At 28.8% G+C, this 51,301-nt stretch carries 68 protein-coding genes; 59 read left to right on the forward strand and 9 right to left on the reverse strand.

Going from position 1 to position 51,301, the window contains the following annotated elements:
• Window positions 1-47 precede the first annotated feature (47 nt).
• From CLCHR_RS15145 to CLCHR_RS15265, 25 genes are all read left to right on the forward strand, one after another.
• On the forward strand, window positions 48-701 hold the full coding sequence (locus CLCHR_RS15145) for a Bax inhibitor-1 family protein (RefSeq protein WP_079440678.1): 654 nt from the start codon (window positions 48-50) through the stop codon (window positions 699-701).
• Window positions 702-932: 231 nt separating this feature from the next.
• Complete coding sequence (locus tag CLCHR_RS15150; protein WP_079440679.1) at window positions 933-1,790, forward strand: YitT family protein; 858 nt, start codon at window positions 933-935, stop codon at window positions 1,788-1,790.
• Window positions 1,791-2,016: 226 nt separating this feature from the next.
• Window positions 2,017-2,535 carry a GNAT family N-acetyltransferase gene (locus tag CLCHR_RS15155; protein ID WP_079440680.1) on the forward strand — a complete coding sequence of 173 codons (519 nt, stop codon included), beginning with the start codon at window positions 2,017-2,019 and terminating at the stop codon, window positions 2,533-2,535.
• 299 nt (window positions 2,536-2,834) lie between these two features.
• A complete protein-coding gene (locus tag CLCHR_RS15160) occupies window positions 2,835-3,503 on the forward strand; it encodes a 4Fe-4S dicluster domain-containing protein (protein WP_079440681.1) in 669 nt (222 codons plus the stop codon).
• A 93-nt stretch (window positions 3,504-3,596) separates the two neighbouring features.
• On the forward strand, window positions 3,597-4,415 hold the full coding sequence (locus CLCHR_RS15165; RefSeq protein WP_079440682.1) for a CPBP family intramembrane glutamic endopeptidase: 819 nt from the start codon (window positions 3,597-3,599) through the stop codon (window positions 4,413-4,415).
• A gap of 92 nt (window positions 4,416-4,507) precedes the next feature.
• Window positions 4,508-5,278, forward strand: a complete 771-nt coding sequence (locus CLCHR_RS15170; RefSeq protein ID WP_079440683.1) for a GNAT family N-acetyltransferase — start codon at window positions 4,508-4,510, stop codon at window positions 5,276-5,278.
• 81 nt (window positions 5,279-5,359) lie between these two features.
• Complete coding sequence (locus CLCHR_RS15175; RefSeq protein ID WP_079440684.1) at window positions 5,360-5,623, forward strand: TfoX/Sxy family protein; 264 nt, start codon at window positions 5,360-5,362, stop codon at window positions 5,621-5,623.
• 20 nt (window positions 5,624-5,643) lie between these two features.
• On the forward strand, window positions 5,644-6,039 hold the full coding sequence (locus tag CLCHR_RS15180) for an SRPBCC family protein (protein WP_079440737.1): 396 nt from the start codon (window positions 5,644-5,646) through the stop codon (window positions 6,037-6,039).
• A gap of 76 nt (window positions 6,040-6,115) precedes the next feature.
• Window positions 6,116-6,652, forward strand: coding sequence for a GNAT family N-acetyltransferase (locus CLCHR_RS15185; RefSeq protein WP_079440685.1), 537 nt, complete (start codon window positions 6,116-6,118; stop codon window positions 6,650-6,652).
• Between the two features lie 52 nt (window positions 6,653-6,704).
• Window positions 6,705-7,178, forward strand: coding sequence for an isochorismatase family protein (locus CLCHR_RS15190; RefSeq protein ID WP_079440686.1), 474 nt, complete (start codon window positions 6,705-6,707; stop codon window positions 7,176-7,178).
• A 65-nt stretch (window positions 7,179-7,243) separates the two neighbouring features.
• A complete protein-coding gene (locus CLCHR_RS15195) occupies window positions 7,244-7,591 on the forward strand; it encodes a VOC family protein (protein WP_079440687.1) in 348 nt (115 codons plus the stop codon).
• An 89-nt stretch (window positions 7,592-7,680) separates the two neighbouring features.
• The gene (locus CLCHR_RS15200) at window positions 7,681-8,544 is read left to right on the forward strand and encodes a damage-control phosphatase ARMT1 family protein (protein ID WP_079440688.1); all 864 of its coding nucleotides are present in this window, start codon (window positions 7,681-7,683) and stop codon (window positions 8,542-8,544) included.
• A gap of 99 nt (window positions 8,545-8,643) precedes the next feature.
• Window positions 8,644-9,168: an AAA family ATPase gene (locus tag CLCHR_RS15205; RefSeq protein ID WP_079440689.1), complete on the forward strand. Its 525-nt coding sequence runs from the start codon at window positions 8,644-8,646 to the stop codon at window positions 9,166-9,168.
• 54 nt (window positions 9,169-9,222) lie between these two features.
• Window positions 9,223-9,855, forward strand: coding sequence for an HD domain-containing protein (locus CLCHR_RS15210; RefSeq protein WP_079440690.1), 633 nt, complete (start codon window positions 9,223-9,225; stop codon window positions 9,853-9,855).
• A gap of 265 nt (window positions 9,856-10,120) precedes the next feature.
• A complete protein-coding gene (locus CLCHR_RS15215; protein ID WP_079440691.1) occupies window positions 10,121-11,059 on the forward strand; it encodes a homocysteine S-methyltransferase family protein in 939 nt (312 codons plus the stop codon).
• The gene (locus tag CLCHR_RS15220; protein WP_079440692.1) at window positions 11,049-11,741 is read left to right on the forward strand and encodes a GNAT family N-acetyltransferase; all 693 of its coding nucleotides are present in this window, start codon (window positions 11,049-11,051) and stop codon (window positions 11,739-11,741) included. Before CLCHR_RS15215 ends, CLCHR_RS15220 begins: the two co-directional genes overlap by 11 nt.
• Window positions 11,742-11,871: 130 nt before the next feature.
• Window positions 11,872-12,393, forward strand: coding sequence for a cysteine hydrolase family protein (locus tag CLCHR_RS15225; protein ID WP_079440693.1), 522 nt, complete (start codon window positions 11,872-11,874; stop codon window positions 12,391-12,393).
• Window positions 12,394-13,186: 793 nt separating this feature from the next.
• A complete protein-coding gene (locus CLCHR_RS15230; RefSeq protein ID WP_207652324.1) occupies window positions 13,187-14,113 on the forward strand; it encodes a helix-turn-helix domain-containing protein in 927 nt (308 codons plus the stop codon).
• Between the two features lie 125 nt (window positions 14,114-14,238).
• Entirely contained in the window at window positions 14,239-15,012 is a 774-nt protein-coding gene (locus tag CLCHR_RS15235; RefSeq protein WP_169896814.1) for a class I SAM-dependent methyltransferase, read from the forward strand.
• A gap of 289 nt (window positions 15,013-15,301) precedes the next feature.
• A complete protein-coding gene (locus tag CLCHR_RS15240) occupies window positions 15,302-15,733 on the forward strand; it encodes an EamA family transporter (protein ID WP_079440696.1) in 432 nt (143 codons plus the stop codon).
• Between the two features lie 267 nt (window positions 15,734-16,000).
• Window positions 16,001-16,456, forward strand: a complete 456-nt coding sequence (locus CLCHR_RS15245) for a VOC family protein (protein WP_079440697.1) — start codon at window positions 16,001-16,003, stop codon at window positions 16,454-16,456.
• Window positions 16,457-16,514: 58 nt separating this feature from the next.
• Window positions 16,515-17,030, forward strand: coding sequence for a ClbS/DfsB family four-helix bundle protein (locus CLCHR_RS15250; protein WP_079440698.1), 516 nt, complete (start codon window positions 16,515-16,517; stop codon window positions 17,028-17,030).
• A gap of 27 nt (window positions 17,031-17,057) precedes the next feature.
• Window positions 17,058-17,222: a P-loop NTPase family protein gene (locus tag CLCHR_RS15255; protein WP_182629417.1), complete on the forward strand. Its 165-nt coding sequence runs from the start codon at window positions 17,058-17,060 to the stop codon at window positions 17,220-17,222.
• A gap of 146 nt (window positions 17,223-17,368) precedes the next feature.
• Window positions 17,369-17,860 (forward strand): GNAT family N-acetyltransferase, encoded by a 492-nt coding sequence (locus CLCHR_RS15260; protein WP_079440699.1) that lies wholly within the window; start codon window positions 17,369-17,371, stop codon window positions 17,858-17,860.
• A gap of 153 nt (window positions 17,861-18,013) precedes the next feature.
• Window positions 18,014-18,589, forward strand: a complete 576-nt coding sequence (locus tag CLCHR_RS15265) for a lysozyme inhibitor LprI family protein (protein WP_242966101.1) — start codon at window positions 18,014-18,016, stop codon at window positions 18,587-18,589.
• A 188-nt stretch (window positions 18,590-18,777) separates the two neighbouring features.
• Here CLCHR_RS15265 and CLCHR_RS15270 read toward each other — a convergent pair whose 3' ends face one another.
• Entirely contained in the window at window positions 18,778-19,962 is a 1,185-nt protein-coding gene (locus CLCHR_RS15270; protein WP_079440700.1) for an SLC13 family permease, read from the reverse strand.
• Window positions 19,963-19,987: 25 nt separating this feature from the next.
• Window positions 19,988-20,581 carry a MarR family winged helix-turn-helix transcriptional regulator gene (locus tag CLCHR_RS15275; protein ID WP_079440701.1) on the reverse strand — a complete coding sequence of 198 codons (594 nt, stop codon included), beginning with the start codon at window positions 20,579-20,581 and terminating at the stop codon, window positions 19,988-19,990.
• Between the two features lie 360 nt (window positions 20,582-20,941).
• On the opposite strand from CLCHR_RS15275, the gene CLCHR_RS15280 reads away from it, so the two are divergent.
• From CLCHR_RS15280 to CLCHR_RS15295, 4 genes are all read left to right on the forward strand, one after another.
• The gene (locus CLCHR_RS15280) at window positions 20,942-21,307 is read left to right on the forward strand and encodes a hypothetical protein (protein ID WP_079440702.1); all 366 of its coding nucleotides are present in this window, start codon (window positions 20,942-20,944) and stop codon (window positions 21,305-21,307) included.
• Window positions 21,308-21,401: 94 nt separating this feature from the next.
• Complete coding sequence (locus CLCHR_RS15285; RefSeq protein ID WP_079440703.1) at window positions 21,402-22,862, forward strand: oligosaccharide flippase family protein; 1,461 nt, start codon at window positions 21,402-21,404, stop codon at window positions 22,860-22,862.
• A 156-nt stretch (window positions 22,863-23,018) separates the two neighbouring features.
• A complete protein-coding gene (locus tag CLCHR_RS15290; RefSeq protein WP_079440704.1) occupies window positions 23,019-23,669 on the forward strand; it encodes a class I SAM-dependent methyltransferase in 651 nt (216 codons plus the stop codon).
• A 455-nt stretch (window positions 23,670-24,124) separates the two neighbouring features.
• Window positions 24,125-24,739 carry an immunoglobulin-like domain-containing protein gene (locus CLCHR_RS15295; RefSeq protein ID WP_079440705.1) on the forward strand — a complete coding sequence of 205 codons (615 nt, stop codon included), beginning with the start codon at window positions 24,125-24,127 and terminating at the stop codon, window positions 24,737-24,739.
• A gap of 270 nt (window positions 24,740-25,009) precedes the next feature.
• Here the strand turns inward: CLCHR_RS15295 and CLCHR_RS15300 are convergent, their stop codons facing one another.
• Entirely contained in the window at window positions 25,010-25,330 is a 321-nt protein-coding gene (locus tag CLCHR_RS15300; protein ID WP_079440706.1) for a hypothetical protein, read from the reverse strand.
• Window positions 25,331-25,411: 81 nt separating this feature from the next.
• On the opposite strand from CLCHR_RS15300, the gene CLCHR_RS25240 reads away from it, so the two are divergent.
• Window positions 25,412-25,696: a hypothetical protein gene (locus CLCHR_RS25240; protein ID WP_242966103.1), complete on the forward strand. Its 285-nt coding sequence runs from the start codon at window positions 25,412-25,414 to the stop codon at window positions 25,694-25,696.
• 140 nt (window positions 25,697-25,836) lie between these two features.
• Here CLCHR_RS25240 and CLCHR_RS15310 read toward each other — a convergent pair whose 3' ends face one another.
• Window positions 25,837-26,148 carry a hypothetical protein gene (locus tag CLCHR_RS15310; protein WP_079440707.1) on the reverse strand — a complete coding sequence of 104 codons (312 nt, stop codon included), beginning with the start codon at window positions 26,146-26,148 and terminating at the stop codon, window positions 25,837-25,839.
• 155 nt (window positions 26,149-26,303) lie between these two features.
• On the reverse strand, window positions 26,304-26,621 hold the full coding sequence (locus tag CLCHR_RS15315) for a hypothetical protein (protein WP_079440708.1): 318 nt from the start codon (window positions 26,619-26,621) through the stop codon (window positions 26,304-26,306).
• 243 nt (window positions 26,622-26,864) lie between these two features.
• Between CLCHR_RS15315 and CLCHR_RS15320 the strand changes: the two genes are divergently transcribed.
• The 3 genes from CLCHR_RS15320 to CLCHR_RS15330 all read left to right on the forward strand — a co-directional run bounded on the left by CLCHR_RS15320 (window position 26,865) and on the right by CLCHR_RS15330 (window position 28,711).
• Window positions 26,865-27,677 (forward strand): alpha/beta fold hydrolase, encoded by an 813-nt coding sequence (locus tag CLCHR_RS15320; RefSeq protein ID WP_079440709.1) that lies wholly within the window; start codon window positions 26,865-26,867, stop codon window positions 27,675-27,677.
• A 71-nt stretch (window positions 27,678-27,748) separates the two neighbouring features.
• Window positions 27,749-28,084 (forward strand): hypothetical protein, encoded by a 336-nt coding sequence (locus tag CLCHR_RS15325; protein ID WP_207652325.1) that lies wholly within the window; start codon window positions 27,749-27,751, stop codon window positions 28,082-28,084.
• A 42-nt stretch (window positions 28,085-28,126) separates the two neighbouring features.
• Window positions 28,127-28,711 (forward strand): cupin domain-containing protein, encoded by a 585-nt coding sequence (locus tag CLCHR_RS15330; RefSeq protein WP_079440711.1) that lies wholly within the window; start codon window positions 28,127-28,129, stop codon window positions 28,709-28,711.
• Window positions 28,712-28,861: 150 nt separating this feature from the next.
• Here the strand turns inward: CLCHR_RS15330 and CLCHR_RS15335 are convergent, their stop codons facing one another.
• The 3 genes from CLCHR_RS15335 to CLCHR_RS15345 form a co-directional block, all read right to left on the reverse strand.
• Window positions 28,862-29,023 carry a DUF1540 domain-containing protein gene (locus tag CLCHR_RS15335; protein WP_079440712.1) on the reverse strand — a complete coding sequence of 54 codons (162 nt, stop codon included), beginning with the start codon at window positions 29,021-29,023 and terminating at the stop codon, window positions 28,862-28,864.
• A gap of 515 nt (window positions 29,024-29,538) precedes the next feature.
• Window positions 29,539-30,120, reverse strand: coding sequence for a DUF6143 family protein (locus CLCHR_RS15340; protein WP_079440713.1), 582 nt, complete (start codon window positions 30,118-30,120; stop codon window positions 29,539-29,541).
• Between the two features lie 283 nt (window positions 30,121-30,403).
• Window positions 30,404-31,462, reverse strand: a complete 1,059-nt coding sequence (locus CLCHR_RS15345; protein WP_079440714.1) for a galactose ABC transporter substrate-binding protein — start codon at window positions 31,460-31,462, stop codon at window positions 30,404-30,406.
• Between the two features lie 168 nt (window positions 31,463-31,630).
• Between CLCHR_RS15345 and CLCHR_RS15350 the strand changes: the two genes are divergently transcribed.
• The 20 genes from CLCHR_RS15350 (at window position 31,631) to CLCHR_RS15445 (ending at window position 46,930) form a co-directional block, all read left to right on the forward strand.
• Window positions 31,631-32,527 (forward strand): GNAT family N-acetyltransferase, encoded by an 897-nt coding sequence (locus CLCHR_RS15350; protein WP_079440715.1) that lies wholly within the window; start codon window positions 31,631-31,633, stop codon window positions 32,525-32,527.
• Window positions 32,528-32,619: 92 nt separating this feature from the next.
• Window positions 32,620-33,279: a phage head-tail adapter protein gene (locus tag CLCHR_RS15355; protein ID WP_079440716.1), complete on the forward strand. Its 660-nt coding sequence runs from the start codon at window positions 32,620-32,622 to the stop codon at window positions 33,277-33,279.
• A 323-nt stretch (window positions 33,280-33,602) separates the two neighbouring features.
• A complete protein-coding gene (locus tag CLCHR_RS15360) occupies window positions 33,603-34,682 on the forward strand; it encodes a metallophosphoesterase family protein (protein WP_079440717.1) in 1,080 nt (359 codons plus the stop codon).
• 242 nt (window positions 34,683-34,924) lie between these two features.
• Window positions 34,925-35,323, forward strand: a complete 399-nt coding sequence (locus tag CLCHR_RS15365; protein ID WP_079440718.1) for a MerR family transcriptional regulator — start codon at window positions 34,925-34,927, stop codon at window positions 35,321-35,323.
• An 80-nt stretch (window positions 35,324-35,403) separates the two neighbouring features.
• On the forward strand, window positions 35,404-35,793 hold the full coding sequence (locus CLCHR_RS15370) for a hypothetical protein (protein WP_079440719.1): 390 nt from the start codon (window positions 35,404-35,406) through the stop codon (window positions 35,791-35,793).
• A gap of 11 nt (window positions 35,794-35,804) precedes the next feature.
• Window positions 35,805-35,987, forward strand: coding sequence for a hypothetical protein (locus tag CLCHR_RS15375; RefSeq protein ID WP_079440720.1), 183 nt, complete (start codon window positions 35,805-35,807; stop codon window positions 35,985-35,987).
• A 390-nt stretch (window positions 35,988-36,377) separates the two neighbouring features.
• Window positions 36,378-37,295 carry an ABC transporter ATP-binding protein gene (locus tag CLCHR_RS15380; RefSeq protein ID WP_079440721.1) on the forward strand — a complete coding sequence of 306 codons (918 nt, stop codon included), beginning with the start codon at window positions 36,378-36,380 and terminating at the stop codon, window positions 37,293-37,295.
• Window positions 37,296-37,313: 18 nt separating this feature from the next.
• The gene (locus CLCHR_RS15385; protein ID WP_079440722.1) at window positions 37,314-38,108 is read left to right on the forward strand and encodes an ABC transporter permease subunit; all 795 of its coding nucleotides are present in this window, start codon (window positions 37,314-37,316) and stop codon (window positions 38,106-38,108) included.
• A 285-nt stretch (window positions 38,109-38,393) separates the two neighbouring features.
• Entirely contained in the window at window positions 38,394-38,726 is a 333-nt protein-coding gene (locus CLCHR_RS15390) for a hypothetical protein (RefSeq protein ID WP_079440723.1), read from the forward strand.
• 43 nt (window positions 38,727-38,769) lie between these two features.
• Window positions 38,770-39,102, forward strand: coding sequence for a hypothetical protein (locus CLCHR_RS15395; RefSeq protein ID WP_079440724.1), 333 nt, complete (start codon window positions 38,770-38,772; stop codon window positions 39,100-39,102).
• A gap of 363 nt (window positions 39,103-39,465) precedes the next feature.
• Complete coding sequence (locus CLCHR_RS15400) at window positions 39,466-39,900, forward strand: NUDIX hydrolase (RefSeq protein ID WP_207652326.1); 435 nt, start codon at window positions 39,466-39,468, stop codon at window positions 39,898-39,900.
• 68 nt (window positions 39,901-39,968) lie between these two features.
• Entirely contained in the window at window positions 39,969-40,706 is a 738-nt protein-coding gene (locus CLCHR_RS15405; RefSeq protein WP_169896815.1) for an MBL fold metallo-hydrolase, read from the forward strand.
• Window positions 40,707-41,015: 309 nt separating this feature from the next.
• Window positions 41,016-41,237: a sugar phosphate isomerase family gene (locus CLCHR_RS15410; RefSeq protein ID WP_242966104.1), complete on the forward strand. Its 222-nt coding sequence runs from the start codon at window positions 41,016-41,018 to the stop codon at window positions 41,235-41,237.
• A gap of 532 nt (window positions 41,238-41,769) precedes the next feature.
• Window positions 41,770-41,937, forward strand: coding sequence for a GNAT family N-acetyltransferase (locus CLCHR_RS15420; RefSeq protein ID WP_079440727.1), 168 nt, complete (start codon window positions 41,770-41,772; stop codon window positions 41,935-41,937).
• Window positions 41,938-41,986: 49 nt separating this feature from the next.
• Window positions 41,987-42,154 carry a hypothetical protein gene (locus CLCHR_RS15425; RefSeq protein ID WP_169896816.1) on the forward strand — a complete coding sequence of 56 codons (168 nt, stop codon included), beginning with the start codon at window positions 41,987-41,989 and terminating at the stop codon, window positions 42,152-42,154.
• A 10-nt stretch (window positions 42,155-42,164) separates the two neighbouring features.
• A complete protein-coding gene (locus CLCHR_RS25470; protein ID WP_278337008.1) occupies window positions 42,165-42,299 on the forward strand; it encodes a hypothetical protein in 135 nt (44 codons plus the stop codon).
• A 110-nt stretch (window positions 42,300-42,409) separates the two neighbouring features.
• A complete protein-coding gene (locus CLCHR_RS15430) occupies window positions 42,410-43,300 on the forward strand; it encodes a PhzF family phenazine biosynthesis protein (protein ID WP_079440729.1) in 891 nt (296 codons plus the stop codon).
• A 253-nt stretch (window positions 43,301-43,553) separates the two neighbouring features.
• Window positions 43,554-43,766 (forward strand): winged helix-turn-helix transcriptional regulator, encoded by a 213-nt coding sequence (locus CLCHR_RS15435; protein ID WP_139376246.1) that lies wholly within the window; start codon window positions 43,554-43,556, stop codon window positions 43,764-43,766.
• 188 nt (window positions 43,767-43,954) lie between these two features.
• Entirely contained in the window at window positions 43,955-44,602 is a 648-nt protein-coding gene (locus CLCHR_RS15440; protein WP_079440730.1) for a CatA-like O-acetyltransferase, read from the forward strand.
• Between the two features lie 162 nt (window positions 44,603-44,764).
• Entirely contained in the window at window positions 44,765-46,930 is a 2,166-nt protein-coding gene (locus tag CLCHR_RS15445) for a YhgE/Pip domain-containing protein (RefSeq protein WP_079440731.1), read from the forward strand.
• A 66-nt stretch (window positions 46,931-46,996) separates the two neighbouring features.
• Here the strand turns inward: CLCHR_RS15445 and CLCHR_RS15450 are convergent, their stop codons facing one another.
• A complete protein-coding gene (locus CLCHR_RS15450) occupies window positions 46,997-47,317 on the reverse strand; it encodes a winged helix-turn-helix transcriptional regulator (RefSeq protein WP_079440732.1) in 321 nt (106 codons plus the stop codon).
• Window positions 47,318-47,421: 104 nt separating this feature from the next.
• Between CLCHR_RS15450 and CLCHR_RS15455 the strand changes: the two genes are divergently transcribed.
• From CLCHR_RS15455 to CLCHR_RS15480, 6 genes are all read left to right on the forward strand, one after another.
• Complete coding sequence (locus CLCHR_RS15455; RefSeq protein WP_079440733.1) at window positions 47,422-47,958, forward strand: flavin reductase family protein; 537 nt, start codon at window positions 47,422-47,424, stop codon at window positions 47,956-47,958.
• Between the two features lie 530 nt (window positions 47,959-48,488).
• Entirely contained in the window at window positions 48,489-49,136 is a 648-nt protein-coding gene (locus tag CLCHR_RS15460; protein WP_079440734.1) for a CPBP family intramembrane glutamic endopeptidase, read from the forward strand.
• A gap of 255 nt (window positions 49,137-49,391) precedes the next feature.
• On the forward strand, window positions 49,392-49,748 hold the full coding sequence (locus tag CLCHR_RS15465; protein WP_079440735.1) for a hypothetical protein: 357 nt from the start codon (window positions 49,392-49,394) through the stop codon (window positions 49,746-49,748).
• Window positions 49,749-49,823: 75 nt separating this feature from the next.
• Window positions 49,824-50,303 (forward strand): NUDIX domain-containing protein, encoded by a 480-nt coding sequence (locus CLCHR_RS15470; protein ID WP_079440736.1) that lies wholly within the window; start codon window positions 49,824-49,826, stop codon window positions 50,301-50,303.
• A gap of 123 nt (window positions 50,304-50,426) precedes the next feature.
• Window positions 50,427-50,510, forward strand: coding sequence for a hypothetical protein (locus CLCHR_RS25580; RefSeq protein ID WP_341456910.1), 84 nt, complete (start codon window positions 50,427-50,429; stop codon window positions 50,508-50,510).
• 346 nt (window positions 50,511-50,856) lie between these two features.
• A partial coding sequence (locus CLCHR_RS15480) for a DUF445 family protein (RefSeq protein WP_139376247.1) occupies window positions 50,857-51,301 on the forward strand: 445 nt, incomplete at its 3' end.

Below are 51,301 nucleotides of genomic sequence, written 5' to 3' on the forward strand. Positions count from 1 at the left end.
GTTAATAATATCAATATATGACTGTATAATTATGAGAGAGGGTTAGTATGTTAGAAGAAGATCTATATAGACAATTGAGGATAAAAAGAGAAACAGCAATGTACTATAAAAAATATGTTAGTTATTTAATGGTATCGTTGGTGTTAACAACCATAGGAGCGTACATTGGAAACTATATAATGCCATTGTTAACGGAGATGGAATTTTATTTTGGATGTGGTGCAATTTTGCTAGTGTTGACCTTTGTATCTGCATTTAGCTTCGGAATAGTAAAAAAATATGCATTTTATATATATGCTTTTGGTCAAGGAATAACAATAACACCGATACTAAGTCTATTTACTACTGTATCGGTATATAAATGTTTGATTGCAACTGCATTAATTGTGTCAAGTTTTTGTATAATAGGGTTAAAATTAAAAGATTTGAGTTTCTTAGAGAATATACTATTAACTTTAATTATTATTCTGTCAGGGTTAACTGTATTAGATATGTTTGTTCATTTACCATATGTAGAATACTTTGCGCTAGGAGCATTCTATTTGCATGTGATGTATGATATTAATTCCTTTAAATTAAACATTAATAAAAGATTGGATTTTATAGATGATGAGTTTGTCTTAGACTCCGTTATGCATATATATTTACATATATTAATTTTATTTAAATATTTACTATCAACATCCTCAGATGATGATTAAAGCTTTGAAGATATTAGTATTATAATTATGATACAAGAGAATAAAATTGGATATTTACGTGAGATAATAAAGAATGTTAGCTTTAAGTTATGTAAATATAAATGATATGAAAAAGTTAATAAAATATAAACAATTGAATATTATGAAAATAGTATTTAAAACTATGTTATAATTTAGATAATACTTATAAATCACGTATAAAATAAATTATTCAAATAAGGGAGGAATTATATGACGAAAAAAAGAAACGGTGTTTTAATTAATTTTAGTAGAGTATTATTTATGCTATTAGGTTCGGCCTTAGCAGCTATTGGCCTTGAAATATTTTTAATACCCAACAATATAATTGACGGCGGAATAACTGGAATATCAATAATGGCAAGTCACTTAACTAGTATTGAGTTAGGAATATTTACGTTTGTATTAAATTTGCCTTTTGTTATTTTAGGTTATAAACAAATAGGTAAAACTTTTGCTGTTTCAACGATATTTTCAGTAATATGTTTTTCAATTGGTGTAACTTTGCTTCATCCAATTCCAGGTATAACGCAGGATACACTTCTAGCGACTATATTTGGTGGCATTATTTTAGGAGTTGGAGTAGGTTTAATTATAAGAAACGGCGGTTCCTTAGATGGAACTGAAATTGTTGCTATTCTCTTAGAAAAAAGAAGCGCATTTTCTATTGGAGAAATAGTTATGTTTATAAATTTGTTCATACTAGGAACTTCAGGTTTTTTATTTGGATGGGATAGAGCAATGTACTCATTAATTGCTTATTTCATTGCATTTAAGGCTATAGATATAACAGTTGAAGGGCTTGAAGAATCTAAGTCAGTAATTATAGTTTCTGATAAAAATAAAGATATTTCTAAAGCGATAATGGATAGACTTGGCAGAGGAATTACTTTATTAAATGGAAAAGGTGCCTATAGTGGTGCGGAGACAGAAGTTATATATGTAGTTCTATCAAGACTTGAGATAGCAAAACTGAAAAAAATTGTGCATGATTTTGATGAAGATGCATTAATCACAATTACAAGTGTTGAGGGAACTGGTAAAAAGTATGCGAAAAAAGCAATACATTAGAATTTTTTTATTTGGATTTACATTAAGCAGTATATGAGAATGTGTTCAAAATAATAAAGGTGAGTAAGAGATTTATCTTACTCACCTTTATTGATAAAGAAGGGCAGAATGCAGATTTTGTATAGCAATTGATAAAAATCGTTCTCTTTAAATTGAATAATGTAATATTACAAAATATGCTATAATTAACTAAAAGATAAATAATAATTTGTAGAGGAGAAAAACTATGATTAGGGTTGCTACTATAGATGATATTATGGAAATAGAAAATATATATAATGAGATTTTGGATTATGAAGAACAAACAGTGTCTTATACAAATTGGCAAAAAGGTCTTTATCCAACAGTTGATTATGCTAAAAGTGCTATTGATAATAATACGATGTTTGTTGGAGAAAATGAAAAAGGAATATATGGTTGTGTAGTGCTTAATAGTATTCAACCCAAAGAATATGACAACATTTCGTGGGTTACAAAGGCCGAGCCGAGCGAAATTATGGTTATTCACACTTTGTGTATCAGGCCATCTGAAAGTGGTAAAGGTAAAGCAAGAATAATGATGGAATTTATTGAAAAGTATGCCAAGGAACAAGGATATAAAGTTATTCGCCTTGATACTTATGAAGGCAATATTCCAGCTGGAACTCTATATCCTAAGATTGGATACATTTATGTAGGTACGACAAAGTTTCATTTCCAAAATGTAATATGGGAAGATTTGAAATGTTTTGAAAAATCATTATAGTATTAAATTCCAATTTCTAGAGTTGCTTATAGATGTTATTATTATATCTAAAAATTTAATATTAGATTAGAATATCACACTATTCATAACAAAGAATAGATTTGTGATATTTTTTTATTTAAAATATTGATAACCATACTATTATATTTAGGGTTAAGAAAATATAATAAGTTGTAAATTTAATGATGTTATAGGTACGTATTATATTAGAGAATCATTTAGAAATTTTGCAATGTGTGTTTACAAAATATGCTATAATTGATCTATAATAGTAATTTAGGCAGAGGGGATTGGGGCAAGTGATAAAACTAAGTTATCTTCAAGAAAAACTATCAAGTTGCTGTGAAATAGATTCTTTTTCTATTTCCATGTGTTCTGAAAGCGAAAGACAAGCGTTATGGGATTTACTACCAGAATGCAAATCAGTTATTGTATTAGCGCACCATATTAAACATTCCATAGAGTGGGCATGGTTTCCATTTGAAGCCGAACGAAATAATGTTACTTGTGCAGCGGATTTACATTTAAAAACAGAATGTGAAAAAATCACATCAGTAATAAAAGATAATGGATATAATAGTATCATTATACCTTATCCAGGGAGAAGTGGAATAAGATTTAAAGATTTAGCTAATAAAACTGGACTCGGAAAAATTGGAGATAACTTTCTGTTCCTTCATAAAGAATGGGGAGCCTGGGCGCATTTAAGAGTAATAGTTTCAGATGGAGAAATATCAGATAAGTTGCCAGAATGTAAGGAGGTTTGCTATCATTGTGGAATTTGTAAAACTTCATGTCCAGCAAAGGTAATTAAGGATGATACATTGTTAGGTGTTGAATGTAGCCAATATCAAAATAAAATAGATGAGGAATTTGGAATACAAGGAAGTTATACACCTAAGTGTGAAGAATGCGCTCGTGTTTGCCCTATAGGTGAAACTCCAGAAAAAATTACTATATCAAAGTAATTTAATACGTAATTATACTATAAGTTCCATATTAAGTTTTAGTATTGTAAATAGTAATTTATTAATGATTTTAAATATATAGGGGGAAAATCGATGAAAAAAACAAATGAGGGTTTAGATATAATGTGGAAGTATGTAATTTTTGCATACCTGATATTTTGGATAATGGTGCTTGGAATTTGTGGAACTGCTTCAATGGTGTTCCATGCATCTGGGCTAACAATGCGATGGCTGGCAAATTTATGTGCATGGTCACCAACATTTGCACTATTGCTTATGTTTAAAAAATTGAGACCAGGTATGAGGGTAAAAGAATTTTATCGAGAAGCATTTAGTGGCAAGATAAAAATAAACTTATTAATTTTAAGTGGATTTTTTGTTATTGGAGGAACTTTGTTATCTGTATTCATTTTATCAATTATTGAACAAAAAAGTTTTAATTCTTTCTTTAGTCTTGGCATGTATTCCCTGCCATTATCATTTTTACTGTCAATTTTATCCGGACCAACTGGAGAAGAGTCTGGATGGAGAGGGTATCTTCGCTTAGAATTGGAGGAACGTTTTGGATTTGTAAAAGGTTCATTTATCTTAGGAGCTATTTGGGCATTCTGGCATGCGGTACTTTGGTTTGTAGATAGTGATTTTATAGGAATGAGTTTAATTATTTATATCATTTCTAATTTAGTAGTGATGACTTCACTAGTTATAATTATGAATGTGATATTAAAGAAAAGTAACAATTTATTTTATGCGATTTGGATACACTTCTGCTTTAACTTTTTATACAATTTTGTAATTGCAGATATTTGGTTCTATATTGTTATTTCAATTGTATATGCTGTAATCGCTGCAGGTTTTTTTAAAGTGTATTCGAGAGAGACAGCGATTCAGGAAAAAGTTACACTAAGATAAAGCCATATTAAACTGGATAAGATTATAAATAGTAATTTATTGAGATAATGAAATATAAATCATTTATATAAGATGAAATGGAGAGAATCAATATGAGTGTTTATGAAATTCGTGATACAAAATGTTTAGAAAAATTATTTGAAGGCTGGCAGGAAACATTAATTTGGTCATGCATGCAAGGCTGTATGGGAAGAGCATATGCAGATAGTATTAGTAATCCTAAATCAGCTCAAATAGTAATAGGAGACTTTTGTTTTTTGGCAGGTGAGGCTAAAAAAGAACTCGTATTGAATAAGCCTGATGATTATAAATCAAATTTTATAATTATGATTCCACAAAATAATGAGTGGAGTAAGCTGATTGAGCAAACATATAAAGAAAGAGCAACAAAAGTGTATCGTTATGCAATTAAGAAAGAACGTGATGTATTCGATATTGAGAAGCTAAGTAAAATTGTAAAAGAAATAAAGAAACCATTTAGTATTCAGATTATAGATAAGGATATTTTTAATCAGGTTATTAGCAATCAATGGTCAAAAGATTTATGTTCACAGTTTAATGATTACGAGGATTACAGAAAACGAGGTATTGGAGCTGTAGTAATAAAAGATGGAATTGTTGTTTCGGGAGCATCTTCTTATACTGTGTACAATGAAGGAATAGAGATAGAAATTGATACTAGGAAGGATTATCGAAGAAAAGGTTTGGCATTAGCTTGTGGTGCCAAATTGATTTTAGAGTGTTTGAACAAAGGTTTATATCCAAGTTGGGATGCGCAAAACAAGGGCTCTGTGGCTTTAGCCGAAAAACTTGGATATCATTTTGATAAAGAGTATGAAGCATATGAAATTATGGACTATTAAGTTCTATGAGAATTTTACATAGTTTGCATTGTTAGATTAATGGTAAATATTATAAGTAGTAATTTGAAAGGAAGTTTAATCATGGGAGAATTATCAAAACTACCTAACATCGGAAAAGAAGTTGAAAGGCAGCTAAATGACGTAGGTATATTTACTTATGATGAATTAAGTGATATTGGTGCAGAACAGGCGTGGCTGAAAATACAAGAGATTGATGCTTCAGCATGTATTCATAGATTGTTAGCATTGGAAGGTGCGATTCAAGGTATTAAGAAAACAGCATTACCACAGGAACGCAGAGCAAATCTAAAAGATTTCTATAATTGGCATAAAGGTAAAGAGTAAATTTGAAAGGAAATGCAAAAATGAAAAAGTCAACTGTTACGGCAACATTTGAAAGTAGTGTAGAAAAGGTGTGGGATGTAGTAACTGACAATAATAACTGTACTTGGAGAAGCGATTTATCACAAATAATTGTATATTCCAATAACAATTTCTCTGAATATGCTAAGAATGGATTCAAAACAGATTTTACTATAACATTAAAAAAGCCTTATAAGCAGTATGAATTTGATATGAAAAATAAAAATATGAGTGGACATTTGAAAGGTGTATTTTCTCAAAATGGAACTGGGACAAGAATAGAGTTTACAGAAGAAGTCGAAGTAAAGAATCCTATTATGAATTTATTTGTTAAGTCTTATTTGAAAAAGCAACAGGAAATTTATATTAAAGATTTAAAAAAAGCATTAGGAGAATAGAAAATTCTTTTTTATGGTTGGGTATTGTGAATAGTAATTCAAAAGGCAGGTTCCACTGCTAAAGGAGAATATTGAAATGAAAATTGAGACAAATGAATTGATTATCCGTAATTTTGAGTTGAGGGACGAAAATGATTTATGTGAATATATGCTGCAGCGAGTTAATGCTGAATTTGAGGCATATCCAGATTTCACTTGTCAGAAAGCAAAAGAAGAGGTTGAATTTAGAGCACAAAGCGATGAATTTTATGCAATAGAGTTAAAAAAAGAACATAAGGTTATTGGGAATATTTATCTAGGAAAGAGGAGTTTTAATACAAGAGAACTTGGATATGTATTGAATGAGAACTATCAGCATAATGGATATGGAAGTGAAGCCAGCAAAGCAGTTATAGAATATATGATTAATCAAGGTGTTCATCGAATTTATGCAGAATGCGCTCCTCAAAACACACATTCATGGAGATTGATGGATAGGATTGGAATGAAGCGTGAAGCGCATTTTAGAAAAAATGTTTCTTTTCATAAAGATACGAATGGACAACCTATATATTGGGACACCTATGTATATGCAATATTAAACCCATATGAAGATGATTATTCTGACAGATAAATTCTAATTTTAAGATTAAGGATAATAAATAGTAATTTGATGAGGTGCTTTAATGAAATGTTTATTAGTTATAGATATGCAGGAAGACTATGTAGGGGATTCTAGGAATACAAGAATGTATCCATATAATGCTAAAGAACTGATAGATTCTATAAATGAAAGGATTTCGGAATATCCTAATGAATCAGTGATTTATATTGTAAATAGATTCTTTTGGGAAATTAGAAGAAAGCCCAAAAGGTTAGTTGATGGGCTTTCTGTCATATCTAATAACGTGTTTGAAAAAAGAAAAGTAAGTTGTTTTTCTAATAAACGATTATTGGAATACTTACAAGAGATAAATGCAAGTGAACTTGAGCTAGTAGGTGTAGATGGCAATTATTGTGTAGGATCTTCAGCCCTTGATGGAATAACTAAGCAATATAAGATTTTATTTAATGAATCGCTTATTGGTATTGGGAATTATGGTAAGTTCAAAAAGATGAAAAAGAAATTAAAGGAAATGGGAGTAGTATTCACTTTTTAAGCAATAAACATATAAATTCTAATTTAAGGTTTAGCATTATAAATAGTAATTTGTAGGAGGTATTTATGAGAATTGGAGAAGTTGGATTATTAACTAATGATGTTGTAAAGCTATCAAATTTTTATAAATTATTACTTGAGACTGAAAATGGTAGTAATGATACAGTTCACCAAACAATTTTAGCAGAAGAAACCATGTTAACAATATATAATGACGGTTCTGTAAAAAACAATAAAAATCAAAATATGTGTCTTGCATTTACTGTAAATGATATTGATGCTGAATATGAAAAACTTGTTAATTTAGGTGTTGAAATTATTGAAGAACCTAAACTACGCCCATGGGGAACAAAAAATATGAGTTTCTATGATCCAGATAAAAATATCATTTATTTTAGAAGTTTTAACAAATAAGAAAATTCCAGTTTAAGGCTGAGTATTATAAATTCTAATTTGTTGAACAGTTTAGATTACAAATTATTTAAGCGTAAAGAGGGGTAATTATGAAAATACATGATAAATGCTTGCCATGTGTGGTCAACCAAGTTATTAAAGTGGCCAATATTACAGGTGTTGACAATAAGGAAGAGTTATTGAGGGAAGCTTTTACTTACCTCAGTAAAATGGATTTTGAGACAACTACACCAGAAATTATTGGAGAAATTTTTAGCATGATAAAAAAGCATACTAATAATTCAGATCCATATAAAAAAACTAGAAATTACTATAATAAATTGTTTTTGAAACTGTTACCCGAATTTGAGAGGAAGATTGAGCAAGCTGAAAATTCGTTTCAATTAGCAGTAAGATACGCCATTGTTGGTAATATCATAGATTTCAATCCTATTCACAATACATTATTAGAGGATATTTTTGATTATTTTGAAAAAATGGAACAGTTAGAATTAGCAATAGATGATTCTAAGGAGCTAGCGGAAGATATTTTAAATTTAAAAACATTATTATACTTAGGTGATAATTGTGGAGAGATCTGCATGGACAAGATCCTTTTAAAGAAAATAAAAGAACTAAATCCTAATGTTAAAATATTCTTTGGAGTAAGAGGTAAACCTGTTGTAAATGATTCTATAGCTGAAGATGCATATGCAGTAGGAATTGATGAATATGCAGAGGTTATAGATAATGGGGATGGTTCTCTTGGGACTGTTCTAAATCGGACAAGTCTTGAGTTCAAAGAAGTATATGAAAAGGCCGATGCAGTAATTGCTAAAGGGCAAGCGAACTATGAGTGTTTGAGTGAAGAAAAGAAAAAAATCTATTTCCTATTAATGACCAAATGCGATGTGATTGCCAATGATATTGGTGCTCCGGAAAAGAAAATGATTTGTATGAAAAACAAAGTTTAAAGAAGCAATTCAACGATATACATAAATTACAAATTCTAGTTTAAGTTGAGCATTATAAATTGTAATTTGTAGAGTAGTTTATATTTTGTGAGGTAGAAAATGATAATATGGATAAATGGAGCTTTCGGCAGCGGGAAAAGTACAACTGCAGAATTATTACATTCAAAGATAGAGTTTTCGCATATATTTGACCCAGAACAAGTAGGATATTTTTTGTGGGATAGCTTTCCAACAGAGATGAAGGAAAAAGGAGATTTTCAAGACCTTGAAATATGGCGTAGTATCAATTATCAAATAATAAAACATATGCATGATAATTATAATGGAGTTTTAATTATTCCTATGACTATTACTGATATAAATTACTATAATCAAATAATAGGGAATTTAATTAAAAATGGCGTTGAGGTTTATCATTTTATTCTTAATGCTGACAAAGAAAATATTAAGAGTAGATTAATCTGCAGAGGTGAATGTGAAAATTCATGGGCCAAGCAGCAGATTGATAGATGTTTAGAAGCATTTGAAAGTGACATTAATGGTGAAAAAATCAATACGAATAGTTTAAATGTTGAGCAAGTAGTGAATGTTATTATGAAAAAAATAATTCAATCAAAACTATAAATTAAGTTGGAAATAGCGATTTATTAATATTTTTATGTGTAGGAGGAAAATGAAATGTTTCCAAATAAAGAAATAGCAGAAGAGGAATTAAAGATAGCGGGACAATTAAATCCGGGACCATGGACAGAACATTCTATCAATGTAGGACTAGCGGCTCAAATGATTGCAGAAAGATGTAGTAATCTTAACCCACAAAAAGCATATGTGTTAGGAATTCTTCATGATATAGGTAGAAGATATGGGGTAAGTGCAAGGAGACATGGTATTGATGGATATAATTTTGCTATGGAAAGAGGTTGGGACGAAGTGGGGCGAATTTGTTTGACTCATTCATTTCCGGTTCCTGATTTTGATAAAGAAATAGGTAGCAATGATATGAGTGATGACGAAAGCCAATTTGTTAGACAGTATTTAAAAAACATAACTTATGATGATTATGATAAATTGTTGATTGTTTGTGACTCACTGGCTGATGCTCAAGGTTTTTGTATGATGGAAAAGCGTTTTGTTAATACAACAAGGAGGTATGGGATATTTTTATTTACCGTTGAACGCTGGAATGAGATTTTTGAAATGAAAGAATATTTTGAAAAACAAATGGGGTGTTCTATCTATGATGTACTTCCCAATATAAAAGAAACCACATTTAAGGATGCACCATTATGGAAACCTCCAGCAATCTCATGAGTCTAAAGGATGGGATATTAAAGAAGCCTAAGTGGATTCAATTTAGAAAAACTTCGCAGCTATAGGCGCTCAGAAATGATGGGAAATACTTTTCGAAAGGTAAAGGCATATTCAGAATTACTTAATACACAAATAAAGGAACCTTTTATACGAACATAATAAGTAACAATCATAGATTGTACATGAAATTTAATTAGAAAATGTAAGTTAAAGGCTGGGCAATAACATAAAAAAATTTAAAACATAACTATAAAAAGGAGTATATATGAACTTTGAAACTTGCTTTAATAAGTCTTCATTTATGCTAATGGAAGGTGCATTAGGAGAGAGATTAAAAAGAGAATTTAATATTATGTTTGATGATAATGTTGCGATGGCTGGTTTAATTTATAATGCTGATTCGAGACAAGCCTTGCATAGCATTTTTCAAGAATATCTAAAAATTGCTGGAAAATATAAGTTACCATTTATCGCAACAACCCCTACAAGAAGAGCTAATAAGGATCGTGTCCTACAATCTGAATTTACTGAAAGAATAATAGAAGATAATGTTAGGTTTCTGCAAAAAATAAAAAGTAATGCAAAGGTAAATATGTTTGTAGGTGGCTTAATGGGATGCAAGGGGGATGCGTACAAGGGAACTGATATTGTATCAGTAGATGAAGCACAGGAGTTTCATTTATGGCAGGTGAAGTTATTTAAAGAAGCAGGAGTAGATTTTTTGTTTGCAGGTATCATGCCTGAGTTATCTGAGGCTATTGGTATGGCAAAGGCTATGGAAACAGCAGAATTGCCATATATAATTAGTTTTATGATTAGGGATGATGGGAAACTAATAGATGGAACTACTATTAATGATGCAATTTTGAGTATAGATAATGCTACTATACAAAAACCAATTTGCTATATGGTAAACTGTGTTCATCCAATCATTTTAAAAAAGTCCCTATCTTATCCTTTCAATAAAACAAGATTAGTTAAAGAGAGATTTCATGGAATACAAGCTAACTCTTCACCATTATCACCAGAGGAATTAGAGAATGCCATCGACTTGAAAATTTCTGATAGTGTTAGTCTTGCTAATGATATGATGGATTTATATGATTATTTTATTCCTAAAATTTTAGGAGGCTGTTGCGGTACTGACAATACTCACATAGAAGAAATAGCAAAAAGGTTAAAGGGTGAAAAAGATGAAGTCTAGAGCACTTGAATATTTAATAAAAGATCCATTGTTACATATGGGAATGATTGAGCCAATACGTAGAGATACTGCAGAAATATTGTATGCTGAAATAGATGGAGTATTAATGAAAGAAGAACAAAGTAATGCGTATATGATATCTGTAGATAATTTTGAAAAAGGACAAGAGCTAATAAATAGCATATTGAAATGTAGCCTAATTGTTGCGCATCAAAAATATATGATTGATTATATATCAAATAGATTTGGGTTAACTGAAAAACTTGAATGTGTTCAAGCTGCGTATATGGATAAAACTAAAATTCATACAAAAGAAGAATTAGAAATAAGGCAGTTAGAACCGAATCAAATAGAAGTTATATTAAAACATTATAATAAATTATCTAATAATGAAATTGAAATGCTTTTAAAGAATGGAAGTTTATTTGGAGGATATAAGAATCATGTACTAATAGGATTTATAGGAAATCATTTGGAAGGAAGCATAGGACTATTAGAAATTTTTCCTGAATATAGACGTTTAGGGTATGGAACAATACTTGAAAGTTATATGATAAACAAAACACTTGAAGATGGTTTAGTGCCATTTACACAAGTTGAAATAGAAAATAAAAAATCAATAGCTTTGCAAAAGAAACTCGGATTTAAAATATCAATAGACAAATTGTATTGGTTGTTTTAGTAAGTTTAATTATGCAACTGAACGAAGAGGTGATAATCAAAATGACAAAACTGTGTTTACACAGTGGATATGAAGTGAATTTTAATTTAATATTAAGTATTATAAATAGTAATTTGAAAGGATGATTAAAATGGTTTTATTAGTAGTTGATACACAAAAGTTAATAACAAATGAAAAATTATATAAATTTGATACGTTTGTATCAAATGTTAAAGAGTTAATAAAGAAGGCTAGAGAAAGTAACATTGAAGTAATATATGTACGTCATGATGATGGAGTTGGGAGTGAATTAACAAAAGGGACTGATGGCTTTGAAATATATGAAGAATTTCAACCAATTAATGAAGAAAAAATATTTGATAAGAATGTTAATAGTTCTTTTAAGGGGACGGGCTTGTTAGAATATTTAAAAGACAAAGGTGAAAAAGATGTAATCATTGTAGGGCTTCAAACAGACTATTGTATTGATGCTACCATAAAATGTGGATTTGAACATGAATTTAATATTATAGTGCCAGCATATGCAAATACAACTGTTGATAATAAATTTATGTCAGCAGAAAATAGTTATAAATATCATAATGAATTTATGTGGAATAGAAGATATGCAGAATGTATTTCATTGGATGAAACAATTAAAAGAATGAAATAGTTAAATTCCAATATAAATGAAGAAGATGGCCCAGAAAAAGGAGTAGCCCATTTTTATGCTGATCTTGATGATATTTTAAGTTTGTTTTGTAACTTTAAAATAGAAAAAGTACGTCACATAGACTATTGCTATATAAATTCTCAGAAGCAAGATAGTAAGTATTATTATATAAATGGACACAAAAAGTAAGGGAAATATTTAAGTCTTAACTACAATAGTTTTAAAGATGTATGTTATAAAGTAAGAACTAGAAATATATGGGAAGATGTATTGAAACACATAAATAATCAATTTAATATCTTCTTACAGTATTTCTAATAATAGTTCCTTATACTCTTTATGGTTTTATTAGACTTTTATTAAACTGGTGGTTGTAAAGTATTTTATATTACATAATTAGGTCGCATTATTCAAGGGATTGAATTTGCGATTTTTTTTTGTAATTATAAAATGTTATATACTATGCAGATTTCCCTGGAAATAAATCACTGACCACAAAATTGTGGTGAGTAATAACTCTCTATTGGAAATTAAAACTTTGCATTTACAATCTATGCTATAATTAATTTGAAGAGTTACCATTATTTAGATGATTCTTGATGCTAAAAAAATAAGTTCCTGCAGGAGGAACTTACAAGAGGATTAAAATCAAACACATTAAAAAATTATTACATAAATATTATGTGTAATGTGAAAGAGAAATATTCAATTCGTATTGCTTTTAATAGCAAGAATGGAAAAGAAATTGAATTGAAAAAAATATATATTATAATTACCAAGCGGAATAAAGAAGGTGAAAGATTTGGAATACAAGACCATCGTATTTAACTGCCTTAAATATATTGAAAATAATATTAGTGAGTCTATAACTGCCGAAGATATTGCAAATAAAGCTGGATATTCACTGTATTATTTCTCAAGAATATTTAAAAAGCAAATGGGATTATCAATTATGGAATATGTTAAAGAGCGCAGATTAATTAAGGCTTCAGATGAAATTATCAATGGAAAGAAAATAATTGATGTAGCGCTTGAATATGGCTATCAATCCCATAGCGGTTTTACTAAGGCATTTAAAAATAAATTTGGATTTTCTCCCGCACTTTTAAGAGCATTTCGTTTCCAAATTGATTGTTTAGGAGGTAATTATAATATGAGACATGTATTTATGAGAAGCACAAATATTCATGCAACTAAAGAAGAGTTATTTGAGGTATTAAGGACGACAATAAAAGAAAATATGCTTGAATATAACCAAGAAAGAATAGAGAAAGCATATGAATTTGCATGTGTAGAGCATGAGGGGGAAAAAAGATACTCGGGTGATGACTATGTAACTCATTCGGTTAATGTAGCTATTATTCTATCAGAAATGGGAGCGAGCGAAGAGGCTGTCATAGCAGGTTTACTGCATGATATTATTTTAGAAAAGTCAAGTACTCATATTAATAAAGTCATAAGTGAATTTTCAAAAAGAATTGTAGAAATTATAATGTATTTAAAGAGAAGTAATATAAATAAATCCATGAGTGATGAAGATGTAGTAATGGTTATGATAGCTGATAGGATTCATAATATGAGAACAATTGAGTTTATAGATAAAACGCGTTGGAAGGAAAAGGCAAAAGAAACGTTAGATGTATTTTCACCTATAGCAGCAAGGCTGAATAATGAAAAAGTTATAGCAGAATTAAATGACTTATCGCTCAAATATATTTAATATTGCTTGTACATCACCTATTTCAGCATATATTGAATACCTATGAAAACTGAACAAGGCAATAAGAATTTTTATGTACTTGAAATGTTCATTGATGGCAAGGGAGATGGGAGGATAATATGGATATGAAATACTTATTTGATGAAGCAGTTTTAAATTATGAAAAGAGGCGTCCAAATTACGGAACAGAAATATTTAAAGATATAATGAAATATTCAGAAATCACTAGTGATAAATCAATAATAGAAGTTGGGTGCGGAACAGGTCAAGCTACAGAGCCTTTCTTAAAAACGAAATGTAAGGTGACCGCAGTTGAATTAGGCGAAAATCTTTCTTCATATACCAGAGAAAAATTTAAGAATTATAATAATCTGGAGGTTGTTAGGTCTGCCTTTGAAGATTACGATTGTGATGATAATAAATTTGATATGTTATATTCTGCTACTGCGTTCCATTGGATACCAGATGAAATTGGATATAAAAAGGCATATAGGATAATAAAGAATGAAGGCACCATTGCTTTATTCTGGAATAGGCCATCTGCAAATGATAAGGAGAGTCCAGTACATCAAAAGATTCAATCTATTTATAAGAAGCTTTTACCAGAGTGGAGCGATAAGGTAAGCAATAGTGAAGATAATAAATATAAATATTCAAGGATAGTGGATAAGATAGAGGAATATGGTTTTAAGAATATAGAGTTTAAGCTATATCATAATTCCAGGAAAATGACTGGAGTTCAATATATAGAATTGCTAAATACTTATTCAGACCATTTAGCTTTAGAAAAATCATTGAAATCACAACTGTTTAATTCTATTAGAACAGTAATCGAAGAGTTAGGAAATGAAGTAATTATTAATGATACAGTGGACTTATATCTTGCTAAAAAAATGTAGAGATATTGACTCAAGATGAGTATTTGAATACAGTTTAATGAATATTGATATTCTTATGAATTTGCTAGGGAGACTTTAAAATTATTTATGAAAGTGTTATAATAACATAAAAACAGATATAGAATGTTAATTTCTTTGTCGCCGGATAAAGAAAATAATAAGCGTTTAAATTTCACGCCGCAGGCCTTTGAAAGCGTGATGTTTAAGCGCTTTCTTTTTTAAGGAGGATTTATATGCAAAAAGAAAATAATTTAATAGCTATTAAACACTATAATGGAGGAAATAATTTATGTCATTAAATTATATTGTACCAATTATTATAGTTATTGTATCGAACATTGTTTATCATATTACAACTAAGAATATACCAAAAGATGCAAACTCATTCTTATCACTAGCAATTACTTATTTAGCAAGCACGGTTATTGCTATAGCAATGTATTGTTTGACATCTAAGCCGAGCAGAATTTTAATGGATATACATAAAGTTAATTGGACCAGTTACGTTCTTGGATTAGCAATTGTAGGAGTGGAAGTAGGATATATTTATATGTACCGAGCAGGTTGGGATATAAGCAGAGGTTCATTAGTAGCAAGTATTTCAATATCTATATTATTAATTATTGTAGGTATTTTATTTTACAAGGAACACATTGGAATGTATCAGATAATAGGGATTGTGTGTTGTATAATAGGATTGACTTTTATTAATTTGGATTAGAGTCTTATTAAAAAAGCAAAATCTTAGGTTTAATAAAATAAAGAATAAAGATGAAAATCACATTATTCAAGAGATTGAATTTGTGATTTTTTTTGGATAGATTTAAAAAATAAATTAGATTATAGGTCTGTAGAAATGGATAGTGATGCATTTACAATATATGCTATAATTGATTTGTAGTAGGAAAGTGACTAGGAATAGATTTTAAATTTACGAAGGGGCCGTATAAGGTTCAGATAAATAATTAACTTGTTATGGAGGAGAAAAATGCATTTAGGTTCAATTTATTTAATAGTTAAAGATTTTATTAAGTCTATAGAGTTTTATGAAAAATTATTAGAGATGAAAGTTACTTCAATGAATATGGAGCGTTTTGCCCAGTTTGAATTTGAGGGGCATAATATATCCATAATGAACGGATATTTTGATAATCAAAATCCGGAATTAACAATACATAAGGGAGAATATGTTGAAAAATTTGATAATCTTGTTGCTATAGCAGATTCAAAAAACACTAATAAGTTTGTATTAAATTTTTGGGTTGAAGATTTAGAAAAAGAGCGCGAAAGAATAATAAATCTAAATATTAGCAATTTAGTGACTAAGATTAAATTTGTTAATAATGTAATGCCATATTATTATTTCCAAGTTGAAGATCCAGATGGTAATACGATAGAGATTACAGGTGAATATATAGAAAAAGAAGATGAATTTAATGTGTGAAGATGTCAGCCTATAAGATTGAATAGCATAAATAGTAATTTGAAAGAAGGGTGTAAAAGTGGCGGAATATCAAGATAGAGAAGAATTGATTTCAGAAATTTCAAATCGTGCAAAACAATTTGTTGAAGAATTTAATGAAATTGATGAAAAAGATAAAGATAGATTAATTGGTGGAGTTGACAGAACCCCCGCTCAAATGATTGCTTATCAGTTAGGGTGGATGGATCTTATTCTTGATTGGGAAAAGCAAGAACAGCAAGGACATGTTGTTATCACCCCAACTCCAGACTATAAGTGGAATAATCTTGGTGGCTTATATGAAAGTTTTTACGAAAAATATAAAGGTTATACTCTCAAAGAGTTATGCACTATGTTTACAAGAGCTGAGCAGCAAATTGTTGAATTAATCCATAGTTATACAGATGACGAGTTATTTGAGCAAGGAGGAAGAAAGTGGTCTTCATCAACTCCTTCTAACTGGCCAATATGGAAGTGGATTCACATTAATACTGTTGCGCCATTCAAAACATTCAGAACAAAAATACGAAAGTGGAAGAAGTTACAACAAATATAAATTTTTGAATATAAATTCAGTTTAAAGATGAGCTTTAAAATAGTAATTGAGCAAAATGAGTTTGGAGAAAAAGAAATGAAAGAATGGTGGAATGGAAAAGATTTATTAGATATTATTCCTGAAGTATGTCTGCAGAAAGAATTAAGCTTAAATGAAATAGTAGATAAAATCTATAAGGATGTTTTAGAGTGAATAGTAAATTTCAATTAATTATTGTGACATAGATTCAAAATAATAGATTATTAATATAGTAATTAAATAATATGATATTGATTTTAGATGCTATTATCGGTTTTAATAACAAATTATTGTGGTGAGTTTTTTTGAGGAGATTAAGTATGGAATTAAGCAGATTATCATATAAAAGAGCTGATATAAGAAATATTGACATTATGTTAGAAATCATACATAGGTGTATGAACGAAGTTAATTACATCGATTATAACGAGAGTGAATTTAAAAGATATTTAGATTCCTTTACAACTAATTGGCTTAAAAACATTATTGAAACAAGGCATTATTATGAAGTTTGGTATGATGACAAGATTATTGCTTGCGGAGGAGTAAGCAGGGATTATAGTCAAGAAAAACAAAGTTATTTTACGGCTATATTCGTTAATCCAGATTATATAGGAAAAGGCGTTGGCAGAGAACTTGTGCATTATCTTGAGTTAGATGAATGGTGTTTTGAAAGCAATTTAATTGAAATTCCATCTTCTAAAAGTTCCCATAAATTTTATCATAAGCTTGGTTATGAATATAGAACATACCCGCCAGTATTTAATGAAAATGATGGTTCGACGATTATGTATAAATATAAAAAAATGTAGTGAGGCATATTTATATTACGATAATTGTCATGGAGAATTTAAATTGTTCTAAGGAAGATAGAGTACTAGATATTGGTTTTGGAAATGGATATCTTATTAACAATTTAGCAAAGAAAAAGTTTTAGTAATTACTTATATTTGGAGGAATTAAAATTGAAAAAATCTATAATAATCTTTCTTTTAGCTATAGTATTTGGGTTAGTTGGTTGTGACAATACTACTAAAGAAAGCGTAAATAAACAACCAATGGAAACAACAACTGCAGCAAATAATGAAGTGAATTCTAAGGAGAAAACCACTTCAAATGATAATGAGAAGTCTAGTGATAACAATAAAGTGAGTTTTAATGATAAAAGTAATAATACTAATCAAGAGAGTAAAAAACAAGAATATAAAGCTAAACTAGATAATATTGAGCTGGGATTCAAAGGATTTAATGATGCTAATGCAACAACTAATGATATGTACCAAGAAGCATGTAAAGAACATAAACAATGGGATGATGCACTAAATGAAATATATGGCGTTCTAAAAGCACAGTTACCTGCAAGTGATATGAAAAAGTTGCAAAATGAGGAGCTTCAGTGGATAAAAGATAGAGATGCTAAAGCTAAAAAAGATGCCGAAGAGATGGCTGGTGGCACTATGGAGAAAGTTTTATTTCAGGGATCTTTGGCAAATTCAACAAAAGAAAGGTGCTACGTATTGGTGGAGAAGTATATGAAATAGGATTGAAATATTATATAACAATGAAGTACTGACCACAAAATAGTGGTGAGTAAAAGGCCACATAGAGTAATTTATATCTATCATATGGCCTATTTTAACATGTGTGTCTGTTGTACCTGCATCAAAACATGGTCGCAATAGACTAGATATTACAGTTTATTTTAAAGCATATTGTAGTTATGCTCAAACTAATTTAATTGAATATAGATATAAAAAATCAATCCTATAATTGATAGACAAAAAAAGTTTAATAAAATAAACTTCAATAGATATTCTTTCTTTTTAGAAGGATATTCAAGGATAAAAATCTTGTAAGAAATAATACTTGCCAGTGAAGCAATAGGAGTTCCAAGTCCGCCAATAGTTACTCCATAAAATAATGCCTTCCAATTGGATGCAAAAGGAGCAAGTAAAATACTGCCTGGTACATTACTTATTATTTGGCTTAATAGCAATGCAGACAAATAAATATCTGTTGATGTATTGGTTAAAAATGTTAGAAAATTACGTATTATAGCAATGTTAGATATATTGCCTACTGAAATGAAAAAACAAACAAAAGTAATTAGTAATCCGTAGTCAAGTTTTCTGAATAGGCTTTTATTTAAAGCAAGTGTCACTAATATTAAAATAGGTAATGTTATGAAATAAGATATAGCACCAAGAACATTAAGTAGCAGTAAAATAAATAATGCTGAATATATGATTATTTTCTTTTTTTCAAGTATTGAGGTATCATTCATAATAAATGTAATTTTTTTAGGATTAGTAAAGAAAGTGATACAAAGCAGTAAAAATAAACTTACAATACAAATTGGCAATGAATAAGAAAAAAAGTTTTCAACATTTAATTGATAATGAGAAAAAATATATAGGTTTTGAGGATTACCAATTGGTGTTGCGCAGCTTCCAAGGTTTGAGGAAATAGTTATAAGAATAGTAGGTAAAATAATATTATAGTTGCATTTTCTTGAAATGTTAATTAAGATTGGAGTAATTGCAATCAGCGCTACATCATTAGTTAAAAACATGGATGAGATGAAAGCAAACAAACACAAAACCTGAAGTAAAATTCTTTCATTTTTACACTTATTTAAAATCAATAATGATATATGATTAATTAAGGAATATTCCTCAAAAGCTTTCACAACAATCATTAATTCAAACAGGCAAATAATCACCTTGAAATCCAAGTATCCCCAACTTGGAGTGTTAATAAATGAAGTTGCAATGGCAGCAAATAGGGAAATGGATAAAAAAGAATCATTTTCCAAGGTTGCTCTTATTTTTGATAGTATTTCAATCAAAAATTCACAGTTCTTATTTAAAAAAAATATTTTAAATCCATTCAAAACATTTGACATAGTTCTCATAATAGGGTCACCTTCTCTGATTAAATTATTTATGGTGGTGCAATGGAGGCTTTGGATGATGCCCATCTCTTTCATGAGGTGGAATGTGTTCTCTCATATGAGGCGGTAATGGTTCACTTAAATCATAATCTTCAAGAATCGCCTGTGCTTCAAAATGAGTACAAAGTTTTTTGATTGTATTATAAAATGAGTATTTTTCTTCTTTTGATAGGTTTTCAAATACTTGTTCTGTAGAATCATTCTGATTCTCATATTTTTTTAAAAACTCTAAACCATCAGGAGTTAAAAATACACGCATTTTACGTTTATCCACTTCATCTTTTGTTCTTTTAATAAGATTGGAACGTTCCAATTTATCTAGTAGCTCTGACAATGTTGCTGATCTTACATCCAATATTTTAGTGAGTTCTTTTTGGTTAAATCCATCGTTTTGAGCTATAATATTTAAAAGTCGAACCTGACCACGATAAGGTGTATAATGAGCTCGTGTTTTATACGAACTTCTTTGGTACATATTTATAAATTTGTTTAGTGCAATTAATAATTCATCAGATGAGATAATTATTTCTTCATCCATTTCATTTTTTTCATTCTTTTCATCAATAATGTTATTGTTCATTTGAATCCTCCTTTGAATATAATAAGGTACCTAACTATATTTATAATATAAACTGATTTTGTGAGCAAGTCAAGAAATATTTCAAGGTACCTAACTAATTTTTGTTGTTATTCTATTTATAACATAAATCAAACAGTTCACAAATTTCGTACCAGTTGCTTAAATATTAATTCAATAAATATTAATCAAGGAAATGTCATAAAAATATACTGACTAAAAGACTATTAGTATGATACAGTGCAATGAAATGTATACCTAGTGGATAAAAAATATGTTCTTTGAAAATCGAATAATATAATATTTGTAAGATATGATATAATTAACCGGAAGATAAATTATATGAATTTGAGGTGAAATGCTATGGACAAATATACAAGAGAAGAATTGGCAGAAGCACTGCGAGTTGTATCTTCAACTATTACTAAATGTGAAAAATCGCAGCTAAAATTTACGGAAGGTACATCTTCGCACACACTCCTTAAGAATAGGATAAAAGCATTATATATTTCCAAGTCATTAATAACAGATGAAAATGTTATGGGACAATATACAAAAGAAGAATTGATAGAGGCACTGCGTCCCGTATCTTCAATTATCAGCAAATGTGAAAAAGCACAGCAGAAATTTGATGAGGGTACATCTAATTATAACCGTTTTAAGAACTTAATAAGTACAATGTATATATCAAAAACATTAATAACAGATAAAATTAATGAAATAGGTTAATTTAAGTAATGTAGCAATTATAATATATGCTATAATCGGCGTATAATAACAAAAGATTACAAATATTATTTATTAAGGTTATAGGAGGCAGATAATGTCTAAATCTATTTCAAAAAATGCTGTTTTCAAGGCAATACTTAACTTGTTTAACATTATCTTACCAATAATAGTAACACCAGTTGTAACTAATGCATTTATATCAACTTATTCTTACATTGCAAAAGGCGAAACATTTAACACAATATTTTTAGCTTTTGCAAGTTTTGGGGTTTATCAATATGGATTAAGAGAAATAAGTAAGGTTAGAGATGATGAGAAGAAGCTTAGGCAGACCTTCACCAGCTTATTTGTTATAACTACATTCACGACAATTATAGTATCAGTTGTATATATGATTTTTTTATTGAGATTTTATAGAAATAATCCAGCTTTTTATACATGTGTGATTATAGGATTTAATATAGTGTTTAACCTCTTTTATGTAGAGTGGATTAATGAAGCTTTAGAAAATTATGATTTTATTGCTATTAAAACTATGATAGTTAGGATAGTAACTTCAATAATAATAATATGGGCTGTAAAAGGAGAAGATAATTTTCTATTTTATTTATATTTAAGTGGAGCAGCGAATCTTGTAAATAACTTATTAAGTTATTATTACATAAAGAAAAGAATAAAGTTTGATTTTTCGAATCTTAGTCTTAAGCAATATATAAAGCCCATGTTTGCAGTTGTAATACTTTCTAACACAGGACTTTTATATACTATGTTTGATAGGCTGGTAATAGGCAAATTCGGTTCTAATGAGGATCTTTCAGCTTATGCCATAGCGCAAAAAACAATATATATAATAAATGCTTTAATGCTTACAATAATTCAAGTTACAATGCCAAGACTTTCAAATAATCTTGGGAATAACTCAAAAGAAAATTATCTTTCATTACTAAATAGAGTGGTTAAAATATATTTTCTATTTTTATTTCCTGCTTCTATAGGATTATTCTGCGTATCAAAGCAAGCTATGTGGATATTTGGAAGAGTCGGTTCGACTTATGTTCCATGGTTTCCTTTGATGATGGGATTTTCAATATATATGTTAACCATTGGTGTTCAAGGAATTATTTCTAATCAAATAATATATCTGAACAAAAAAGAAAAAGAAGATATTAAGATATTCTTCATAGGTGGAGTGTGCAATGTAGCATTAAATGCACTACTTGTGGGTGTTAATATGTTCACAGCAACAAATTCAATTATTGCAACTATGATTTCAAATATAATAGTCATATTGCTAGAGTATAGAGTTGTTAAAAGACAAATAAAATTAGATATACATATATTTTCTTTTGAAAATATAAAGTATTTTTATTATTCGTTATTATTTATTCCAATAACGTTTGTAATCAATCATTTTATATCTAGCATGGTTGTTTCTTGTGGGTTAGATATAATAATTTGTGGTTTGTTGTATCTAGCAATACTGCTTATAACTAAAGATGTCGTGTTTTTTGAAATATATAATAGGGTAGTTATAAAATTGAAAGCTTTATTTTAATAAACTCAAGTATTCCAATGCAAATGATTAAAGGAGAAAAATTAATTCAGAATAGAAGTTAAGGTTTGGAATTAAATGTTAATGTGCTATATTTATACTATATTAATCTTAAGGTTAAAAATTTAAGGCATAATATCATTTAAAGGAGAGAGAAAAATGGGAATAGAACAAATGAGTGATTTTTTTACTACTCGTGTAGATGGATATGATGAACACATGCTTGACAAAGTAGAAGGATGCAAAGAGGGATATGTTAAAATGGCAGAATTGCTGCCAAAAGATGCTGATGAAATATTAGATTTAGGATGTGGCACTGGCTTGGAACTTGATGAAATATTTAAAAGTATGCCATTTATCCATGTTACTGGCATTGATCTAACTCAAGCAATGTTGGAACAATTAAAACACAAGCATCCTGATAAGAATTTGTCATTAATAAATGCAAATTATTTTGATTATGATTTCGGCACTTGTAAATACGATGCAGCAATATCATTTCAAACCATGCATCATTTTTCTCATGAAGATAAGATTAAACTATACTCAAAGATTTTTAACTCATTAAAAACTCATGGATGCTATATTGAATGTGACTATATGGTTGAGAGCCAGGAAGAGGAAAATTTTTATTATAGGGAAAATAAGAGAATACGAAAAGAGCAAGGTGTCCCTGATGGGGAATTTTATCATTATGATACACCTTGCACAATTGACAATCAAATTATGATGTTATCTAAAGCTGGTTTCAAAACTGTGAAAATGAACTTTAGAGTTGGAAATAGCACAATAGTTATTGCTAAGAAATAATATTTTTCATGGGCTTTTTTATTTTCAATTATTTTAAACTAGGAGGCTAAATTATTAATAATAAAGAACTAATAATAGAGTGAATCTAGAAAGATAAAGGAATGAGTGATTTCAGTTATAAAGATATTTATAATGAATAAAGAGTAACATTCATAGGGGAATATGAATGTTACTCTTTACTATTTATATTTAAGGGAAATAATTATGAAAAAAAGGTTTTATTAACTTTATATGTTTATTATAATATGCAATTGTGTCAATATAGTGGCATATTTAAATAAAAATACACAAAAGGATAATTATGCATTAAAAAATGGGATTTTTACTATATATGATTGAATTAGCAAGTAATAAAAAATATTCTCTTAACTTGAATAAAATGGGACCTATATAATATTACTTCTTTGTATATTGTAGTAGAAGATGAAAGAAGTTACAGCTTGGGGGGGATATGTATGAGAAAGTTAAAATTATCAAATGTAGTAATGAGTTTATTAGTGTTAATTTCTGTGCTGACATTAAATTCAATAGGAGCAAATGCAGAATGGAAGCACAGTACTAATGGATGGTGGAACACGGAAAAGTCATACATCACAGGTTGGCAATTTATTAAAGGTAATTATCATTATTACAATATTGATGGTGCTATGGTACATGATACAACTGTTGATGGATATTACTTTGATGCAAGTGGAGCTATGGATCCAAATAAAGATAGAGTTCAAGTGCAAGACATCACTATGAAGGCTGAAGAACGTGTATATCCACTTGGTACGAAAGATATTAATGTTTATATTACAAATAATACAAACTTAGACGGTGGATATGGAACTCGATATAAAGTAGAAAAATTTGAAGATAATGAGTGGCATAGTTTAGATTTTTCAAAAAATGCAACGTTTGAAGATCTTAGTATATTTCTATTATCAAAAGATATAAATAAGGAAAATTGCAGCTTAGACACATTAAAAGATTTTAAAAATTTAACACCAGGTAAATATAGAATTGTGAAAGAAATAAGTAATTCCGAGGGATATACAAATATATCAGCAGAATTTAGTCTACAGTAAAAACTCTTAAAGTTTGGGAATCTGCTTCGAGGGTAGAACTAATTTATTTTAGTAGCAATTAATAAATAATAGAAAAATATATTAGAGATTAAGGTATGTATATCGCAAATTCATGGAAAATGGATTTGCGATATTTGTTTTTTAAAATTGAAGGTATTTCGTGATCTGTAGATATTGCGAAATAGTAATACAAGAAATTTTATTAAGTAGGAAAGTTAATATACTTAATATAGTGTTTAGAATTTCACTAAACACTATATTAGTAAACTGTCAAAGAGGAGAAAAAGATATTTCTCCAGTACCAACCAGTGCTAGAATATCGCCTTCTTGAACAGGACCCAGTTTTACAGTTTCATTTGGGGTATCAAACCTTAAAAATGTTTTTTGCTTACCATTAGAATCAATTACTATTACAGTAAGAGGTTTGTCGGGAGTTATTAGTTTACCTGTAATATAATCTCCATTATATTGAGTCATATTATAGATACCTTGTGTATAAGTTGTTGCAATAGGAAGTGGTTGTGCTTGAGGGATTTTAACAAATGCAAATAAGGATATTAGAAAAAATACTAAAAATTTCTTTATATTCATAATAGCACCTCCATTTTATTAGTATTTTGTTTTTGAAATTAGAATATACGCACGATAGTAAGAACGTGAGGTAGAGCAACAATGACAAATTATGAAGTTTATTTTGGGACTGAAGAAAGAGCATTAAATTCCCTGACTTTACTCCTTGAATTTCCAGATCATCCAAAACAGGAAGTAAGAGAGTTTCAAATAGAAGTTAAACAAATGGGAGCAGCTAGATGGCTAAGAAGTGAATGTACTAACAAAAGATGGTGGAAAAATGAACTAATTACACATGAAGACATTTGTATTATGCGAATATTAAAGAATATTATTCGACAAAATTTAAAGCCCCTATATATTAGGGGCAAAAATAAATGGAGTTGATTTAGTCATAAATCATTCTAGTATATGGGGATTTTAAATAATTATTCATCATAAGAAGTTACTAATAACAATGTAGAAAGTGCGTGCCGATTAATGTAAGTTAAAATATGATACAAATACAATAGGCCCTATAAAAATGCCTATTGGAAGAACGTTAAATTAACATTATTATATATTATAAATTTATAATCTTTTGCAAGAGGAATTAAAGTATTCTCAGTAGAGTTAGATGGTATTCGTATAAGTTGTTGTACCCTTGAATTTGAATCAAGAATAATTAATAGACCCTGTACATAAGGTTCATTGTTCTGAACCTTATAAATGGTATTTTCAGAGAGATTAAGATCTTTCATTGTATAAAAACCTTGAGAGTATGTTTTAGTTTCAGCGGCTGTAGCTATTGGATTTATAATAAAGTATAAAACTAAAAATACAGCAATAAACTTTTTCATTAGATTAACCACCTTTCATAATTGTATCACCAGAAAATAAAATATGGATTATTGATTTAAGATTATTATGCGAAAATTTCAAAGAAGAATTCAAGTAAAGTGAAATTTAAGCAAGTGTTTAAGTCGTTGAAAATCAAAATTACCAAACTTATACTCTATGAGAAATTTAAATTAAAATTACCATATAGTATAAAAACGTAATCACTCATAAGAGGTATTAAAGTATACTTTGGTGACGAAGGCTTTATGCGTATGATTTGTTGTATGGTTTTATTTCCGTCGAGAATAATTAGTATACCGTCATTATAAGTAGACGAATTCTGAACAGAATATGGAGTGTTAGGATATAAACCTAAATCCTCCATAGTATAAAAACCTTGTGAAAAAGTTTTGGCTTCAGCGACAAGGATTAGTGTATTAATCTTAAATGATACAAATAAAAAAATAGAAAATATAGCAATAAATTTTTTCATAGCGTTAACCATCCTTTAAAGTTTTATTAATTTACAACTAATTAATTTCAACTTTATTATGTGATGTTTAAACGAATATATTCAAAGTAAAATTTTACTTAATGCACAATACTAAAATATTATGTACTATGTAGGAAGTAAGCAGTAATTAATAAAGAAATGTTCTTATATATTAATAATTAATAAATTCATCTTCCAATTAATATAATGTAAATTATAAGTAATTTTATTGGAGGCTATTTAATGGGGTACTATGTAAAAGTAGAACCAGATGTAAAAATTTATGTAGAAGATCTTAACGAGGGAGCTGAGAAAACAATTTTATTTATACATGGTTGGCCAGGAAGTCATAAGTTATTTGAATATCAATTTGATGTTTTGCCAAAACTGGGGTATAGATGTATTGGAGTAGATACAAGGGGATTTGGAGATTCAGATAAACCTTACAAAGGCTATAATTTTGATAGGATGTCAGATGATATTAGGTGCATAATTGATACATTAAGTTTAAAAGATATAACACTGGCAGGACATTCAAATGGAGGAGGAATTGCTGTAAGATATATGGCTCGTCATAAAGGTCATGGGGTATCAAAGTTAGCCCTTATTGCTGCAGTATCTCCAAGTCTCATCAAACGTCCAGATTTTCCTTATGGCTTAGACAAAGAAACTGTTGAACAAATTATTAAAGGCACATATAATGACAGACCAAATATGCTTAGGGGATTTGGAGATATGTTTTTTTATCAACATATAACTGAAGCTTTTTCAGATTGGTTCTTTCAATTGGGATTGCAGGCAGCAGGATGGGCAACTGCAGCAGTTGCAAATGCGTGGATAGATGAAGTTTTCTTTTCTGATTTGGAGAAAATAGATGTTCCAACTTTAATTATGCATGGAATTCATGATAAAATTGTGCCTTTTGAGCTAGGACAAATCCAAGAAAAAATGATTAGCAATTCAAAACTTTTAGCATTCAAATTCAGTGGACATGCAGTATTTTATGACCAAAAGAAAGAATTTAATGAAGAACTAATAAAATTTATTGAAGAATAATATATATAACCCAACTATAACTTAAATTTATGCATATAATCAACCGAAAGAGAAGGTACGATGTGACAAGCATGAGATATAGTATAGAAGGATATAATTTTGCAGCTGAAAGAGGATACAATCTACTAGGAAGAATTTGTTTAACTCACTCTCATCCACTTCAAGATGTTGATGCTGTTTTTGGAAATTGGGACTGTTCAAATGAGGAATACAAATTTGTTAAGGAATACTTAGGAAATGTGCAATATTCAGCCTACGATAAATTAATTCAGCTATGTGATGCATTAGCATTACCTACAGGATATTGCCTGATGGAAAAGAGGATTGGAAAGTCCATTTACAGCATTTTACCTAACGTAATAGAAAATACTTTTGAATTATATAATATAGAACATTTTAAAAACTAAGACATATTATAATTTTGAAATACTATATAAGGAAGAAATAATATGCCAAATAATAGATTGTATCCAGAAGATGATAATACTGGAGCATCAAGTAATAATTTAGATTGCACATATGATAATTGGGACTTTGCGAGCTCTTATTTTAGAAATGTCCCATATAATGATGTTTTTGATGAAAATGAAAATGATTTTAGAGCCGATTTACCACAAGCATCAATGGGAGTTAAACAAATGGAACTGAAAGATTATGGTCCACTGCCTTTAGTAGTTAATATTGATAAAGCTACCAAGCAAAACACCAATTTTCGTACAGCTTTATGGACAGGAAGCCATCTTCAAGTTACTTTAATGAGCATTAATGTTGGTGATGACATAGGTTTAGAGATTCACCCAGACACTGATCAGTTCATACGTATTGAGGATGGACAAGGAATTGTTAGGATGGGAAGAAGCAAAGACAATCTAGATTTTCAAGCAAATGCCAGTGATGACTTTGCAATCATGATACCTGCTGGCACTTGGCACAATATCATAAATACAGGGAATAAACCACTTAAAGTTTATTCTATATATGCTCCACCTCACCATCCACGTGGTACAGTTCATGTTACTAAACCGACTGAATAAGTTTCTGAAAAGAATTAACCATAATTAAGAATAAAAGACTAATGTCTAACCTTGCATGAATTTATGTCACAAGGTTAGACTTCTTTTTTTTCAAATAATGATGAAAGCAGTAGTAATCCAACTACTGCTTTTTAATATTAATTCAAATACTTACATACCTAATTGGAAAGAATTACAATCAGTACATTCCTTTTGTTTAGGATTTGATTCATGAGTTCCTACATTTATTTTGTCTAACGTACAATAATCTTCTCCTTTGCTGTGCCATTTGCAAGGTTTTACTGAACAACCTATACTTTTATTACATGACATATAAATCACTCCTTTAATTATATTTCTGTAATATTATTTGATTAAACTTGTATTTTATGCTTTTTAAAATAACGCAATACTTGCTTATAATTCTATTTGTGTTTAAAAATAGTAGAATAATATTATGTAATTATGTCTATTAGCTTGATTTGTATAACTATGATATAACAAAAAATAGTAACCTACATATAAGAATATGAAAGTTACTATTTTCTATTTATATTTAGGGAAATATTTATGAAAAGGTTTTATCAATATTATAATTTTATTATAATATGCAATTGTGTCAGTATGGTGGCAAATTCAAAAAAGAATACGGCATGAATAAATTAATTTCATATGTATTCCAGGTGATTAACTGGTAGCTTATGCTCAAATATTTCTGGTGATTTCTTGATGAATTTAGAAATAATTAAACTTGGGAAATGAAAAAAGATTTCCCAAGTTATCATTTAAGAATCTGGTATTTTAAAAATTATCTAGAGGAAGTTTTACATCTCTTTGTTAAAGTTAAGCTATTTAATATAATCTCCTTTTTTACATATTGGTTTTTCCCACCATCCAAATGCAACTATTACCTTATCAAGTTTTAAACTTGATGATTTTATGATTAAAGTATAACTTCCACCTGGAGCTTCTATAAATTTTCCATCTTCCTCGCCTACTAATGTTGTATTAGGAGGTACTATTCTTTCATACACATTAACTCCATCTTTAGGAACCATGGCAGTAGATTCAATAAATCGAATGTTTACCCTATTTTTTGGTAGTGGCTTTAAGGCAGTATTAGTTGGAGAAACCTTATGGGATGTGCAGGCTTTTTCAGGGAAACTAGTATTTAACCATATTTGAGCAGTTAAATAGTCATTAGATAGATTTGAAATAGTAAATACATTTGCATATAAGTTGACATCTGAATTACGTGGATTCGCTAAACCGGCCCAGGCATTTGATTCATTACCAACCCATAAAGTCTCTGTTTGACCTACAAAGTATTTTCCTTTCATCGATTCATATAAAGAAACAGGAATACTAACTACTTCTTGTAATTTGGTATCTTTATTATCTAGGATATAATTACTATTATTTTCTAACATCAATCACATCTCCTATGAATTTTTTTCATATGCGTTACTATAGCTTGTCTTTATATATAATATTCCGTAAATGTTGAAATGCTAATAGGTTATTCATAAGATTTATAATGTTATGTTTACTGTACCTGGATCTAATATTGCAATTTTATCAACAGAATTGCAATATTAGATTTAATTGAATTTGATTCTATTACCTCCTGGTTACCATCTATTCTAATCATAAAAATCGTTGTAGCAGAGTTATTTTAAATGCTGTATGTAACCATTTTCAGATATTAAAAGATTATTGAAACATTGGCCCAGTATATGGTTCATATGGAAGGAGAATTGCAACTCCTGTTTCATCTACTTTATAGGGTACACCTTCAACAGGATTTCTATTATGAACTAAATTCAATCCTACGGTATATATTGTATTAGCCATATCAGCTGTTTCCTGTGAAGCAGTACCTAACATGAAGCCTTTTGAAACTAGTTCTTTAGCTTCAGATATTCCATCTACACCAACAACGATGATTGATTGGGATTTAATTCCAGTATTATAGCCATATTTTTGCAACGCTTGAACAGCACCGATTGCCATAGAGTCATCATTTGAAATTATCGCTTCTATTTTGTTACCATATCTTAAGAACAATGCATCAATGGAATCTTTAGCAAATGTTGTGTTCCAATTCAAAATAGGAGATGCAAGTTGTTCTGTTTTTATAAAAGCTTGATTAATAGTTGAAACTGAGTATGTTGATCTATCGATGGAGGTTTTATTAAGTTTTTCGCCAACGAGCAATACATATTGTAATATATCATCTTTATTTTTATCAATCAAATCTTTATGCTTGTTCCAAGCATCGACAATCATTTTCCCTTGTATAGTACCGCCTTGTACTGAATCTGTTCCTACATAAAAAGCCTTTTTATACGATTTAATTGTTTCCATTGAAAATGGTACTCTATTAAAGAATACTATTGGGATGTTATATTGAGAAATTTTGGTAATAATCTCTCGTATTTCAAGTAGATTAACCATATCTAGTAATATAAGATCAATGCCGTTATGAAGTGCGTTATCAATATCTGTATTTTGTGTTGATTGATTATAATTGGCATTATAAAAAGAGAATGCAACTTCTTCAGGATTATTCTTTTGAATATCTTCAAAATTTTTGCGAAGGAGTATCATGTAATCATCATTAAGGTCTCTTGTAAATAATCCGACTCTAACAAGAGCGCCTCGACGATAGTTTGTGCTAGCATTTGTAGTCATATATGTGTTATTTCCTATCATTATAATCAATATGATTGTAAATAAAGCTGCACTTAATATTCTTTTAAATGATTTCATTTAAAGCCTCCTTGCCAGTTGTTATATAGCTTTATTATGCGTTTTAGAAAGGAGTTTATTCTAAATCTTTTATTTATAAAAGAAAATATTTGTTACATAAGTAAAGATAATTTATAATGGTATTTAATAAAAAGAAAATTTATTTATGATATAAGAGGAATTTAGATTATGAAGTATTTTGATATTGAAGGTAAAGAATATAAATTGGTTATAGGAAATGGTGAAGATGATATATATAGAAGGAGCTTTAATGCTTTAACTGAGAAAACATTTGGATTTAATTTTGAAAAATGGTATCAAGATGGATACTGGAAAAATCAATATATACCTTATTCGTTAATGGATGGAGATAAAGTTGTATCAAATGTATCAGTTAATATAATGAATTTTGAGGTTTATGGAAAAACAAAACGTTATATTCAATTAGGAACGGTGATGACTGACATTGATTATAGAAATAAGGGACTAGCTCGAGTAATTATGGAAAAAATAATTAAAGAATGGAAAGACAAGTGTGACTTGATTTATTTATTTGCTAATGATACGGTTTTTGATTTTTATCCTAAATTCGGTTTTGATAGATTAAGTCAATATCAATGTGAAAAACTAGTAAATATCGAAAATGGACATGGATATGCGAAAAAATTAAATATGTCTGATAAAGGGGACATGTCACTGGTGTTTGAGAAAGCTAATTCTTCAGCTTCATTTGCTAAGGTTTCTATGCTTGGTAATGCAGAACTGATTATGTTTTATTGCACTTTATTTATGAATGAAAATGTTTATTATATTCAAGATTATGATGCCGTTGTAATTGCAGATTTTGCCGAGGGTACAATAGGATTATTAGATTTTTTTTGCAAAGAGGAAGTTTCTTTAGATAAGATACTTAATTATATGGTAAATGAAAATATAAAAAAGGTAAAACTTTATTTTACACCGAAAGAGACAAGTTCTTATACACTCACTCAACTAGGGGAAGAAGATGTTTTATTTGTTCTAGGAAGAGATAAAATGTTATTTGCAGATAAACAATTTATGTTTCCTGTATTGTCTCATACTTAATTGAAAAAGTTTGAGCAGAATGTTAAGGGGTGCTAATTCCAAATTCTTAGCTGGGGATTAGAAGATAAATAGTAATTTGTGGAGGTTGTTTTATGAATGCCGGATGGTCAGATTTAAATAAAAGAATACAACTACAGATAAAGAAAAAAGATACTTTTTATGCAGGAATTGATACATTACTGGAGTTAAGAAAAGAATTAATGAAAGAAATAATGTGTTTTAAGGAATTACTAAATAGAGAAGATTTTAATACAATGCCTTTTATTAACGCGAAAGGGTATCATAATAAAACAATTGCCTATTCTTTGTATCATATTTTTAGAATAGAAGATATAGTATCCAATTCTTTGATAGGAAAAAGAGAGCAGATATTTTTTAAAGATAACTATCGTGAAAGAATGAAGTCACCTATCATGACAACTGGTAATGAATTGATTAAACAAGAAATTTCAATATTTTCATCAAAACTAGATTTGGATGAATTATATCAATATATTAGCGATATTGATGTTTCTACAACACAATTACTAAAAGGACTTTCATATGAGGACTTAAAAATAAAAATGAATGAACAAGATGAGAAACTGATTAAGTCATTGGATGTAGTTAGTAATGATGATAATGCTGTTTGGTTAATCGATTATTGGTGTGATAAAAATATTCAGGGCTTAATTCAAATGCCATTTTCACGACATTGGATAATGCATATTGAAGCCAGTCTTCGTATTAAAAATAAAATATGCAAAAGCTGACAAATTCCAATTTATTAGTAAGATATAATTATTATATAAATACGTTTTATTAGTATAATAAAATTAATAACACAACTAAAATATCGCATTATTTCGGATGAATTTGCGGTGTTTTTTTGTTGCACAATTCTAAAATATTACTCAATGTGTTTTATGAAGTAAAATGTTCTTTGAAAATTGAATAGTGCAATTATGGAGGAACATGTTAAAATAAGAAGATATTTGTAGATAATAAAATTAAGGATGTATTAAGAGAATATTGTTTAAAAATTTACTAATAGCTATCGAAAGAAAAAATATTTAAATGAAAGCCGAGGAGTAAAATGAATAATAAAACGTATGAGAATAAAATGCCCATTTATTTAAAAGAAACAGTTGATCAGCAAATTGCAAAAGCAAGAGAACTTCAAAATAACAAAACTATAAGTTTTTCTTTTTTTACGGACCCACATATTACTGAAGCATCGACTTTTGCAGACATAGAGGCCATTAATTATATAAACAATAATATGGATATTAAATTTACAGCTTGTTGTGGAGATAATTTAGATAATGGAATAACAAAGCAAATTCATTTAGATACAGCAGCAAAATTAATTAATAAGATATCTTTCGATAATTATTTTACAGTTAAGGGAAATCATGATGATAACTCGATAATTTCAAATGGAACAGATAATGTAAAATATACCATGATACCACAAGAACAATATAATATCATGTTTAAAAGGTTAGAGGGAATTGTTAAATTTGATGAATCAAATAGAGAAGGAATGTATTATTACTATGATATGCCAGAATATAGGGTCAGAGCAATTTTTTTAAATTCTATCGATATTCCATATATTAAAAATCAATATAATAAGGCAGCATGGAAGTATGATGGACAAAATACTTATGCTTACTCAAATACTCAGTTAAACTGGTTAGCACACATTGCATTGAACATACCAGATGAGCAATGGAAGGTTATATTTTTTACGCATGTTAATCCATTTCCAGAAGAAATGATAGGTGCAGATAATCTTGTATATAACGGAACTGTAATGTTAGATATTATTGATGCATTTAAGATGGGAACAAAATATAATTCTATAGCAACTACTGGAGACTTTGGACAATCAGTTTCAGTAGATTTTTCTTCACAAGGACTTGGAAATGTTATTGCATTTTTCTATGGACATACACATAGTGAACAAGTATTAACAAGAAAGGGGATTAAATATATTAGTACATGGAACGATGTGCCTAGAAAATCATTGAGTAATCCTAACGCACCAACAAGAATGATAGGTACAACATCAGAAATATGTTTAAATATTGTCACAGTAAATTTCGACTTAAATAAAATTTTTATAACTAAAGTTGGAGTAGGGGATGATCTAGTAATTAATATGTCATAAATATTTCTCTTATTATATATTATAAAAATGAATTTGCGATTTTTAAATATTACTAACTATCCAGAAAAAAATAGTAGCAAATAAAGATATCTTCTCTATATTAAATGAGACTTGATGAAGTACGTCGCAAGTAAACATTACAGGAAAATTGAATAATGTAATATTTACAAAATGTGCTATAATTAATTCATAAATAGTAAATACTTGTAAATTGTGATAGTAAGCAATTACATGGAGGATAAATGGAAGAGTATACAATTGGTCAAATTTCTAAATTACTAGGCGTAAATAAAGAGACAATTCGATATTATGAAAAGTTTGGATTATTACCATTACCTGAAAAAAAAGAAAATGGCTATAAAATATATACAAAACGTCATATTGAAGTAATGGAAGTAATTTTAATAATAAAAGATTCAGGATTTACACTAAATGAAATAAAAAATATTATTACTTTCCCGGAGGAGGAGTTAAATTCTCAAAATGATTTATTAAAAGAAATAATATTTAAGAAAATAGACGTAATTGAAAATAAAATTGAAGATTTATATAGTTTAAAAAAGGGATTGGAAAAGGTTGTATACAATATTGAAAATTATAATATAAGAAGTTGTATTGAAATAAAGAAAAAAATAAAATAAAGAGAGTATTGACTAGGGAGTATACTACAGGGTTTATTATATTAACAAATACAATGTAAAAAAATTGAGGAGATGTTAATATGATAGGTTATTTTAGTTCACTCATATGTGCAGTGATTACTTTTGGAATGTCTTTATTACAGTTATCCATTACATTTGGTGCTCCATTTGGTGAATATGTTCTTGGAGGGCAAAATAAGGTATTACCCCCAAAAATGCGTTTTATAAGTGCCACTTTATTTTTTATATTCATCTTTGTTGGTATGGCTTATTTGCAAAGATGTAATATATTATATATAGGGTTTAACTCTATGTTTGTGAAAATAGTTATAATAGTGAATACTCTATTTCTCGCATATGCAATTGTAGGGAATGGAATGCTAACAAAAAGTAAAAAAGAAAAATATGTAATGACGCCATTTGCAATTATACAATTTATATTAAGTGTAGTTTCCTTAATTTCTATATAGGGAGAATAGGAATGTCTATTAAACTATTCATAATATTTAAGTTTGATGAAGAACATAATTATAAATGTATAAAGTGCTTGCATGTATATGATATTTTTGAAAATAAATTCAATTATGGACTACGTGGATCATCATATAGAAAATGTCCTAAATGCGAAAAATACTCATATGCGAAATATGTAAGGAAAAATTAAATAATATGTGTAAGCGTATTATTGTTGGTACAGATAGTGGAGCTAAGGTTATAGAGAATACGTAGTTTTTAACATAATTTATATAAGATTTTTATGATACATACACAAAAAATCACAGGTCCGAATGTCACATTATTCAGAAATGAGAATGTGATTTTTTATTGTACAATTTTAAAATGCTGCGCACTATGTATAAGATTTGAAGTAATTAATGTCCTTTGATAATTTATTAATGTAATATTTATAGCGGATGCTGCTAATAATTTATAATAACAAATTGAATTATATTTATGATGATTTTAAATAATAGTTATTTATATATACCACATAGACTACATAGTTCTTTAAAGTTTTAACTAATTATATATCTAATAATTGTGAGGTGAAAAAATGGATGCAATAAGTATAGAAAGTCTAAAAAAATCCTATGATGGACATACTGATGCTTTGAATAATATAAGTCTTGTTATACCTAAAGGAGAGATATTTGGTTTTCTTGGTCCTAATGGTTCGGGGAAAACAACCACAGTGAGAATTCTTAATGGAATTCTTTCAGCAACATCAGGATATGCAGAAATTCTAGGGACACCTGTTAAGGAAAATAATCTTGAGATTCATAGATTATGTGGAGTTATGACTGAGAGCTCCTACTGTTATGAAAATCTTACTGCCAGACAAAATCTTATATTCTTTGGGAGTATGCATGGAATAGAGGAAAGATTACTTAATGAACGTGTTGATTACATATTGAAAAGGCTGGAGTTATTAGATGTAAAAGATAAGAAGGTGAAATCTTTCAGTACAGGAATGAGAAAGAGAATTTCTTTAGGTATAGCATTGATTCACAATCCTAAAGTTTTATTCCTTGATGAACCTACCTCTGGTTTAGATCCAGAAAATGCGCTGAATGTTACAAGGCTTATAAAAGAACTTGCAGAGGAAAATGAAGTTACAATCTTTCTTTGTACTCATCAATTAAAATATGCTGAAGATATCTGCACCCTATATGGTTTTATAAACAATGGGAATATCCTTGGTTTAGGTACCTTTGATGAACTTGCCTCAAGAAAAAATGCAACTCTTCAATTAAAAATTAGAGGCAAGAATATTTCGGAGAAACTTGGATTTGTGCGTGAAAATAGTGTTTTATATAGTAAAGCCATTTTAGGAGATAAAGAAGCCAATACTCTTATACAAAGTATACTGGCAAACGGTGGAGAAATTTATGAGGCTATGCAGCAGAAGTGGTCTTTGGAACAGCTGTATTTTAAATATATAAAAGGTAGAAATGATGATGAAACTTTATAGGTTTGGAGTGGTTAAAGTATGAATAGAAATGAAAAAGCATTGATATATAAAGATATAAATGAAATAACAAGTTCGAAAAGAGTTATAATGCCTATGACCATTGTACCAATTATTCTTACAATAATCGTACCCCTAGGAATACTGATAGGTGCAAACTTTGCTCAAAATGATTCTAGCATGATTACGAAACTGGCACCTCTTTTAAAAAAGCTGCCTTTAGAATATACAACATATACTCCAGCTCAATTATTAATAAAAGTAATGATAAACTTTATGTTTCCTTCATACTTTCTTATAATTCCTATAATGTGTTCAGGAGTAATTGGGGCTAGCAGTTTTGTTGGAGAAAAGGAGCATAAAACTCTGGAGTCTCTGCTTTATACACCAATATCAATGGAACAACTGCTTAGAGCAAAGATTTTAGGGGTTTTTATACCATCATACATAGTGACTTTGATTTCATTTATAGCCATAGGAATCGTATTCAATATAGGAGGATTTATATATTTTGGAGGACTTATTTTTCCAGATATAAAATGGCTCATAATTATACTTTGGATTTCACCTGCAATCAATTTACTATCGTTGATATTTACTGTTATGGTATCAGCAAAATCAGAAACCTTCCAAGAAGCACAACAAGTAAGTGGACTTCTTGTTATTCCTGTGATTCTTTTATTAGTGGGCCAAATGACAGGTGTACTTTTACTTAGCAACCTTGTTTTGTTTCTAGGAGGAGGTATTCTCTTGATACTTGATTACATATTAATGAAGAGGATTGCTTCTAAGTTTATTCCAGAGAAACTAATTTAACTAAATCTAAAGTTTTTTAATTTTGTATCAGAATGCAAAGTATGGGATTTCACTAGTAGATTTTTCTGAAGATTTAGTACGCAACTTGTTGATAGGACGTAGTAAATAATAATAATATGTTCTTTGAAAATTGAATAATGTGGTATTTGCAATATATATTATAATTGATGGTGATGGTAGTTAAATGTAAACTAATAATTATTACCTTCAGCTTTATTTTACGTAATAAATATATGAATATTAATATACGTATTACGTAAAATAAAGCTGAAAGGTGGGTGAACAATGAAAAGATTTGCTGTTATATTCTTGATTTTTTTATGTTTAACCTTTAATGTAATTAAATTAATACCTGCATTCGCAGTTGGAAATGTATTTACCGAAGGCATTTATAAATTATCTGATTTTAGTATTTCAAAGACTGGTATTTATACCATTCAAAATGTGTCTGAAACCGAGGGTATGTATTTATATATTTTAGATGAAAATCAAGTTGTAGTGGAATCAATACGATTAGTACCAAGCATACAAAAGCTCGATATAGTACCTATCAAGCCTAACTATATCATTTTAATAATTGGTAAAGGAGAAGTATATATTAATCCAAAATCAACATAAATGGTGACTTTATTTAACACTTTAACTTGAGAGGGATGTATTTATGAAGAAGTTTATTATTTTATTCTTAATTTTTTTATGTTTATTCTCTAATATAATGGGAATAAAACCTGCATTTTCAGTTACAACTACCTTTAAGCAAGGTATTTATAACTTGTCTGATTTTAAGATTTCGCCCGGTAATGTTTATAATGTTAGTAATATTTCAAAAACCAATAGTGTCCGTGTGTTTATTTTTGATACAAGTTATATTCCAATCCAAGATATAAAACTAGAGCCTAATTCACCCAATATTGATACAGTACCCATGAGGCCTGAGTACATATTTGTAGTAACTGGTGGTGGTGAAGTAACTATCACTCCAAAATCACCATAAATAGTAACTTTGTTTAACTCGTAATTAAAAGTTATCACAGTCTTCAAAAAAAGATAAGTATTAACTGATGAATTCTTGTACTTATTAAAATTTATAATAAATACAACTTTAAAGACTATACTTGTAACAGTGTATTTTTATATTATGAATCAATAAAAATAAATAGCAAATTGTAAAATCGCATTATTCAGAGCTTGAATTTGCGTTTTTTTTACTTCGCAATACTAAAATATTATGCACTATATAAAATGAGTATAGAAATCTAGAATTGTTTTTTATAATTGAGTAATGCTATGTTTACAATATATGCTATAATTGATTTATAATGGTGATTTGTAGCATATTTTAGAAGGGGGATTTTAGTTGAGTAAGAAAAGATTTCAAATGCCTGTTGCTGTACACCTTTTGCTTACTAGAGAAGGTAAAATATTATTGTTAAGAAGATTTAATACAGGATATGAAGACGGAAATTATAGTGTTGTGGCAGGACATTCAGATGGGAATGAAGATGTAAAATCAGCAATGATAAGAGAAGCAAGAGAAGAAGCAGGAATAGAAATTACACCAAATAATATCCAATTTGCAAGTGTCATGCACAGAAAATTAGACGATGAAAGAATTGATTTCTTTTTTGCAGCAGATTCGTGGGAGGGTGAAATAGCAAATATGGAGCCAGAAAAATGTGATGATTTATCATGGTTTGAAATTGATAACCTTCCTTATAACATTATCCCATATATAAAGCAGGCAATAGAAAATTACATAAATGGTGTGCAATTTGATATTTATGGGTGGTAATAAATATACTGCTTTAGAGAAATTAATTTCAAAATATAAATAATACTTTAGTATATATGGAGGTTATTATGAAAATTACTTTAATAAGACATGCAACTTGTTTGATTGAATTTGAAAACACAAGGTTTTTATTAGATCCTATTTTTTATAACAAGGGAACATTATCACCAGCAAATGGTGGACAACTTATTAATAATCCTTTGGTTGATATGGAGACCAAAGATGTTGATTTAAGTAACATAGATGCAATATTATTAACCCATCCCCATAGAGATCACTTTGATGAAAAGATTATTGAAATTTATGGAGAGAATGTGAAAATAATATGTCCTTCTTATTTTGAGGAAACTATTAGTAATGTAGGTTTTAATAATATTTTATCAATAGATGATACTATTGAATTTAAAGATATTAGTATTAAATTAACCAATGCAAGACATGGCATAGGAGAAATTGAATCTATAATGGGAAAATCATTTGGATTTATTCTTGATAGCTCCAATGAAGGGAAACTATATATAACTGGTGATACTGTATGGTGTGATGAGGTAAAAACAGTATTAAATGATGAAAAGCCAGAATATATATTGGCGTTTTCAGGAAATGCAGTATTGAATGGCAATAAAATTACTATGGGTAAATACGATATAGAGCAAATCTTAATCAACTCAAAAGATTCCATAGTTTTACCAATTCATCTAGAAGCCTGGAATCATTGCATTCTTAAGAGAGAAGAATTAACTAATCTTAGTCCTAGAATAAAGGTATTAAACAATAGTGAAAGTATAACATTAAGTAATAAATAGTTTATATTATTGGACTAATATATTTTATAAAAATATATATCAGACTTAAATATCGCATTATTAAAAGAGAGATTAATTTTGCGATTTTTTATACGCAATTCTAAAATATTACTCATTATTCTAATTTGACGAATCAACAAATCACTCACCACAAAATTGTGGTGAGTAAAACTCCTTGGTTATAAATTAAATAATTAATATTTACAAAATATATTAAGTTAATTCAAATATTGAAAGTCATAGTAACTATGTTGATTAGTTAAAATAATATTAGGTAATTATGAAATCAAAATTGTTTAGGAGGTAGTTATGGAACAGAAAAGAATTGCTGGAGAAAAATCAGCAGAGTATATAAAAGATGGAATGACATTGGGATTAGGTACTGGTTCAACAGCTTATTATATGATTAATAAAGTTGGAAAATTGATTCAAAGCGGTATGAATTTAAAGGGTGTAGCAACTTCAAAAAGTACTGAGAATTTAGCAAAGGAATTAGGTATTCATTTTGTAGGTATGTTTAATAGGCAGTAAAATATGAGGTTGTGAATTAGGTTCTAAACGAACAGCTTGTTGTGTTCGTTCACTATCATCAAAAATAATCAAATAGGAGTCATAACTAGGCGAAACATTCTGGATAGTATAATTAACATTTTCCATTAGGTTCAAATCCTTTGGCGAATAAAATCCTTCTGAAAATGATTTTGAAGCTGCTACAGTGGTTACCGAGTATATATTAAAAAATAGAAATAAAAAAATAGAAAATACCATAAAAAATCTTTTCATTAGATTAACCACCTTTCATAACTTAAAGTGAGAATAGAATTAAATTACTCAATTTCTATTATGTGATAGGTGAAAAAATATATTCATCATAATAAATATTTAAATCCGTAATACTAATAGGTTGAATAAAAAAGAACAATTAAAGATTATAATTATTTAACATATTCATAATAAGGTATTTTAATCGTAATTCCTGTTTCATCAAATTTATAGTCAATATTATTGAGAGGAGCTCTTCCAGAAGCTAGATTCATTTAATGGATGATTCATATGTAGAGCCATGGGAATCGGTAAGAAGTTAATGAGTTTTATTGAAAAGTACGCTCAAAAAAGAGAGTGTTACTTCACTATGCTTGTTTCAGCTTACAGAAGGAAAGAAGCTCATAAATTTTATGAGGCTATTGGATACAATAATGATGTTGTAAAAGGATATAAAAAATATTTATAATATAGAGAGCGCTTGCATGTATATGATATTTTTGAAAATAAATTCAATTATGGACTACGTGGATCATCATATAGAAAATGCCCTAAATCTGGAAAATAATCCTATGTGTGAAATATGTAAGGAAAATTTAAATGAAAATAATACTCTTTGGATTTTGAAAAATGTAGTGTTTACAAAATATGATATAATCAACTGGAATATAAATGGTAATTTGTAGGGGAGTAATGGTGATAAATAGCTGGGAAAAATTATCAGGCGGTAATTTAACAAGTGCATATAGACAAAATGAAACAGTTTTGAGGGAACAAAAGGCTTGGAGTCCAACAATACACTTTAACCCAGAGAAAGCATATATATATTGAAAATTGAATAATGCTATATTTACAATTTGTGCTATAATTGATTCATACTAGTAAATTATTGTGAATTAAACTTTAAGGAATTTATAGATGGAAGGGTAAGGCACATAAAGATGAATAAAATAAAAGTATATCAATATGACGCATTTTCAGATACTCCTAATAAGGGAAATCCTGCAGGCGTTGTTTTAAATGCAGATAATTTGTCGGATGGGCAAATGCAAGAAATCGCATATAGAGTAGGATTTAATGAAACAGTTTTTGTTGTTAAATCTGATAAGGCGGATTTGCAGATTAGATATTTTACACCAGGTCATGAAATTAATTTATGTGGACATGGTACTGTTGCAACATTATACTCGTTAAAATCAAAAGGACTAATAAACAAGAGTGATAAGATAACAATAGAAACAAAGGCAGGTATTCTACAAGTTGATTTCTTTGAAAAAGATAAAACGTTATATGTATTGATGGAGCAAGCTCTTCCTATTTTTAAACCTTTTAAAGGCTCAATTGAGGAACTTTCATATTCAATAGGACTGAACCCGGACGATATTGATACATCTATCCCGACTGTTTATGGTAGTACTGGGACATGGACATTACTTGTTCCAATAAAAACTTTAGAAGCCTTTTCACGTATGATACCACAAAACAAGTTGTTTCCAACTACATTAAAGGAGATGCCACAATGTTCAGTTCATCCTTTTTGCTTAAAAACTATAAAAAAACATACTCATATGCACGCAAGACATTTTTCATCTCCATTTTCAGGAACAATTGAAGACCCAGTCACAGGAACTGCGTCAGGAGTAATGGGCGCATATTATATAACCTACATAACTCCGGGTATGAATGCTCTTGAACTGATAGTAGAGCAGGGGGATGAAGTGAAACGAGATGGTGAAGTACATGTTCATGTTACTAAGAAAGATAATGATATAAAGGTTGCTATATCTGGAACTGCTGTTTATACAGATGAAATAACAATTGAGTTCAAATGATAATGTATAAAGAAACTCAATCTTCTTAAATCATGAATCAATAAAAATAAATAACGTATTATAAAATCGCATATCACTATGAATTTGCGATTTTTTTCTGTGTAATTCTAACATAGTACATAATATGTAAATTGTGCTTAGAATTAAGTAAAAAATAAGTTACTTAAAGTAGGAAACTATCAAAATAAAATTTTTAAGCATTACAAGATGAAAGTTAGAGAGGATGAAGAAGAATAATTAAAGATTCTATAAGATTCCATCTCGTGTGGAGTATTGTCTCACTGAGGAGGGAAATTCTGTGGTTCCTATTTTGCAGAGTATTTGCAGATGGTCTGAAGCCTATCACAAGGAAGATAATGAAAATAGAATGACTCAATGTGAAAAATGTGACTATAAACAAGGAAAAGGGGCATTTTCGCCTGAAAATAAAGTTGATTCGAAACCCAAACACGGTGGCTCTGAATAGTATTATATGATTTTAGAGTTTTAATCAGATGAAAACTGGATATTATGATATTTACAATTTATGCTATAATTGATTCTAAATAGTAAACTAAAATGAAGTAAACATTGTATGAAGATAAGTGGTTAGCTATTTTGAAGATTAGAAATAAAAATATATGAGATTTAAATATAAGGAGGAAATAAATTATTATGGGGTTTAATATAGTTGATATGAATACTTGGGAGAGGAAAGATTGCTTCAATCATTTTTTTAATAATGCAAAATGTACATACAGTATTACTGTTAATCTTGATATTACTAATTTATATAATTATACAAGATCTAATAAGTTAAGACTTTATCCAACCTTTACATGGATTGTTTCAAAAGCTATAAATAATTATAAAGAATTTAAAATGGCCATAGATGAAGAGGGTAGGTTAGGGTTTTTTGATGAAATTGGTCCGAGTTATTCTGTATTGAATGATAAGACTAAAGTAATGAGTGATATGTATACAGCTTTTAATAATGTATTTTTGAGTTTTTATGAAGACATGGTAAATGCTTTGAACAGTTATAAAGAAGATAATAATTTTACAACACAATTTCAGAAGAATTTCTTTATTGTCTCATGTCTGCCTTGGTTTAATTACACATCTTTTAATGTAAACAATGAAGGAAGTAGTCCTTTCCTGTTTCCGATGGTAACATGGGGGAAGTTCTTTGAGGAAAATAATAAAATTATTATGCCAGTAACTATCCAAGTACATCATGCAGTTGCTGATGGATACCACTGTTCATTGTTTTTTTCAGATGTAATGAAAATATCATTAAATCCAGAACAATATTTAAAGTAAATTCAAAAACGTTTATCATCCCCTTTATTTTAACTTCATTATGAATCATTTGATATTTTAATGGAAAATATAAATCAGACATAATCTTTTTAGAGCGTTTGATTTATCCTATGAAATTAACATATTAATATTAGATTCAAGAAAGGGAGTATATAAAGGTTTATGAGCATAATACTTAAAATTTATAAACGGGATATAAAAAAAATAATATCTAATAAGCCTCTCATGATTATAATAGCAGGATTACTTTTTGTACCTGCCTTATATGCATGGATTAATATAATAGCATCTTGGGATCCTTATGGTAATACCAAAGGATTGCTAGTTGCAGTAGTAAATAATGATAAAGGTTCTAAGATTCAAAGCATAGAAATCAATATAGGTAATGAAGTAGTAGATAAACTAAAGAATAATCAAAGCATTGGCTGGACTTTTGTTGATGAAAGTGAAGCTGAAAGTGGAGTGAAATATGGTAAGTATTACGCCAGTATAACCATACCTGAAAATTTTTCGAGCAATCTTCTATCTATTACAGCAAACGGTGAACCTACTAAGGCTAATTTAATTTATGCTGTTAATGAAAAAATTAATGCTATTGCACCTAAGATTACAAAAAGCGGACTAACTACTCTGCAAAGTGAAATAACTAGCTCCGTTACTAAAGAAGTAAGTAACACTGTGCTTAATTATATGAGCGCCTATGGTGTTGAACTAGAGCAGCTTAAGCCTAAGATGGAGGAATTTATAAATATGGTAAGCAATATAGATGCTAATCTTCCTCAAATCGGAGAAGGTATAAATAATGCGTATAATGGAGCTGTAGATATGAATAATTTCATAAGAAATATTCAGGAAAATGTACCTAATATAACAAATTCCTTGAATAATGCTCAAAATGTTATAAAGTCCAGTAATGACTTTTTTAGTAAAGTAAATGGCACTATAAAAAATATATCTCCATATATAAGAACTGACTTGGCTGGAGCAAAAGCTAATGCGGACACAGTGAAAAATAATCTTAGCAGCATTAATAATTCTATAAATACAGATGTTAAAGGGCAGCAGGAGGCTTTAAAGTCTTCCGTTAATAATTTAAACAATGCAATATCTACTATTAATAATGATATAAATATACTTCAGTCTGTAAATAACATGTTACATAGTAATTTACTTTCTAATTTCATAAGCAAAATGCAAAATATTAGAGATCAGCTGGTTCAAAATAAATTGAATCTGGATAATGTTATAAGTGCTTTAAGTAGTGGTAATGCAATTTCTTCTGATGCAGTAAATTCTGCTATACAAAATATAGATAAAACCTCTCAGCTTATAGATGAGTCAATAAGTAATTTTGATAACACTATTTCTCCACAAATAAATAATCTAGTAAATAATACAACAGATATGGCAAATAATTCGTTAGGGCTTTTAGAAAGTGCAAAAAATAATATGCCTTTAATTAATAGTTTATTAAAAGACGCAAATATCGGTACTGACCTAGGGGCAGCACAGCTTAAAGATATTAAGGATAAATTTCCACAGGCTCAAGAAACCATTCATAGCAATGTTGAAAAATTTAAAAATTTGAACAATGATCAGAAATTTAATGAACTTACGGATTTTTTACATAAAAACACAAAAGATGTAAGTGATTTTTTAGCAAATCCAATTGAGCTAGTGCAAAATAGAGTATTTCCTATACCTAATTATGGATCAGCTATGTCTCCGTTCTATAGCACTCTTGCTATTTGGGTGGGGGGATTTACACTGCTTTCTATATTGTCTATACATGTAGAACCTTTAGAAGATGGTAAAAACTTGGCAACAACAAAGATGTTTTTTGGTAGGTTTTTAACCCTTGCTACTCTTTCATTACTTCAGACTATTATTATTATTTTAGGAAATTTTTTTATCATTAAAACTTATGCCGTAAGTCCAGTGGTATTTTTAATATTTTCTATGTATGTGGGGCTTGTGTTTATAATGATTATCTATACTCTGGTTTCCGTATTTGGAAATGTTGGCAAGGCTTTAGCATTGATTATAATGGTACTTCAAGTTTCGGCATCAGGTGGAACATTTCCAATACAACTTACACCTAAGTTTTTTCAAAATATAAGTCCCATGCTTCCTTTTACCTATGCTATAGGCGGAATGAGAGAAGCGGAAGGCGGAATTATTTGGAGTTCCTTATACTATAATGCAGGAATTTTATCTATATATTTTTTCATCTCAATAATAATTTCTATTTTTCTAAAGGAAAAGGTCAATAAGAAATCTGAAAAGTTTGTTAAAAGGATGAGAGAAAGTGGATTGGTTGGGGAATGAGGATAAGTGGAGATTTTTCTAAGAGGGAAATTTTAAATAGTTTAATAAATAGCTTTCACTGAAATATTATAAATCATTAATATGATCATTACCCCATTGACATAAGCACTGCAAGACAGGCATAATGCTTAAACCTCTTTGGGATAGAAAATATTCTACCTTTGGAGGAACCTGGGGATATTCTTTTCGAATAATTAAATTATCTAATTCTAATTCTTTTAACTGTGTACTGAGCATTTTATGAGTAATTGTTCCAAGGTGACGTTTCAACTCACCATACCTTAGAATTTGTTTTTTCCAAAGCCAGAATAATATATGCATTTTCCATTTACCGTCAATCAAAGACATTGCATAAGCAAATGGTTTAATATTTATTTCATCATTCATGGTTACTCTCCTTTTGGGTAGTATCTAACAAAAAAGTGCATACTTGTTATGAATTATATATTAATTTATCATATAGACAACAAATATTCAAGGAGGATAATATTATGAAAAAAGAGATACAAGTATTTGATTATGCAAATGAGATAATGAGAGCACTTAAAACAGGGGTTTTATTAACAACAAAGGTAGATGATAAAGTTAATTCTATGACTATTTCATGGGGAACTTTAGGAATAGAATGGGGAAAAGCGATTTTCACAGTCTTCGTGAGGGAAAATCGATTTACAAAACATCAACTTGAAAAAAATCCTGAATTTACGATAAATATACCGTTTGGTGAGTTCGATAAAAAAATATTGGGGATTTGTGGCACAAAATCGGGTCATTTAAGTGACAAAATTAAAGAACTAAACTTGACATTAGAGCCATCTAATAGCATTTCAGTTCCTGCTATTAAGGAACTTCCGCTTACACTTGAGTGCAGGATCGTATATAAACAAAAACAAGATGAGAGGGAGATTAAAGAAGAAAATAAAAATAAATTTTATCCACAAGATGTTGAAAGTTCATTTCATGGCGCAAACAAGGATTTTCATACAGCTTACTATGGAGAAATTATAAGTGCATATATAATTGAATAATATATTCAAAAGTTTTCAATGTAATATTAGAATATATGTATAACGTAAAATTAATAAATTACAATATAAAGTTAAATATTATAAATACAAGGGTAAAAAAGATAATATCTTTTAGTCTTATATTTATGGTAGGGTTAATCCTTTGTATTGTGCTGTCTTGGGGGGGCATAATTTGGTCCCCCTTTATTTTATATATACAGCAGCCTTTTCACCAATATTTCATGTCTATGTATTCGTACAATTGCCTTATACGATAATTCCTATAGCAATAGAAATTAAATTTAATCTAACAATAAATGTTGTAATTGAATCATATTGGTAATTAGTATAAGATTGAATTATAGGCATTGGTAAAAGTGGAGTACAAAATGTTACATAAAGATTCAATAATTAAGGATTTGGATTATCCAATAAGTGAGTATTGGATAACTTCTGGTTCTGCCTTATTAATGCATGGAGTGAAAAAAATGCTTTAAAGAATTTAAATGTAGTATTAGTTCTGAGTGCTCGCATAATTAGGAGGAGATACAGTGAAGAAAAAACAACAAGTAGACAAGCGATTATTAGCAGAAACATTGACTGTTATAATTGTTACTGTTTTATTATTTTTAATATTTAATAATCTTAAAGCAATCATTCCTGTAATTCCTATAATATATCTTTTGATTGAGAAAAGAATAAGACATCGTTCTTGGGCGGAGATAGGGTTTAATATAAAAACTGTCTTAATTGATATAAAGAAAAATTGGCACTTTATTACATTAGCTGGTGTTATTTCACCACTTCTAACATTTTATATAGGAAAGTATTGTATAACAGGATATATTGAACACGTAAAATCAAGATTACCAATGGATGTAAAAGTAATAATACCTGCAATAATATCTATCACAATAGGTACATTTTTAGAGGAAATTATTTTTAGAGGATTTATTCAAGGGAGATTACAATGGTTTATAGAACCAGTTAAGGCAATTATAATTTCATCCTTACTTTTTGCTTTTATGCACTACTCAGATGGAAGCATTGCTATTGTAATATCTGATATGTTTGGAATATTCATTGATAGTATATTATTTGGAATTATTTTTACAAAAACTAAAAACATATTTACTTCGTGGATTGGCCACTACTTTAGTGACCTTATTGGTATGATATGTTTATTATTTCTTATATAGTATTTTTTATATTGTGAGCCAATAAAATTAATGACAGATATTAGTATCACATTATTCAGAATGAGAGAGGGTTATTTGTGTTAAAGCACTGAAATATCTAACACTATATTAATTTGAAGAAGTAACAAAGCACTCACCACAAAATTGTGGTGAGTAAAACTTTCTATTAGATAAGTAGTTAAAAAAACCTTACAAAATATGTTATGGTTAATTTATAATGGTAAATAAGTGTGGTATTCGTGAAGGAGAAGTATTATGAAAGTCATAAAAATAGGGTTGATTATTTTTGTCATATTTGTTTTAAGCATAATTCCATCATGGTTTGTATATACAAGATTTTGTTTGGACAAATATTTGATGAAAGATAATATCTTATTATTTGGGAACAACACCTATATTTGTAATGAATACTGGTCACCCACAGATGACGTAAACCTCGGGAAGACGATAGGTATTGGGGTAGGTGAAAGTAGAACAATAACAGACTTAATTTGGCCATTTTGGGTTATAGAGTATAAAGATGATACTGAACATGATAGCCTTTACCTTAGTGGACTTATGGGTTCTGGAGGTAAATATAAGAAAGTTCCTAATTCTAATAATAGTAAGTAACTACGAGATAAGCACTATTTATAATACCTGCAGATAAATGTAATTTAACAATTAGTTATTATTAAGGAGGTAAAAATGAGCATTAGAAGTACAGCAAAAGCAATTATTATAGATAAAAACAAAATTTTATTAAACAAATGTTTTGATGAGTATAATGGAAATTATTATTCATTACCAGGTGGAGGGCAAGATACATATGAAACTCTACCTGAGGCAATTATAAGAGAATGTCTTGAAGAAACTGGATACAATGTTATTCCAATAAGGTTTTCTGCTTTATATGAGGAAATATGCGATGACCCTAGAACAAAAGAGTTATATCCTGAATATATCCATAAAATGTATCATATTTTTATTTGCAAATTAAAAGATGATATAAAAGTCAAGCCTACAGAAATAGATGATATGCAACTTAAAAGTGAATGGATTGATATAGACAATTTAAATCAAATACGCTTATTACCTAGTTTTTTGAATGATAATATTTTAGAAATGATAAATAGTGAGATTACTAAATTTTTCGGTTCTGAACATATACCTTATAATCACGGTTAAAAATATTTCTCCAAATAAGAAATAATTTAAAGTTAAGTATATAAATAGTAATTTGATGGGGGATTAGATGAAAAAGCGACTTCTTATTGTATATATTTAGATGATGTTCTTATTGGTGCAACAATTCTTTGGATTAATGATAATAATGAAAACTATTTAGGGAAGCTATTTATTGATCCTGATTATGAGGAAATGGGGTTGGAATAAAAGTTTGGAGTACTGAAACGCCTATTTTTTCTCGAAGGAATCATAATTTCTATGTTAATAAGTGTGGATTTCATGTGATAGAAATAAAAAATCCGAAAGATTTAGAAGAAGGCAGCTTTATCTTAAAAAAGGTGATTTCATAAATTCGAATTTGGAGTTATCAAAAAAATTTATATTTGAAAAAGCTATTGATTGAACAGATACGATGAACCGCGTCATATTATATAATATATAAATCCTCAAGCTGGAATATAAAAATAGATAAATTGGATTCTGAAATTAAAATAGCAGATTAAAATATTCATAAGATAAAATGGCAATAATGATAGCTAGAGGAGGCTATAATATGAAAATAAAAACTAATCAAAAAGCATTAATATTATTAGTTATTATGTTTATAGGTTTTCTGTTCACATTATTTTCAAAGGATATACCTATAATGATTATATTGCAAAGCGGATTTGAAGCAGGAGTGGTAGGTGGATTTTCAGATTGGTTTGCAGTAGTAGCACTTTTCCGTCATCCATTAGGTATCCAAATTCCACATACTGCATTGTTACCTAGAAATCGTCAAAAAATAACTACAGCTTTGGTTTCAATAGTAGAAAATAACTTACTCAATAAATCAAGCATTATAAGTAAAGTACATGAGTTAGAAGTTGTGAAAAAAATATTAAATATATGTAAAAAAAGTATATATTCTAATGAGGGGAAAGCAGCCATATCACATATTATTAAAGGGGTTATAAATTATATTCCCATAATAAAGATTTCTTCTTATGTACTTATAT

Source organism: Clostridium chromiireducens, assembly GCF_002029255.1.
Lineage (GTDB): Bacteria > Bacillota > Clostridia > Clostridiales > Clostridiaceae > Clostridium > Clostridium chromiireducens.

Excerpts from the sequence above, each read along its gene's own strand:
- CLCHR_RS15260 (WP_079440699.1), top strand. The coding sequence starts at position 17,369 with ATGGAATTAAGCAGATTATCATATAAAAGAGCTGATATAAGAAATATT.
- CLCHR_RS15270 (WP_079440700.1), bottom strand. The coding sequence starts at position 19,962 with ATGAGAACTATGTCAAATGTTTTGAATGGATTTAAAATATTTTTTTTA.
- CLCHR_RS15285 (WP_079440703.1), top strand. The coding sequence starts at position 21,402 with ATGTCTAAATCTATTTCAAAAAATGCTGTTTTCAAGGCAATACTTAAC.
- CLCHR_RS15275 (WP_079440701.1), bottom strand. The coding sequence starts at position 20,581 with ATGAACAATAACATTATTGATGAAAAGAATGAAAAAAATGAAATGGAT.
- CLCHR_RS15150 (WP_079440679.1), top strand. The coding sequence starts at position 933 with ATGACGAAAAAAAGAAACGGTGTTTTAATTAATTTTAGTAGAGTATTA.
- CLCHR_RS15310 (WP_079440707.1), bottom strand. The coding sequence starts at position 26,148 with ATGAAAAAGTTTATTGCTGTATTTTTAGTTTTATACTTTATTATAAAT.
- CLCHR_RS15200 (WP_079440688.1), top strand. The coding sequence starts at position 7,681 with ATGAAAATACATGATAAATGCTTGCCATGTGTGGTCAACCAAGTTATT.
- CLCHR_RS15370 (WP_079440719.1), top strand. The coding sequence starts at position 35,404 with ATGATAGGTTATTTTAGTTCACTCATATGTGCAGTGATTACTTTTGGA.
- CLCHR_RS15455 (WP_079440733.1), top strand. The coding sequence starts at position 47,422 with ATGAAAAAAGAGATACAAGTATTTGATTATGCAAATGAGATAATGAGA.
- CLCHR_RS15215 (WP_079440691.1), top strand. The coding sequence starts at position 10,121 with ATGAACTTTGAAACTTGCTTTAATAAGTCTTCATTTATGCTAATGGAA.
- CLCHR_RS15195 (WP_079440687.1), top strand. The coding sequence starts at position 7,244 with ATGAGAATTGGAGAAGTTGGATTATTAACTAATGATGTTGTAAAGCTA.
- CLCHR_RS15410 (WP_242966104.1), top strand. The coding sequence starts at position 41,016 with ATGGAACAGAAAAGAATTGCTGGAGAAAAATCAGCAGAGTATATAAAA.
- CLCHR_RS15145 (WP_079440678.1), top strand. The coding sequence starts at position 48 with ATGTTAGAAGAAGATCTATATAGACAATTGAGGATAAAAAGAGAAACA.
- CLCHR_RS15380 (WP_079440721.1), top strand. The coding sequence starts at position 36,378 with ATGGATGCAATAAGTATAGAAAGTCTAAAAAAATCCTATGATGGACAT.
- CLCHR_RS15430 (WP_079440729.1), top strand. The coding sequence starts at position 42,410 with ATGAATAAAATAAAAGTATATCAATATGACGCATTTTCAGATACTCCT.
- CLCHR_RS25240 (WP_242966103.1), top strand. The coding sequence starts at position 25,412 with ATGACAAATTATGAAGTTTATTTTGGGACTGAAGAAAGAGCATTAAAT.
- CLCHR_RS15245 (WP_079440697.1), top strand. The coding sequence starts at position 16,001 with ATGCATTTAGGTTCAATTTATTTAATAGTTAAAGATTTTATTAAGTCT.
- CLCHR_RS15165 (WP_079440682.1), top strand. The coding sequence starts at position 3,597 with ATGAAAAAAACAAATGAGGGTTTAGATATAATGTGGAAGTATGTAATT.
- CLCHR_RS15405 (WP_169896815.1), top strand. The coding sequence starts at position 39,969 with ATGAAAATTACTTTAATAAGACATGCAACTTGTTTGATTGAATTTGAA.
- CLCHR_RS15345 (WP_079440714.1), bottom strand. The coding sequence starts at position 31,462 with ATGAAATCATTTAAAAGAATATTAAGTGCAGCTTTATTTACAATCATA.
- CLCHR_RS15320 (WP_079440709.1), top strand. The coding sequence starts at position 26,865 with ATGGGGTACTATGTAAAAGTAGAACCAGATGTAAAAATTTATGTAGAA.
- CLCHR_RS15255 (WP_182629417.1), top strand. The coding sequence starts at position 17,058 with ATGAGCTTTAAAATAGTAATTGAGCAAAATGAGTTTGGAGAAAAAGAA.
- CLCHR_RS15450 (WP_079440732.1), bottom strand. The coding sequence starts at position 47,317 with ATGAATGATGAAATAAATATTAAACCATTTGCTTATGCAATGTCTTTG.
- CLCHR_RS15325 (WP_207652325.1), top strand. The coding sequence starts at position 27,749 with ATGAGATATAGTATAGAAGGATATAATTTTGCAGCTGAAAGAGGATAC.
- CLCHR_RS15295 (WP_079440705.1), top strand. The coding sequence starts at position 24,125 with ATGAGAAAGTTAAAATTATCAAATGTAGTAATGAGTTTATTAGTGTTA.
- CLCHR_RS15355 (WP_079440716.1), top strand. The coding sequence starts at position 32,620 with ATGAATGCCGGATGGTCAGATTTAAATAAAAGAATACAACTACAGATA.
- CLCHR_RS15365 (WP_079440718.1), top strand. The coding sequence starts at position 34,925 with ATGGAAGAGTATACAATTGGTCAAATTTCTAAATTACTAGGCGTAAAT.
- CLCHR_RS15470 (WP_079440736.1), top strand. The coding sequence starts at position 49,824 with ATGAGCATTAGAAGTACAGCAAAAGCAATTATTATAGATAAAAACAAA.
- CLCHR_RS15180 (WP_079440737.1), top strand. The coding sequence starts at position 5,644 with ATGAAAAAGTCAACTGTTACGGCAACATTTGAAAGTAGTGTAGAAAAG.
- CLCHR_RS15240 (WP_079440696.1), top strand. The coding sequence starts at position 15,302 with ATGTCATTAAATTATATTGTACCAATTATTATAGTTATTGTATCGAAC.
- CLCHR_RS15375 (WP_079440720.1), top strand. The coding sequence starts at position 35,805 with ATGTCTATTAAACTATTCATAATATTTAAGTTTGATGAAGAACATAAT.
- CLCHR_RS15390 (WP_079440723.1), top strand. The coding sequence starts at position 38,394 with ATGAAAAGATTTGCTGTTATATTCTTGATTTTTTTATGTTTAACCTTT.
- CLCHR_RS15445 (WP_079440731.1), top strand. The coding sequence starts at position 44,765 with ATGAGCATAATACTTAAAATTTATAAACGGGATATAAAAAAAATAATA.
- CLCHR_RS15190 (WP_079440686.1), top strand. The coding sequence starts at position 6,705 with ATGAAATGTTTATTAGTTATAGATATGCAGGAAGACTATGTAGGGGAT.
- CLCHR_RS15340 (WP_079440713.1), bottom strand. The coding sequence starts at position 30,120 with ATGTTAGAAAATAATAGTAATTATATCCTAGATAATAAAGATACCAAA.
- CLCHR_RS15425 (WP_169896816.1), top strand. The coding sequence starts at position 41,987 with ATGGACTACGTGGATCATCATATAGAAAATGCCCTAAATCTGGAAAAT.
- CLCHR_RS15330 (WP_079440711.1), top strand. The coding sequence starts at position 28,127 with ATGCCAAATAATAGATTGTATCCAGAAGATGATAATACTGGAGCATCA.
- CLCHR_RS15220 (WP_079440692.1), top strand. The coding sequence starts at position 11,049 with ATGAAGTCTAGAGCACTTGAATATTTAATAAAAGATCCATTGTTACAT.
- CLCHR_RS15350 (WP_079440715.1), top strand. The coding sequence starts at position 31,631 with ATGAAGTATTTTGATATTGAAGGTAAAGAATATAAATTGGTTATAGGA.
- CLCHR_RS15440 (WP_079440730.1), top strand. The coding sequence starts at position 43,955 with ATGGGGTTTAATATAGTTGATATGAATACTTGGGAGAGGAAAGATTGC.
- CLCHR_RS15335 (WP_079440712.1), bottom strand. The coding sequence starts at position 29,023 with ATGTCATGTAATAAAAGTATAGGTTGTTCAGTAAAACCTTGCAAATGG.
- CLCHR_RS15185 (WP_079440685.1), top strand. The coding sequence starts at position 6,116 with ATGAAAATTGAGACAAATGAATTGATTATCCGTAATTTTGAGTTGAGG.
- CLCHR_RS15300 (WP_079440706.1), bottom strand. The coding sequence starts at position 25,330 with ATGAATATAAAGAAATTTTTAGTATTTTTTCTAATATCCTTATTTGCA.
- CLCHR_RS15170 (WP_079440683.1), top strand. The coding sequence starts at position 4,508 with ATGAGTGTTTATGAAATTCGTGATACAAAATGTTTAGAAAAATTATTT.
- CLCHR_RS15395 (WP_079440724.1), top strand. The coding sequence starts at position 38,770 with ATGAAGAAGTTTATTATTTTATTCTTAATTTTTTTATGTTTATTCTCT.
- CLCHR_RS15175 (WP_079440684.1), top strand. The coding sequence starts at position 5,360 with ATGGGAGAATTATCAAAACTACCTAACATCGGAAAAGAAGTTGAAAGG.
- CLCHR_RS15205 (WP_079440689.1), top strand. The coding sequence starts at position 8,644 with ATGATAATATGGATAAATGGAGCTTTCGGCAGCGGGAAAAGTACAACT.
- CLCHR_RS15155 (WP_079440680.1), top strand. The coding sequence starts at position 2,017 with ATGATTAGGGTTGCTACTATAGATGATATTATGGAAATAGAAAATATA.
- CLCHR_RS15235 (WP_169896814.1), top strand. The coding sequence starts at position 14,239 with ATGAAATACTTATTTGATGAAGCAGTTTTAAATTATGAAAAGAGGCGT.
- CLCHR_RS15360 (WP_079440717.1), top strand. The coding sequence starts at position 33,603 with ATGAATAATAAAACGTATGAGAATAAAATGCCCATTTATTTAAAAGAA.
- CLCHR_RS15420 (WP_079440727.1), top strand. The coding sequence starts at position 41,770 with ATGGGAATCGGTAAGAAGTTAATGAGTTTTATTGAAAAGTACGCTCAA.
- CLCHR_RS15385 (WP_079440722.1), top strand. The coding sequence starts at position 37,314 with ATGAATAGAAATGAAAAAGCATTGATATATAAAGATATAAATGAAATA.
- CLCHR_RS15280 (WP_079440702.1), top strand. The coding sequence starts at position 20,942 with ATGGACAAATATACAAGAGAAGAATTGGCAGAAGCACTGCGAGTTGTA.
- CLCHR_RS15315 (WP_079440708.1), bottom strand. The coding sequence starts at position 26,621 with ATGAAAAAATTTATTGCTATATTTTCTATTTTTTTATTTGTATCATTT.
- CLCHR_RS15210 (WP_079440690.1), top strand. The coding sequence starts at position 9,223 with ATGTTTCCAAATAAAGAAATAGCAGAAGAGGAATTAAAGATAGCGGGA.
- CLCHR_RS15465 (WP_079440735.1), top strand. The coding sequence starts at position 49,392 with ATGAAAGTCATAAAAATAGGGTTGATTATTTTTGTCATATTTGTTTTA.
- CLCHR_RS15290 (WP_079440704.1), top strand. The coding sequence starts at position 23,019 with ATGGGAATAGAACAAATGAGTGATTTTTTTACTACTCGTGTAGATGGA.
- CLCHR_RS15225 (WP_079440693.1), top strand. The coding sequence starts at position 11,872 with ATGGTTTTATTAGTAGTTGATACACAAAAGTTAATAACAAATGAAAAA.